51 protein-coding genes and 1 riboswitch (1 of these 52 only partly in view) are annotated in these 55,894 nt (G+C 73.1%); of the genes, 14 read left to right on the top strand and 37 right to left on the bottom strand.

The window, feature by feature from the left end; all coding sequences use genetic code 11:
* The 4 genes from ACIGXM_RS13580 to ACIGXM_RS13595 all read right to left on the bottom strand — a co-directional run.
* Nucleotides 1-399: hypothetical protein (locus tag ACIGXM_RS13580; protein WP_396560222.1), on the bottom strand; the 399-nt coding region annotated here is incomplete at its 3' end.
* A gap of 41 nt (nucleotides 400-440) precedes the next feature.
* Nucleotides 441-947, bottom strand: coding sequence for a SigE family RNA polymerase sigma factor (locus tag ACIGXM_RS13585; protein WP_396560224.1), 507 nt, complete (start codon nucleotides 945-947; stop codon nucleotides 441-443).
* A 221-nt stretch (nucleotides 948-1,168) separates the two neighbouring features.
* Nucleotides 1,169-1,951, bottom strand: a complete 783-nt coding sequence (locus ACIGXM_RS13590; RefSeq protein ID WP_396560226.1) for a phosphotransferase — start codon at nucleotides 1,949-1,951, stop codon at nucleotides 1,169-1,171.
* A gap of 121 nt (nucleotides 1,952-2,072) precedes the next feature.
* Nucleotides 2,073-2,594 (bottom strand): PadR family transcriptional regulator, encoded by a 522-nt coding sequence (locus ACIGXM_RS13595; protein ID WP_396560228.1) that lies wholly within the window; start codon nucleotides 2,592-2,594, stop codon nucleotides 2,073-2,075.
* Nucleotides 2,595-2,707: 113 nt separating this feature from the next.
* Between ACIGXM_RS13595 and ACIGXM_RS13600 the strand changes: the two genes are divergently transcribed.
* Nucleotides 2,708-3,271 carry a hypothetical protein gene (locus ACIGXM_RS13600; RefSeq protein ID WP_396560230.1) on the top strand — a complete coding sequence of 188 codons (564 nt, stop codon included), beginning with the start codon at nucleotides 2,708-2,710 and terminating at the stop codon, nucleotides 3,269-3,271.
* Nucleotides 3,272-3,360: 89 nt separating this feature from the next.
* Here the strand turns inward: ACIGXM_RS13600 and ACIGXM_RS13605 are convergent, their stop codons facing one another.
* The 8 genes from ACIGXM_RS13605 to ACIGXM_RS13640 all read right to left on the bottom strand — a co-directional run bounded on the left by ACIGXM_RS13605 (nucleotide 3,361) and on the right by ACIGXM_RS13640 (nucleotide 10,967).
* The gene (locus tag ACIGXM_RS13605; RefSeq protein ID WP_396560232.1) at nucleotides 3,361-5,358 is read right to left on the bottom strand and encodes a phosphocholine-specific phospholipase C; all 1,998 of its coding nucleotides are present in this window, start codon (nucleotides 5,356-5,358) and stop codon (nucleotides 3,361-3,363) included.
* Between the two features lie 11 nt (nucleotides 5,359-5,369).
* Nucleotides 5,370-6,812: an endonuclease/exonuclease/phosphatase family protein gene (locus tag ACIGXM_RS13610; RefSeq protein ID WP_396560234.1), complete on the bottom strand. Its 1,443-nt coding sequence runs from the start codon at nucleotides 6,810-6,812 to the stop codon at nucleotides 5,370-5,372.
* A 467-nt stretch (nucleotides 6,813-7,279) separates the two neighbouring features.
* A complete protein-coding gene (locus tag ACIGXM_RS13615; protein WP_396560236.1) occupies nucleotides 7,280-8,458 on the bottom strand; it encodes a methyltransferase domain-containing protein in 1,179 nt (392 codons plus the stop codon).
* Nucleotides 8,455-8,604 (bottom strand): hypothetical protein, encoded by a 150-nt coding sequence (locus ACIGXM_RS13620; RefSeq protein WP_207808876.1) that lies wholly within the window; start codon nucleotides 8,602-8,604, stop codon nucleotides 8,455-8,457. Before ACIGXM_RS13620 ends, ACIGXM_RS13615 begins: the two co-directional genes overlap by 4 nt.
* A 295-nt stretch (nucleotides 8,605-8,899) precedes the next feature.
* Nucleotides 8,900-9,256: a hypothetical protein gene (locus ACIGXM_RS13625; protein ID WP_396560238.1), complete on the bottom strand. Its 357-nt coding sequence runs from the start codon at nucleotides 9,254-9,256 to the stop codon at nucleotides 8,900-8,902.
* A gap of 94 nt (nucleotides 9,257-9,350) precedes the next feature.
* Nucleotides 9,351-10,199 (bottom strand): helix-turn-helix domain-containing protein, encoded by an 849-nt coding sequence (locus tag ACIGXM_RS13630; RefSeq protein WP_396560240.1) that lies wholly within the window; start codon nucleotides 10,197-10,199, stop codon nucleotides 9,351-9,353.
* A 29-nt stretch (nucleotides 10,200-10,228) separates the two neighbouring features.
* A complete protein-coding gene (locus tag ACIGXM_RS13635; protein WP_396560242.1) occupies nucleotides 10,229-10,753 on the bottom strand; it encodes a DUF6879 family protein in 525 nt (174 codons plus the stop codon).
* Nucleotides 10,725-10,967, bottom strand: a complete 243-nt coding sequence (locus ACIGXM_RS13640) for a hypothetical protein (RefSeq protein ID WP_396560244.1) — start codon at nucleotides 10,965-10,967, stop codon at nucleotides 10,725-10,727. Before ACIGXM_RS13640 ends, ACIGXM_RS13635 begins: the two co-directional genes overlap by 29 nt.
* Nucleotides 10,968-11,349: 382 nt before the next feature.
* On the opposite strand from ACIGXM_RS13640, the gene ACIGXM_RS13645 reads away from it, so the two are divergent.
* On the top strand, nucleotides 11,350-12,600 hold the full coding sequence (locus ACIGXM_RS13645; protein ID WP_396560246.1) for a hypothetical protein: 1,251 nt from the start codon (nucleotides 11,350-11,352) through the stop codon (nucleotides 12,598-12,600).
* A gap of 198 nt (nucleotides 12,601-12,798) precedes the next feature.
* Here ACIGXM_RS13645 and ACIGXM_RS13650 read toward each other — a convergent pair whose 3' ends face one another.
* From ACIGXM_RS13650 to ACIGXM_RS13675, 6 genes are read right to left on the bottom strand one after another with little or no spacing between them, the layout of a single operon-like run.
* On the bottom strand, nucleotides 12,799-13,119 hold the full coding sequence (locus ACIGXM_RS13650) for a DMT family transporter (protein WP_396560248.1): 321 nt from the start codon (nucleotides 13,117-13,119) through the stop codon (nucleotides 12,799-12,801).
* A 5-nt stretch (nucleotides 13,120-13,124) separates the two neighbouring features.
* Entirely contained in the window at nucleotides 13,125-13,814 is a 690-nt protein-coding gene (locus ACIGXM_RS13655) for an HAD family hydrolase (protein ID WP_396560250.1), read from the bottom strand.
* Nucleotides 13,815-13,822: 8 nt separating this feature from the next.
* Complete coding sequence (locus ACIGXM_RS13660; protein ID WP_396560252.1) at nucleotides 13,823-14,917, bottom strand: ABC transporter ATP-binding protein; 1,095 nt, start codon at nucleotides 14,915-14,917, stop codon at nucleotides 13,823-13,825.
* Nucleotides 14,918-14,955: 38 nt separating this feature from the next.
* Nucleotides 14,956-15,810, bottom strand: a complete 855-nt coding sequence (locus tag ACIGXM_RS13665) for an ABC transporter permease (RefSeq protein ID WP_396560254.1) — start codon at nucleotides 15,808-15,810, stop codon at nucleotides 14,956-14,958.
* Nucleotides 15,798-16,805: an ABC transporter permease gene (locus ACIGXM_RS13670; RefSeq protein ID WP_396560256.1), complete on the bottom strand. Its 1,008-nt coding sequence runs from the start codon at nucleotides 16,803-16,805 to the stop codon at nucleotides 15,798-15,800. The genes ACIGXM_RS13665 and ACIGXM_RS13670 overlap by 13 nt, the downstream gene beginning before the upstream one ends.
* Nucleotides 16,806-16,813: 8 nt before the next feature.
* A complete protein-coding gene (locus tag ACIGXM_RS13675; RefSeq protein WP_396560705.1) occupies nucleotides 16,814-17,947 on the bottom strand; it encodes an ABC transporter substrate-binding protein in 1,134 nt (377 codons plus the stop codon).
* 423 nt (nucleotides 17,948-18,370) lie between these two features.
* Here ACIGXM_RS13675 and ACIGXM_RS13680 point away from each other — a divergent pair, with 423 nt between their 5' ends.
* On the top strand, nucleotides 18,371-19,105 hold the full coding sequence (locus ACIGXM_RS13680; RefSeq protein ID WP_396560707.1) for a GntR family transcriptional regulator: 735 nt from the start codon (nucleotides 18,371-18,373) through the stop codon (nucleotides 19,103-19,105).
* Between the two features lie 12 nt (nucleotides 19,106-19,117).
* Here the strand turns inward: ACIGXM_RS13680 and ACIGXM_RS13685 are convergent, their stop codons facing one another.
* Entirely contained in the window at nucleotides 19,118-20,731 is a 1,614-nt protein-coding gene (locus tag ACIGXM_RS13685; protein WP_396560258.1) for a phosphonate degradation HD-domain oxygenase, read from the bottom strand.
* Nucleotides 20,732-20,902: 171 nt separating this feature from the next.
* Here ACIGXM_RS13685 and ACIGXM_RS13690 point away from each other — a divergent pair, with 171 nt between their 5' ends.
* From ACIGXM_RS13690 to ACIGXM_RS13715, 6 genes are all read left to right on the top strand, one after another.
* Nucleotides 20,903-21,994, top strand: coding sequence for an amidohydrolase family protein (locus ACIGXM_RS13690; RefSeq protein ID WP_396560260.1), 1,092 nt, complete (start codon nucleotides 20,903-20,905; stop codon nucleotides 21,992-21,994).
* 60 nt (nucleotides 21,995-22,054) lie between these two features.
* Nucleotides 22,055-22,732 (top strand): uracil-DNA glycosylase, encoded by a 678-nt coding sequence (locus ACIGXM_RS13695; RefSeq protein WP_396560262.1) that lies wholly within the window; start codon nucleotides 22,055-22,057, stop codon nucleotides 22,730-22,732.
* Nucleotides 22,733-22,848: 116 nt separating this feature from the next.
* Nucleotides 22,849-23,229, top strand: coding sequence for a hypothetical protein (locus ACIGXM_RS13700; protein WP_396560264.1), 381 nt, complete (start codon nucleotides 22,849-22,851; stop codon nucleotides 23,227-23,229).
* A 230-nt stretch (nucleotides 23,230-23,459) separates the two neighbouring features.
* The gene (locus ACIGXM_RS13705) at nucleotides 23,460-24,551 is read left to right on the top strand and encodes a hypothetical protein (protein ID WP_396560266.1); all 1,092 of its coding nucleotides are present in this window, start codon (nucleotides 23,460-23,462) and stop codon (nucleotides 24,549-24,551) included.
* Between the two features lie 182 nt (nucleotides 24,552-24,733).
* Nucleotides 24,734-25,756 (top strand): glutamine synthetase, encoded by a 1,023-nt coding sequence (gene glnII / locus ACIGXM_RS13710; protein ID WP_396560268.1) that lies wholly within the window; start codon nucleotides 24,734-24,736, stop codon nucleotides 25,754-25,756.
* Between the two features lie 156 nt (nucleotides 25,757-25,912).
* Nucleotides 25,913-26,479: a Uma2 family endonuclease gene (locus ACIGXM_RS13715; RefSeq protein ID WP_396560270.1), complete on the top strand. Its 567-nt coding sequence runs from the start codon at nucleotides 25,913-25,915 to the stop codon at nucleotides 26,477-26,479.
* Between the two features lie 59 nt (nucleotides 26,480-26,538).
* Here ACIGXM_RS13715 and ACIGXM_RS13720 read toward each other — a convergent pair whose 3' ends face one another.
* Entirely contained in the window at nucleotides 26,539-27,060 is a 522-nt protein-coding gene (locus ACIGXM_RS13720) for a hypothetical protein (protein ID WP_396560272.1), read from the bottom strand.
* Nucleotides 27,061-27,517: 457 nt separating this feature from the next.
* Here ACIGXM_RS13720 and tuf point away from each other — a divergent pair, with 457 nt between their 5' ends.
* The gene (gene tuf / locus ACIGXM_RS13725) at nucleotides 27,518-28,699 is read left to right on the top strand and encodes an elongation factor Tu (RefSeq protein WP_396560274.1); all 1,182 of its coding nucleotides are present in this window, start codon (nucleotides 27,518-27,520) and stop codon (nucleotides 28,697-28,699) included.
* A gap of 222 nt (nucleotides 28,700-28,921) precedes the next feature.
* On the opposite strand, the gene cobC is transcribed toward tuf, so the two are convergent.
* From cobC to ACIGXM_RS13765, 8 genes are all read right to left on the bottom strand, one after another.
* Complete coding sequence (gene cobC, locus ACIGXM_RS13730; protein WP_396560276.1) at nucleotides 28,922-30,352, bottom strand: Rv2231c family pyridoxal phosphate-dependent protein CobC; 1,431 nt, start codon at nucleotides 30,350-30,352, stop codon at nucleotides 28,922-28,924.
* A gap of 110 nt (nucleotides 30,353-30,462) precedes the next feature.
* Complete coding sequence (locus ACIGXM_RS13735; RefSeq protein ID WP_396560278.1) at nucleotides 30,463-32,172, bottom strand: glycoside hydrolase family 27 protein; 1,710 nt, start codon at nucleotides 32,170-32,172, stop codon at nucleotides 30,463-30,465.
* 226 nt (nucleotides 32,173-32,398) lie between these two features.
* Nucleotides 32,399-32,551, bottom strand: coding sequence for a hypothetical protein (locus tag ACIGXM_RS13740; RefSeq protein WP_396560280.1), 153 nt, complete (start codon nucleotides 32,549-32,551; stop codon nucleotides 32,399-32,401).
* A 134-nt stretch (nucleotides 32,552-32,685) separates the two neighbouring features.
* Nucleotides 32,686-34,071: a cobyrinate a,c-diamide synthase gene (locus tag ACIGXM_RS13745; RefSeq protein ID WP_396560282.1), complete on the bottom strand. Its 1,386-nt coding sequence runs from the start codon at nucleotides 34,069-34,071 to the stop codon at nucleotides 32,686-32,688.
* A gap of 12 nt (nucleotides 34,072-34,083) precedes the next feature.
* The gene (gene cobO, locus ACIGXM_RS13750) at nucleotides 34,084-34,680 is read right to left on the bottom strand and encodes a cob(I)yrinic acid a,c-diamide adenosyltransferase (protein ID WP_396560284.1); all 597 of its coding nucleotides are present in this window, start codon (nucleotides 34,678-34,680) and stop codon (nucleotides 34,084-34,086) included.
* A 4-nt stretch (nucleotides 34,681-34,684) separates the two neighbouring features.
* A complete protein-coding gene (locus ACIGXM_RS13755) occupies nucleotides 34,685-36,733 on the bottom strand; it encodes a putative cobaltochelatase (protein WP_396560709.1) in 2,049 nt (682 codons plus the stop codon).
* 35 nt (nucleotides 36,734-36,768) lie between these two features.
* Entirely contained in the window at nucleotides 36,769-38,295 is a 1,527-nt protein-coding gene (locus tag ACIGXM_RS13760) for a cobyric acid synthase (RefSeq protein WP_396560286.1), read from the bottom strand.
* Nucleotides 38,292-39,350: a cobalamin biosynthesis protein gene (locus ACIGXM_RS13765; protein WP_396560288.1), complete on the bottom strand. Its 1,059-nt coding sequence runs from the start codon at nucleotides 39,348-39,350 to the stop codon at nucleotides 38,292-38,294. Before ACIGXM_RS13765 ends, ACIGXM_RS13760 begins: the two co-directional genes overlap by 4 nt.
* A 54-nt stretch (nucleotides 39,351-39,404) precedes the next feature.
* Nucleotides 39,405-39,539: riboswitch (cobalamin riboswitch) on the bottom strand.
* Nucleotides 39,540-39,766: 227 nt separating this feature from the next.
* Here ACIGXM_RS13765 and ACIGXM_RS13770 point away from each other — a divergent pair.
* From ACIGXM_RS13770 to ACIGXM_RS13780, 3 genes are all read left to right on the top strand, one after another.
* The gene (locus ACIGXM_RS13770) at nucleotides 39,767-40,459 is read left to right on the top strand and encodes a transcriptional regulator (RefSeq protein WP_396560290.1); all 693 of its coding nucleotides are present in this window, start codon (nucleotides 39,767-39,769) and stop codon (nucleotides 40,457-40,459) included.
* A gap of 93 nt (nucleotides 40,460-40,552) precedes the next feature.
* On the top strand, nucleotides 40,553-41,677 hold the full coding sequence (locus ACIGXM_RS13775) for an alpha/beta hydrolase (protein ID WP_396560292.1): 1,125 nt from the start codon (nucleotides 40,553-40,555) through the stop codon (nucleotides 41,675-41,677).
* A 269-nt stretch (nucleotides 41,678-41,946) separates the two neighbouring features.
* Nucleotides 41,947-43,386 carry a hypothetical protein gene (locus tag ACIGXM_RS13780; protein WP_396560294.1) on the top strand — a complete coding sequence of 480 codons (1,440 nt, stop codon included), beginning with the start codon at nucleotides 41,947-41,949 and terminating at the stop codon, nucleotides 43,384-43,386.
* A 105-nt stretch (nucleotides 43,387-43,491) separates the two neighbouring features.
* Here the strand turns inward: ACIGXM_RS13780 and ACIGXM_RS13785 are convergent, their stop codons facing one another.
* The 9 genes from ACIGXM_RS13785 to ACIGXM_RS13825 form a co-directional block, all read right to left on the bottom strand.
* Entirely contained in the window at nucleotides 43,492-44,388 is an 897-nt protein-coding gene (locus tag ACIGXM_RS13785; RefSeq protein WP_396560296.1) for a CDP-alcohol phosphatidyltransferase family protein, read from the bottom strand.
* On the bottom strand, nucleotides 44,375-45,067 hold the full coding sequence (locus ACIGXM_RS13790; protein ID WP_396560298.1) for a phosphatidylserine decarboxylase: 693 nt from the start codon (nucleotides 45,065-45,067) through the stop codon (nucleotides 44,375-44,377). Before ACIGXM_RS13790 ends, ACIGXM_RS13785 begins: the two co-directional genes overlap by 14 nt.
* Nucleotides 45,068-45,508: 441 nt before the next feature.
* Nucleotides 45,509-46,711, bottom strand: coding sequence for an acyl-CoA dehydrogenase family protein (locus ACIGXM_RS13795; RefSeq protein ID WP_396560300.1), 1,203 nt, complete (start codon nucleotides 46,709-46,711; stop codon nucleotides 45,509-45,511).
* A 118-nt stretch (nucleotides 46,712-46,829) separates the two neighbouring features.
* Nucleotides 46,830-47,333 carry a MaoC family dehydratase gene (locus tag ACIGXM_RS13800; RefSeq protein WP_396560302.1) on the bottom strand — a complete coding sequence of 168 codons (504 nt, stop codon included), beginning with the start codon at nucleotides 47,331-47,333 and terminating at the stop codon, nucleotides 46,830-46,832.
* Between the two features lie 13 nt (nucleotides 47,334-47,346).
* Nucleotides 47,347-48,309: an HpcH/HpaI aldolase/citrate lyase family protein gene (locus ACIGXM_RS13805; protein ID WP_396560304.1), complete on the bottom strand. Its 963-nt coding sequence runs from the start codon at nucleotides 48,307-48,309 to the stop codon at nucleotides 47,347-47,349.
* A 9-nt stretch (nucleotides 48,310-48,318) separates the two neighbouring features.
* A complete protein-coding gene (locus ACIGXM_RS13810; protein ID WP_396560306.1) occupies nucleotides 48,319-50,349 on the bottom strand; it encodes a protein meaA in 2,031 nt (676 codons plus the stop codon).
* A complete protein-coding gene (gene ccrA, locus ACIGXM_RS13815) occupies nucleotides 50,349-51,686 on the bottom strand; it encodes a crotonyl-CoA carboxylase/reductase (protein ID WP_396560308.1) in 1,338 nt (445 codons plus the stop codon). The genes ACIGXM_RS13810 and ccrA overlap by 1 nt, the downstream gene beginning before the upstream one ends.
* A gap of 330 nt (nucleotides 51,687-52,016) precedes the next feature.
* Nucleotides 52,017-52,952, bottom strand: coding sequence for a TetR family transcriptional regulator (locus tag ACIGXM_RS13820; protein WP_396560310.1), 936 nt, complete (start codon nucleotides 52,950-52,952; stop codon nucleotides 52,017-52,019).
* 179 nt (nucleotides 52,953-53,131) lie between these two features.
* The gene (locus tag ACIGXM_RS13825) at nucleotides 53,132-54,907 is read right to left on the bottom strand and encodes a 3-hydroxyacyl-CoA dehydrogenase family protein (protein WP_396560311.1); all 1,776 of its coding nucleotides are present in this window, start codon (nucleotides 54,905-54,907) and stop codon (nucleotides 53,132-53,134) included.
* 466 nt (nucleotides 54,908-55,373) lie between these two features.
* Between ACIGXM_RS13825 and ACIGXM_RS13830 the strand changes: the two genes are divergently transcribed.
* Nucleotides 55,374-55,894, top strand: partial view of a glutamine synthetase gene (locus tag ACIGXM_RS13830; RefSeq protein ID WP_396560313.1) — the 5' end (the start) only. It continues 889 nt past the right edge of the window; the window shows 521 of its 1,410 coding nt (coding positions 1-521); the start codon lies at nucleotides 55,374-55,376; its stop codon lies beyond the right edge, outside the window.

Here is a 55,894-nt window from a genome sequence, read left to right on the forward strand (position 1 = left end):
GGTCGAGGGCGGTGAGGGCATCGGGGTCACCACGGGGTTGCCGGCTTGCCCGGTCGAGGGCGGTGAGGGCATCGGGGTCACCACGGGGTTGCCGGCTTGCCCGGTCGAGGGCGGTGAGGGCATCGGGGTCACCACGGGGTTGCCGGCCTGGCCGGTCGAGGGCGGTGAGGGCATCGGGGTCGGCACCGGGTTACCGGTGGCCGTGGAGGCCGGGGTCGTTACAGCGTGGTGGTCCTGGGCGAAGGCGGCGGGCAGGCCGACGCCGACACCGGCGAGGAGCAGGGCCGATCCGCCGGCCATAAGAACCGCCCGGGTACGGCGTCGGGTCCGCACGCCGGCCTGCAGGCGTTCCCGGTCCCGGGGAGCGAAGGGGGTGTCTTCCTCTGTGTCGCGCATCATCCGTGTGAGCTCCTGTTCGAAGTGATCCATCTGTCCCTCTCTCACCTCACCGGTTCGCCGGCCCTGGCCAGGACCTGTCGTAGTTTCGCCACTCCACGGGACGTCAGGGAGCGGGCGGTCCCCAGGGGACAACCCATCATCTCCGCGACCTGCTGCTCCGGAAGATCCTGGTAGTAGCGCAGCACCACCGCGGCCCGCTGCCGTGTTGGCAGGAGGGCCAGCGCGCTCTCCAGCCGGGTGCGCTCCTCCACCATCACGCTCAGATCCATGCGGTCAGCCACCTCGGGCAGTTGTTCGGTGGGGCGCTCACCCCACCACCTCCTGCGCGCCGAGCGGGCCGCCGCACGAGCAAGGATCTGACGCACGTACGCCTCCGGCGCCTGACCCGCGACCTTCGGCCAGGCGAACCACAGCTTGACCAGCGCCTCCTGCAGCAGATCCTCGGCCCGGTGCCGGTCCCCACCGGTGAGCAGACGCGCCAGGTGAAACAGCGCCGACCAGCGAGCCGCCACGAACTCATCGAAACCATCCGCCCGTGACTGCTTCACCAGCACCGCCCTTCCACCCTCCACACGCCTGTACTCCTGGAAAGGCATTGGCAGCCGGCCCACTATGCACCACCCCCCTGTGACCTGGATCACGCATTGGGCGAGCGGGCCCGCCAGAGGCGTTGTCGGCACACGACCGCTCCACCGCCTCACAGGACACGACCGTCTTCGCCCTGCTGCGGCTGCGCGTGACGCGGGTTCCCGGTGACCGCGCGTGCGGGTCACACGTGGCCGAGGAGCTCCTCGCGCCGCGCCAGTGCCCAGGCGCGTTCCTCCTCGATCTCCGGGATGAAGTCCTGCCGCAGGAACGAGGCCCAGGGGTCCTCGCCGAGTACGCCCAGGCGCGCGATCCGCTCGGTCTCGTCGCGTTGCAGCCGCGCCAGCGCGTCGAGGACGTCGGCCGGGTCCGCGCCGTAGGCGGCGCACAACAGCCGGAGCCGTCGCGCGAGCGGTGCGCCGGCCTCGCCGTAGCCGACCCTGCGCTGGCGCTCGGGAAGACGCAGCGGCACGCTGTACCAGGCCAGTTGCGCGAGATCCTCCAGGGCCTCGCCGGGGATGGCCAGATCCCAGTCGATGAAACCCACCAGCCGGTCGTCCGCCCAGACCGAGTTCCAGCTGGTGAGGTCTCCGTGACGCATGATCAAACCGGGACGCCAGTGGGCACCGCCGTCGCACCACACGGCCCGCGGCGAGGGCCGGAAGTCGCGTACCGCCTCGTGGTAGTCGCGCAGCCACCGTCCGAGCGCGGTCACGCCCTCGTCCGCGAGGAGCGCTCGCGGCCACGGGTACAGCCCGACCTCGCCGTGCAACAGCGACACCACCTCCTCGCCCCCGTCGGGGCCGGTGCCCAGGACGCGCGGCGCGCCGGGGAATCCGACCCGCTCCAGGTGGCGGAGCAGTTCGTGCACCGCGGGGGTCCACACGCGCCAGGGCCGGCGGATGGTCTCGCCTTCACGGCGCACCACCGAGAGGCCGCCCCGCATCGACTCGCCGTCCTGGATCACGGCGGGGAGCCTACAGACGATCGCCCGGAGTGTCGCGGGTTTTGTTTCCGGTCCGGCACCGCGACCCCCGCCGGCCGGTCCCGCGATGGGCCGGCCGTGCTCGTCGACGATCCCGCTCGGCCTACAGGTGCTCGGTCAGCTTCTCGGCCGCCCAGTCCGCCCACTGCCCGGTCGTCTCGGAGTTGCGGATCCCGAACTCCAGGGCCAGCCACTCGCAGACCTGGGCCGGGTCGCCGGCCCACTCCGCCCCGTCGCGCAGGCTCTCCAGGAAGGTGTGCCGGTCCTGGTTGCGGCGGGCGAACTCCTTCAGGTAGGCGGCACCCTCCTCGCGCGGCAGTGTCCACAGGAAGAAGACGCGCAGGAGGGCGGCGCTGCGGTAGGCGCTGTCGCCGCCGGACTCGGTCAGCCACCGTTGCAGCTCGGCCCGCCCGGTGTCGGTGATGCCGTACTCGCGGCGGTTGCGGGCGCCGGTGCCGGTGACCTCGATCAGGCCGGCCTCGCTGAGTCTGGCGAGCTCGCCGTAGACCTGGCTCTGTTTCGCGGGCCAGACCATGGCGAGCGAGGACTCGAACCGCTTGAGCAGGTCGTATCCGCTGCTGGGGGTCTCGGCCAGTAGGCCTAGGACGGCGTGGCGCAGGCTCATGCGTTCACTCTACTACCAAGTCGACAGGTCAGTCTGGACAGATCTGCTCCTACCGGTCATTCTATGACCGTCCAAGTTTGGAATGTCGTACGTCTCCGAAGGAGATCACTCCGGTGAACTACGTCCGCGGCTTCGCGCCCTGGATCTGCTACGCGGCGCTGAGCGCCTTCAACTGGCGGCTGGGGATGTGCGCGGCGGCGGCCATCGCCGTCGTCCTGCTCGTCGACCAGGTGCGCCAACGCGGCGCCGACCTGCTGTCCAGCGCCACCTGCGTCTTCTTCGTGGTGATGGCCGTGATCGCGGTGGCCGATCCGACGTCGGGTCTGCACCGGTGGCTCTGCGCCCTGTCCAACGGGACGCTGGCGGTCGTGGCGCTCGGCTCGCTCGCCGTCGGCCGGCCCTTCACGCTCGCCATCGCGCGTACCCAGGTTCCCGAGGAGTTCTGGAACGCGCCGCGCTTCATCCACGTCAACAAGGTCCTGACCAGCGTGTGGGCCGCCGCCTTCGCCGCCTCGGCGGCCGGCTGCGCCCTGATCGTCGGCTGCGCCCACGCCAACGCCACGGCGCTCACCGTCGTGCAGGTGCTCGCCTTCGTGGTCCCGTTCGTCTTCACGGGCAAGTACACCGCGGCGCAGCAGGCCGCCGCGGACCGGGCGGCGGCGGGCCAGGTCTCGTAGCGCGTCCACGTGACACGTGGTGCCGGGGGGCACCACGAACCCGTGAGAGCCCGGTCGTCCGAGCTCTCACGGGTGCCCGACGTGCGAGGTCAGACCCGGTGCGCGGTGCCCGCGTACCGCTGGGCGAACCGCGTGCCGGTGCCGGCGGTGACCGTGACGTCGTAGCGTCCGTCGCCGTCGAGCGGCCAGTCGATGTTCGCGGTCCGGCCGGCGTCCACCCAGACGGTCTTCGGGTTGCCGCCGAAGTCGTTCGCGGTGGCGGTGAAACTCACCGCCCCCTCACCGTCGTTGGCGCACTCCAGGCGGATCAGCTTGGGGTCGCGCAGGTCGGCGGAGACGATCGGGACGGGCACGTCCTCCTGCTCCGCGCGGATCACCGTGCCGGCGAACCGGGTCACGAAGCCGTCCGCGCCGTGCACGGTGAAGTCGTACCGGCCGTCGGTGGTCGAGGCGTCCCAGACGTAGCTCGCGCTCTTCCCCGCCGCGACGGTGAACGGGGTGCCCGCGAACGGCTGCACGATGTTCGGGTAGACGGTGAAGCTGAAGCCCACCGTGCCGAAGTTGGTCATCGTGCAGGTGACCTTCCCGGTCTCCCGGTCCACGTCGACGTCGGCCCACGGGCGGTACGGCAGCGGGCGGTGCGGGCGGGTGCCGCGCTCCTGGCTCGGCATCGACTGGGCGCCGAGGGCCGGCAGCGCGACCGGCGGCAGCGAGGCGGCCGCGTCCGCCTTGGCCATCAGCGCGTTGGTGTCGGGCAGTTGGGGAATCGAGTAGTCCGGCTTGCGGAAGTCGAAGCAGCTGGTGAGGTCGCCGCAGACGGTGCGCCGCCAGTCGGAGATGTTGGGCTCGTGCACGCCGGTCACCACCTCCAGCAGGCGCAGCACCGAAGTGTGGTCGAACACCTGCGAGTTGACCCAGCCGCCGCGTGACCAGGGCGAGGCCACCCAGAGCGGTACCCGGTTGCCCAGGCCGATCGCCCGGCCCTGGGTGAACTCGTGTGCGGTGCCCGGCTCCGGGGTGGGCGGGACCACGTGGTCGAAGTAGCCGTCGTTCTCGTCGTACATCACCAGGAACACGGTGTGCTCCCAGACGTCCGGGTTCGACATCAGCGACTGCAGTGCGGAGTTGACCCACCAGGCGCCGTAGTCCGGGCTGGCGTTGGGGTGTTCGCAGAACAGGTAGGGCGCGACCAGCCAGGAGACCGTGGGCAGGCTGCCGTCCTTGCAGTGCTGGTCGAAGGCGGTGAGGTCGAACTTGGTCATCGCGTTGACGTAACGCGGGTCGTCGGTGGGGAACTCGTGGAACTGCTTGAAGTACGACAGGGCGTTGTCGTCGTAGTCGCCGGTGCGCTCGTCCTCGCTCGGGTTGTGGTAGACCCGCCAGCTGATCCCGGCCGCCTCCAGCCGCTCGGCGTAGGTGGTCCAGTCGGCCACCGGGTTCTGGGTGACCGGGGTGTTGTCGATCCACGGGCCGGTGGTGCCGTCCACGCCCGGGCCGGAGGTGCCGGTCCACAGGTAGAGCCGGTTGGGGTCGGTGGGGCCGGCCAGCGAGCAGAAGTACGCGTCGCACAGGGTGAACGCGTCGGCCAGCGCGTACTGGTAGGGGATGTCGTCGCGGGTGAAGTAGCCCATGGTGCGCTCGCCCTTGGCGGCCACCCACTTGTTCAGCGCGCCGTCGTTGATCGCCTGGTGGCTGGTCGCCCAGTCGTGGGCCAGGCCGGCGGCGTTCTGCGCGTTGTACTTGCTGGTGTCCATCCGGTACGGCAGCATCACGCCGCCGTCGCTGCGGCCGGCGTCCGGCTGGCGGAACACGCTGTCGCCGCCCGGGAACCGCAGCGCCTGCTTGTCGTCGAAGCCGCGGACGCCGTTGAGGGTGCCGAAGTAGTGGTCGAAGCTGCGGTTCTCCTGCATCAGGATCACCACGTGCTTGACGTCGGATATGTCGCCCTTGTGCTTGGTCCTGGACCGGCTGTCGGGCTGCGCGGTGGCGGGGGCGGCAGCCTGGGCCGCGGTGGGCAGGCCGACCACGGCGGCGGCGCCGGCCGCGGCCGCGGCGCCCATCAGGGTACGGCGGTTGAGCTCGGACATGGCGGGACCTCTCAGAGCGCGAAGGTGGCGACGGCGGCGGCGGTGTCCGAGGGCCAGCCGTTGCCGGCGGCGTTCGGATCGGGCGCGGGCCAGCCGGTGGCGATGGCGTGTGCCTCCTGCATCGAGAGGCGGCCGGCGTACTGGACGTAGTCGATCCGGTCCTGCGGCTCGGGCTTGGCGCCGCGCTGCTTGCGGGTCGGCGACCAGGTGTTGCCCGGGAGCTCGGCCGGATCCGGGTGGTCCTCGCGGAACGCGTCGGTCAGGCCGGCGGCCTCCACGGCCACCGTGACCGGCCAGGCGAGCACGGCGCCGTCGTGCGAGGCGGCGGTGGCGGGCGTCCAGTCCAGGTGCGAGGGGGAGGAGAGCTCGGCGGCCAGCACCACCGGGACGACGCCGACCAGGTCGGCCGCCATCGCCGAGAGCAGCCGCTGCGCCTGCTGGTAACGGACCGAGGCGGTCTCGGCGGCGGTCACCTGGGCGGCGCTCTGGCCGTCCTGGACGGCGTACGGGCCGTAGGCGTCCTCGTCCAGGTGGGCCGTCCAGACCCGGACCGGATGGCCGCCCGGCAGCTGCACGGTGGCCCCGGCGGCGGGCAGCGCGGCCGTCGCCGGCGTCACGTCCGTGAGCGGGTAGCGGCTCAGCAGGCCGACGCTGCCCGGGCTCTGGTAGGCGTACCAGCCGAGCGCGGTGGCCAGCGCCTGGGCGTTGGTGCCGGCCGTCTCCTGCAGGCCGACCACGTCCCAGCCCTGGGTGAGGATCACCCGCAGCTGCTTCTCGAAGCCGTCGGTGGTGTGGGTGCCGGCGTCCCAGAGGTTCCAACTGGCCACCTTGAGGCGCGGCTTGGTCTTCGCCGGGTCGACCACCGGGATCTGGACCGTGACGGTGTCGGTGGCGCCGGTGCTGTCCTTGACGGCGACCGCGATCAGCGCCGGGCGGTTCAGCGGGCGTCCCGGCGCGGTGCCCGTGACGGTGCCGTCCGCGCTGACCGACAGCCAGGAGTCGCCGATGCCCGGCACCCGGCGGAAGCTCGGGCGGCCCGCCGGGTTGCCGGCCGGGCGGCACCACAGGCCGGCGAGCTTCACGCTGACCGCCGCGCCGGGCGCGACCGGGGTGGCGGTCAGCGCGTCCACCGCGCTGTGCGGCGGGACGATCGTGGGCTTGGGGTTGAAGCTGAACGGCGCGGTCTGGGCGAGGACGCCGTAGCCGTCCTTGGCCAGCAGGTACGCGGTGTACGGGCCGCCGGTGAGCGCCGAGGTGTCCAGGGTGAGGCTGCCGGAGGTGCCCGGGGTGTACTGCCAGAGGAGGGAGGAACCGTTGCCCGGCTGACGGGTGCCGTCGTAGATGCCGATCCAGTTCTTGGGGTCCGGTGCGTCGGTGGTCCACTGGAAGGTGAGCTTGTCGCCTTCGGTGGGAGTGGTCGGGGTGCTCAGGGAGATCGAGCTGCCTGTGGCCACGGGTGTCCTGTCCGCCGGTGGGGCTGAGTGAGGGTCAGTTGGCTGGACAACTCTGCAATGGACTGGCCAACTTCCGCGACGGATCGCACATGAACTCGATATGACGGAAGGGCGGAAATCGGCCAGACCGGGCCGCCGGTGGGTGACGGCCACCAGGATGGTGAAGGACCTTCACCTCCCGGTAACCCTGGAGCCCACCATGACCTCCATCCCCCGCAGCATCACCTTTGACTGCCACCGCCTGCTCACCCTCGGTGCCACCCTCCACGCCGACCACCGCCGCCCCGACGGCACCGGCTGGGCCCTGCTCCTCGACCCCAACGCGTCTAACCAGCAGTTCTGGGAGATGCCGCAGGTCAAGGGCAACGAGAAGCCCCGCCCACGCGCCACGGGGGAACGACGCACGGACGGGGTTCATGCCCGCTGCTGCTCAGCTGGCTTCCGGGGGCACCAGCGGGAATTTGGGGTCACATACGGGTCGGCACCGGGTTGTCCGACGTGTCCAGCCAGACCGTCTGTCCAGTCGGGGTGACCGTGAGCCCGAACCGGTCGAACCCGGGGCGGCCTTGCTCGGCCCACCAGCGCCACGTGGCCTCCAGCTCGCCCCAGAGGTTCCGGGGGCCGGACTGGTACACCTCGTACTCCGTGCGGTCCCGCTCGTAGTCGACGGACGCCCACGACAGCGTGTCCCGGCTGTAGAGCCACAGCGTGTACGCGCCGTTCTCGTAGCGCTCCGCCCGCCAGAACGCGCCGGGCACGCCGCACCCGATGACGAACTGCTCGAACCATCCCCCGGTGTCCGGAGGGGCAAGGGTCGTGGTGCTCTTCACCCCGTCAGCGGGCCACGGCTCCCCGTGCAGGTAGTCCGCGAAAGGCGGCCGGTCGGTGCGCTGCTGGCGCAGCCGCATGAACGCGGAACTCCGCGTGAACCGACCGCTCGCACTGGTGCCGTCATCGTTGACGGTCAGCCGGACGATCTGCTCTCCGCCGTACTCGGTGCCGAACGGGGCGACGATGATCCCGCCGGGAGCCGCCTGCTCCAGCCACGCCGGAGGGATCTCCAGCAGAGAGCACGTAGCGATGATCCGATCGTAGGGAGCACCCTTCGCCCACCCCAACCGTCCGTCGCCCTCAACCACGGTCGGCTCAAGTCCGGCTCGCTCCAGGTTCTCCCGGGCGCCGCGAGCAACGTCCGGGTCGTACTCGACGGTCACCACGTTGGGGTTGCCCAGGCGTTGCGCCAGAAGGCCCGCGTTCCACCCCGTGCCGGTTCCGACCTCCAGCACTCTGTCGCCCGGGTGTACGTCGAGGTCATGGAGCATTGAGAACACCATCGTGGGCATGGAGTTGGACGAACTCGGGGTCGTGCCGAGTCCGTCTCCCTCGTGGTCTCCGTCGTCCCATTGCGTGGTCAGCGGGATGTCCCTGTAGACGGCCCCCCGCCACGCTTCGGGGTCCTGTGATCGGTAGACCACGGGGTTCTGTTTGGTGCCGTCCGCGATGCCCGGCCAGATGCGATCCGGGACGAACAGCTCACGGGGCACGGCCTTGAAGGACGGGAGCCAGTCCGAGGAAAGTGCGCCGCTGGCCACCAGCGCGGAGGCGAGCCCCTGGGGGCCCGCCTCCTTGAGCGTCTCGCCGGTCACTTACCGCCGCCGCCCGCCGGGGACGAGCCGTCGGAGGTGTTGCCACCCTCGTCGGAGCCGCCTCCGCCGTGTCCGGCACCCTTGTTGCTGTCGTCCTGCTGGCCGCCGCCCTTGCCGTCGCCGGACCCGCCGCCGCGCTTACCCATCTCAGTACCTCCGTCCTGGTTGGGACCAACGGGCGGCTGCCCGTTGGGTGATGCTGCCCGCCCCGAGCCTTCCCCAGGCGGGGCGGGAGTCTGTGAGGTGAGCCGAGCTACCTAACGCCGGGGGCACGTGTTGACCGTCCGCACGTCGCGCAAGAGCCTGGCGCGCCTCGCACGCTGCTCCGGGTCCAGCGGGCCCGGGTGTGCTCTTCGGGCCTCAGCGGGGCGTGTACGGCTTCCAGGTCGGTAGGGGCATCGTCGTCCGACGCGCCGTCCGGAGAGACAGACGTCGACGCGTTCACGCGCTCAACTCCCTTCGTGCGACGTACAGTCCGTCACCCGGCAGAGCGGGCGTCACGCCGTGATCGGCAAGCATCCTCGCCATCAGCCGGCGGGAGTCGCCGTCGATCAGCTGCCCAGTGAGCCGGGCGTAGTCCGTCAGGCAGCCAGCCAGGGCGAGAGCTACGCGGGCGTGGCACCCGCCGAGGGAGACGTGAGGACCTTGGAGCACGCCTCGCCCCCTGGCCAGGGCCATCACGGTCGGCTCAGACGGCAGTCCTGCCACCTTCCACGCGGTGACAACCGCGTCCGCCGCTGCTTCTGCCTCAGCGCGGAACCTTCTCAGCCGTTCCGTCTCGTGCTCCAGTTCCGGCACTGCCGCTCCCTCAGTCGCCTGCTCTGCCAATGAAGAAGACGCTAAGGAAGGGAGCGAATTGAGCTCTACAAGGTTCTACGAGATTGCACGGGGATCACCCGAGAGCATCAATCGCGGACGTGATCAGCGCGCGAGCAGGAGCCCCGTAGACGGCAAGCGCGGCCAGGTCGGCGAATGCCTTGACGTACTGGGCGACTTCGGTAGGCGTCGTGACGGTCACCGCAGCCGTCAGCAGCTCGACGTGTACCCGCTTGTCATCGAAGACGTTGAACGCCTCCAACGTCCACATCCGGCGCCCCTCACTGAACGGGATGACGCCGAGGGAGACCGATGGGAGGGACATCACTGCCAGCAGGTACCCGAGTTGCCCGGCCATCGCCTCTGAGTCGCCCACCCGGTACCTGAGGATGGATTCCTCGATCAGTACGGCGAAACGGTGGTTCCCGTCGCGTAGGACGTGTGAACGAGCCATGCGAGCCTCTACTGCCTCGGCTACGTCGTCGGGAGTGCCGTGGAAGGAAGCAATGCGTGACAGGAGGGCCGCTGCGTAGGCGTCAGTCTGCAAGAGGCCTGGCACCACGTTCGAGCAGTACACGCGGAACAGCCGCGTTCTTTCGTACAGCGGTACGCGCGACTCTTGCAGCTGGGTCAACCCGGTGCGCTGGAGTCGCCGCCACTCGACGTACATGGAGTCAGCGGTTCGTGAAGCCGCTATCAGGTCGGCGGCTTGGTCCTCCGCGCCGCAGAGCCGACACCAGACCCGAATGTCCTCATCGGACGGCGGGGTCTTCCCGTTGATGATCCTCGAAGTCTTGGAGGGGTGCCAGCCGGCCTGGACCGCCAACTCACGCCCGGTGAGCCCCGCGTCCTTGCAAATCTCGCGCAGCCGGGAGGCCAGTGCTTGCCGCGCTGCCTGCGCGCTGGACGACGGGGAGACGGGCATGAGTTGGTTACGTCCGGTTGTACCTGGGGTCAGATGCGGAAGTCGTCGTGCGGGATCGCTCGCTCCCACACGGTCTCGAACGCAGCGGCACAGCGCTTCACGGCATCCGGGGTGTCCTCCATCGCGTGTGAGACGAACGCCCCGTCTCCGGAGAACAGACCGAACCTGATCAGCTGGTCATCAAAGATCCACAGGTCGTTCCCCGGCATGAGCAGATCTGACGCCAGACGCCGGGGCAGCCAGCGGACCATCTCACCAGCAGCGATGTTCTGGAAGGTGCAGGAGTGCTCGTACCGGATGTAGTCGCTGACCGGCTCGGAGACCACTCGGGCCCGACGAACCTCTACACCTCGTGCCACAGCGGATGAGATCAACGAGTGGAAGTCGTTCCACCAGGAGGTACGGTCGAGAGGATCATGCCGGTAACCGGCCTTCCACGCCGCGAAGTCCGCGTCTTCCTCCGCGACGCCGTACACGTCCCGCATCTCAAGGTGCACGGCGGAGCGCTGGCAGTCGGCCAGCAACTCAGCGAAGGGCGGAACCTTCTGCAACATCAATTGCCTCCCTGAGCGCGGCGGCCATGCGCAACGGCAGCCGCAGCACCGTCTCACTGTCGGGGATCGGACCGGTCTTCAGGCAGTCCGCCGTGGTGGCGTCGTCTGCCCTCCAGCCCTGAATCACGAACTCCTGTTTCTCCTGATCGACCCACACCGTAGGGCAGTTGTCGCCGTTGGTGTCGGGGTCCTTGGCGATGAAGGTTAGTGCCATGGTGCCCTCCCCTGCCGAAGTGGTTGCACAGATGTGCACGACCATCACTCATAGTGGTGGCATCGTCAAGGGTCTAGAACGTGATCATTCGCCAGTTCCTCGCCCTCAACGCCTGCCAAGACGCGAGCACCCCCACGCCGACCACCGGGTAGGCGGGCGACGTCAGTTCGTGGCAGGAAGCCGGCGAGGAGCCCGAGGGCAACGAGTTCTGCGTCGAACGCAGCGCGGCGGAACGGGAGTAGTGCCCGGACCGACCGGCGGATGGTGGGCGGCGGCCACGGACCGGTCGGTCCTCCGCTGGAAACCGGTTTGCCGGCGCCCCGGACGGCCCACCATGATCACCTGACACGCGGTGCTCGCGACCGTCTCAGGAGGGGGAACCATGAACACCGAGCTGGCCAGGGCCTGGGAGCTCTTCGCCGCCGGCGATCCGCAGGGCGCGATGCGGACCCTGCGGATCGCGGCGGACGCCCTGCCGTCCGCCGAGGTCGCGCCGCTGGTGGAGAAGCTCGCCCGGGGAGCCGGCTTCGACGACCTGACCGAGGCCTCGGCCGCGCTCGCCGCCCACCCCGAGGACGCCACGCGGCTCTACGAGTTCGGGTACTCCTGCGTCGAGCGCGGCGTCCCCCACCTTGCCGTCCCGGCCCTCCGGGCATCCCTCGCGCTGCGCCCCGGGCGGCAGACGCTGCTGGAACTGGCGGTCGCGCTGGAGGACGGGGAGCGGCACGCCGACGCCGTCGACCTCCTCCAGGAGCACGAGAGCCGGACGGCCGACTGGCCGGACCGTTACCTCCTGGTCCACAACGCGCTGATGAACGGCCGGCTGGACCTCGCCCGGCAGGTCTTCGGCACCCTCACCGCGCCCGACGAGAACTGGGCGCCGGCCGCGGACCGGATCCGCCGCATCCTCGCGCGGGCGACGGACGCCGCCCCGGTCGACCGGACCGACCTGCGCGGCTGGCACTTCACGCTCACCGGTGGCCTGCTCACCACCCTGTCGCCGTTCGGCTTCCAGCAGGGCATGACCGGTCGCTGGGCCTTCCTCCAGGACAGCTTCGACTCGTGCCGGTACGGCCTGGAGCGGCTGCGCGCGGTGCTGACCGCCGCCGGCCGCCGGCCCACCTCGGTCGGGCTGCTCCCGGACCGCGGCAGCCGGGCCCTGGGTCTGGCCGCGGCCCGGCTGCTCGGCCTGCCCGCCGTGCCGTACCGTCCCGGCACCCCGGACGCGCTGGTCGTCGCCTACGACCTCAACGCCTGCGACCAGGAGCTGGTCGGCCGGCTGCGCGACCGCGCCCCGGGCGAGGTCCTGTACGAGCACGCGACGTGCTGGACCGCGCCCCCGGTCGTCCCGGCCGACGTCTCCACCCTGCTGGTGCAGACCGTGATCGCGCCGTGGGAGCCCGGACTGCCCTCCGCCGGCGACCCGATGCCGGCGGACGACCGCTCTCCCGAGGACCTCGCCGAGGCGATCCGCACCGCCTCCGTCGAGCCGGACCCCGGCGACGGCGGAACCCCCGCCGACCCCGACGAGCTGCTCACCTCGTTCGCCGCCCGGGTCCGTGGCAGCTGGCTCACCGGCCCCCGCGACCGCGTCCGCTCCGCCGGCCCGGTCCCCAGCTCCCGCTTCGCCTGAGCGACCGGTCCCGGGCCCGCGGGCGATCCGGGCGCCACCGCTACGCCCGGCACCCCGGTGGCGCCGAGGTGGAGTACGTCGTGTGGCGGCCCGAACCGGTGGCCCGCGTCATCGGCTGGTGGGCCGCCGTGAGCCGGTACAACGCCGTGAGCCGGCCCCCGCGGGCGTGCGGGAGCCGGCTCACCGGGCAACGGGGTCTCAGTGCGAGGAGCGCAGGTTCAGCAGGATCACGCCCGCGATGATCAGCGCTATCCCGACCAGCTGCGGTTTGCCCAGGTGCTCGCCGAACGCGGCGACGCCTATCGCGGCGACCGCCGCCGTGCCCGCGCCGGACCAGACCGCGTAGGCGACCGAGACCGGGATGTGCTTCAGGGCCTGGCCGAGCAGCAGGAAGGACAGCACGTAACCGATCCCCACTCCCACGCTCGGCCACAGCCGGCTGAAGCCGTCGGTCAGTTTGAGGCAGCTGGTGGCGCAGACCTCACTCGCGATGGCGAGGGCGAGCAGGAGATAGGGCATGGTGGCTATTCTGCTGGGTCGGCGAGGGTCGGGTCGGCGAGGGTGAGGCTGCCCAGCAGCGCCAGGTCCGCGTGGACCAGGCTGTCCAGCAGCGTCACCCGCGGCGCCGCGGCGATCGGCACGGTGGACGGTACCGCGAGCACGGCGCACCCGGCCGCGTGGGCGGAGGCGACGCCGGTCGGGGTGTCCTCGACCGCGACGCACACCGCCGGGTCCAGGCCGAGCCGGGCGGCGGCGGCCAGGTACGGGTCGGGCTCGGGCTTGGTGCGTGCGGTGTCCTCGGCGGCCAGCGTCACCGTGAACCACTCGCGGCCCAGGGTGCCCAGCACCAGGTCGACCACCTCGCGCGGCGAGGCGGAGACCAGCGCGGTGGGCACCGCGGCGTCCCGCAGCGCGTTCAGCAGGTCGAGCGCGCCGGGTCGCGGCACCACCTGGGTGGCGACCCGGGAGAGGAACAACTCACCCAGCCGGTCGGCGAGTTCGCCGGCGCCCGGGGAGCCCGGCACGACCCGGTCCAGGTGCGCCGCGGTGTGCTCGACGGCCTGCCCGAGCACCTCGGGGAGGTCCGACTCGCCCAGCTGGTAGCCGAGTTCGGCCGCCACCTCGGCGGTGGCCTGCCACCACAGGTGCTCGGTGTCGACCAGGGTGCCGTCCATGTCGAACAGGACGGCGGAGGGGAGGGTGGGAAGGGTCATCAGCCGTATCACTGCCCGGCCGTGACGCGGCGGTCCACCAGGACCGGACGGTCGGGCAGGGTGACCTCGGCCGTGCCGCCGACCGGCAGCAGGGCGGCCTCGTCGGTCGGCAGGTCGGCCTTGACCTGGGTGCCGTCGGGGAGGGTGACGGTGAGCCGGGTGACCGCGCCGAGGAAGCTGGCGCCGGTGACCACGGCGGAGCCGCCGGGGGTCAGGCCGACGTTCTCCGGGCGGACCAGCACGTCCAGCGCGCCGTCGGCCGGCAGCTCGCCGTCCACCGCGTGCCGGCGGCCGAGCACCTCGACGCCCTCGGCGGCGCGGACGGCCGGGATCCGGCTCATCGTGCCGACGAACTCCGCGACGAACGCGGTGGCCGGGCGGGCGTAGAGCTCGGACGGCGTGGCGCACTGCTCCAGGCGCCCGGCCCGCAGCACCGCGACCCGGTCGGCCATCGACAGCGCCTCCTCCTGGTCGTGCGTCACGAACAGGGTGGTGATGCCGAGCTCCTGCTGCAGTCGCCGGATCTCCTCGCGCAGGGTGAGCCGGACCTTGGCGTCCAGCGCGGAGAGCGGCTCGTCGAGCAGCAGCACCCGCGGCTGCAGGGCCAGCGCGCGGGCCAGCGCGACGCGCTGCTGCTGGCCGCCGGACATCTGGTGCGGGAAGTGCTCGGCGCGCTGTCCGAGGCCGACCAGTTCCAGCAGCTCCAGCGCGCGGGTGCGCCGTTCGGCCTTGCCCTGGCCGCGCATCCGCAGCCCGAACGCGACATTGTCGACGGCGCTGAGGTGCGGGAAGAGGCTGTAGGACTGGAACACCATGCCGGCGTCGCGCTTGTGCGCCGGGGTCTTGGTGACGTCCTCCCCGTCGACCAGGACCTCACCCGAGTCGTGCGTCTCGAAGCCGGCCAGGATCCGCAGCGCGGTGGTCTTGCCGCAGCCGGACGGGCCGAGCAGGGCGAGCAGCTCGCCCGGTCGCACGGTCAGGTCGAGGCCGTCGAGCGCCGTGGTGCTGCCGAACGTCCGCCGCAGCGAACGGAATTCGACGGTCGCGCTGCCCGGGTGGAGCGGCGAGCCGCCGGCCGGGGCGGTGAGCTGGGAGGTGGTCATGGCGGTGAACTCCTGGATGGGGGTGAAACGTTGGGGGATCAGCCGGTCTTGCGGCTGTGCCGCTCGCGGCCGGCGGCCGACATGAGCAGCAGGACGATCCAGACGATCAGCAGGCTCAGGATAGAGACCGCGACCGACATCTGGCCGTCGTTCTTGCCGTTGGAGCTGATCCACACCGAGAACGGCGTGAAGCCGAGGATCGAGGCGGTGGTGAACTCGCCGAGCACCAGGGCGACGGTGAGCACCGAGGCGTTCAGCAGCGCGGTGCGCAGGTTGGGCACGACCACCGAGAAGACCGCGCGCGGGAAGCTCGCGCCGCAGCTGCGGGCGGCCTCGACGAGCGTCTTGACGTCCACCCCGCGCAGCCCGGCGTCGATCGACCGGTAGGCGAACGGCAGCGCCATCAGCACGTAGGCGATCACCAGCACGATCGGGAAGCTGGGGTTCTGGATCGCGTTCAGGGTCTGGAAGAACGGCGTGTTCATCAGGTAGTCCGGACCCCAGCGGAGCACCCCGATGATGCCGGTGGTCAGCGCGACCACCGGGACCACCAGCGGCATCGAGCAGACGAACTCGATCACCGGGCCCAGCCGGGGCGCGCCGAGCTTGACCGCGATCATCGCCGGCACCAGCAGGAGCAGCAGCACCGCCACGGTGGCGACGGCCAGCTCCAGGCTGAGCTGCAGCGCGGGCAGGAAGCCCGGGGCACCCAGCAGCTGGGTGTAGGCGCGCAGGCTGATCGTGTGCGTCATCGGGTTGTCGACGCTGAACAGCACCGAGGCGGCCAGCGGCACCAGGAAGTAGACGGCGCCGACCAGCAGCACCGCGCCGCGCCCCAGGCGCGGCCGGCCGAACCGGGACCGGGTGGTCGGGCGGGAGGTCAGCTGAGCCACTTGGCACTCCGGCGCTGGAGGGGGAGGTAGATCGCCATGACCAGGCAGGCGACCACGATCATGTCGAGACCGAGCGCGAGGGCCAGGTTGCCCTGGCCGACCAGCACGTTGCCGGAGAGCGCGTTGGCGATCTGCATGCTGATCAGCGGCACCGAGGCGCCCACCATCGCGGCGGCGGTGGCGTAGGCGGCGAAGGCCGAGCCGAACAGCAGTACGAAGCCGCCCAGCAGCGAGGGCAGCAGGATCGGCAGCGCGACGTGGCGCCAGTACTGCAGCGTGGTGGCGCCGTTGTTGGCGGCGGCCTCGCGCCACTGCACCCGCAGGCCCTCCAGGGCCGGGGTGATGGTCAGGATCATCAGCGGGACCAGGAAGTACAGGTAGACCACCGAGAGCCCGGTGAAGGTGTACAGGCTCCAGCCGTGCTGGGTGAGGTTGAACTTCTGGGTCACCTCACCGGCGTTGCCGAGGGTGGCGACGAACATGAAGGCCAGCGGCACGCCGCCGAAGTTGGCCAGCACGCCGGAGCCGGAGAGCACCGCCTCGCGGAACAGCCGGAACCGGGAGGTGACCACCGCCTGGGCGAGCGGCAGGCCGATCACGGTGCCGATCAGGGCGGTCAGCGCGGAGAGCTTGACGCTGCCCAGCAGGGCCGTCAGGTAGGCACCCTGGAGCGAGTCGGTGAGGTTGGCGGTGGTGAAGGCGCCACCGCCGCCGGGCGCGTCGCTGGAGGTGGTGAACGCGCCGATGGCGATCGCGATGGCCGGCAGACCGAAGCCGATCGCGAAGAAGACCAGCAGCGGGACGGTGGCCAGCCAGGCACCGCCGCGCCGGCCGCGGCCGGGCCGCTTGGCGGCGCTCCGGCTGGTCTGGCCGGTCTGGCCGGTCTGGCCGGCCGGAGTGGGGGAGGGAAGCGCGGTGCTGACGCCCCCCGCGCCGCCACTGAGGGTCTCAGTGGCGGCGGGGGACGGCACCGGGGTGGGAGCCGCGTCGTTCATGGTGTTCGTCAGCCGCCGATCGCCTTGGCCCAGTTCTCGGTCACGACCTTCTTCGCCGCGTCCGTCTGGGCCTCGGTCGGGAAGGTGGTGAACGGCTTGGAGACGACCGGCAGCTTGGCGACCAGGGTCGGGTCCAGGGTGCCGGCGGTCTTCATGCTGTCGTACAGGGCCGGGGTGGCGTAGCCCTTGAGGAAGCCGTTCTGGCCCTCGGCGCTGTAGAGGTACTCCTCCCACAGGCGGGCGGCGGCCGGGTGCGGCGCGTACTTGTTGATCGCCTGGTTGTAGTACTGGGCGTAGCTGCCGTCCGAGGGGATCGACACCTGCCACTGGATGCCCTGCGAGGCGAACTGGTCGGTGTAGCCGGCGTTCAGGTAGGACCAGTCGACCGAGATCGGGGTCTCGCCCTTCTGGATGGTCGCCGGGGTGGTCTCGACCGGGTTGAAGTTGCCGATCTGCTTCAGCTTGCCGAAGAAGTCGATGCCGGGCTGGATGTTGTCCAGCGAACCGCCGTTGGCGAGCGCGGCCGCGTAGACGGCGCCGAAGGCGGCACCGGCCTTGGTCGGGTCACCGTTCAGCGCGACCATGCCCTTGTACATGGGGTTCAGCAGGTCGGCGAAGGTCTTCGGGCAGACCGCGACCTTCTTGGCGTCGCAGCCGATCGACATGTAGCCGCCGTAGTCGTTGTAGTACGTGGCGTTGGTGGCGTCCTTCATGGAGGCCGGGATCTGGTCGAAGTCGGCGACCTTGTAGGGGGCCAGCAGGCCCTGAGCGGAGGCGCTGATCGCGAAGGCGCTGCCGAGGTCCACCACGTCGGGGGCGCGGTCCTGGCCCTTGCGCGAGGTGATCGCGTTGATCTCGTCCTGGCTGGAGCCGTCCGGGTTCTCGTCCTCGATCTTGATGCCGTACTTCGCCGTGAAGCCGTCCATCAGGGCGCCGTAGTTGGCCCAGTCCCGGGGGAGGGTGATGACGTGCAGGTTCCCCTCCTTCTTCGCGGCGGCGACCAGCGCGTCCATGCCGCCGAAGGCGGCCGCGGAGGTGGCGGTGGCGGCGCTGCTGCCGCCCGAGCCGCTGGAGCTGGAGGAGGAGCTTGCGGAACCGCAGGCGGTGAGGGAGAGCGCGGCGGCGGTCAGCACGGCCGCCATGGCGGCAGTGCGGGCACGGTGCACGGTCACGGGAGGATCTCCTGGATCGAGGTGCGGCAGGGTCGCACGGGCAAGGTGCGGGGGAACCGTCTGAGGTGGGGTGTGGTCGGATCGGCTTGGCCAAGTTGGTCAGCCAACTTCGTCCGACGGGTGCAAGTACGCCGGACCTTGGTGACGCGGAGGTTAACGGGCGGCCCAGAACAGGGGTCGGCTGCGGGAACGGTCGAGTCCGGATGGTGGAAACCGGCCCATGTGGTGCGCGAACCGTTCGCGGGGAGCCGCTATGGTCGGAGCGTCCTCGGCTCCAATCCGCGCGCAGGACACCCGACGTGGGAGGGACCGGTGGGAACCACCTTGACGGAGAACGACGCCCCCGGGGCGGGCGGCGCCACGCCCGCCGGTGCCACGGCGGACGGCGGTGCGCTGTACCGGCGGGTCGCCGCCGACCTGCGCGAGGCGATCACGACTGGCGCGTACGGCGAGGCCGGCCGGCTGCCCGCCGAGGGCGCGCTGGCCGAGCGCTACGGCGTGTCACGCGGCACCGTGCGGCAGGCGCTGGCCGTGCTGCGCGCGGACGGCCTGGTCACCTCGCGCCGCGGCACCCGCCGGGTGGTGCTGGGCAACGCCCGGGTGCAGAGCTTCTCCGAGCTGCTGAGCTTCACCCACTGGGCGCGCTCGATGGGCGAGGAGCCGGGCGGCCGACTGGAGTCGCTGGTCCGCCGCCCGGCCGACGCCGCCGAGTGCGAGCAGCTGCGGCTGGAGCCGGGCGCCGAGGTGTACGTGACGCTCCGGCTGCGCACCCTGTCGGGCACCCCGGTGATGGTCGAGCGGACCGTCTACCCGTTCCACGTCGGCGCGCTGGTGGCCCAGTTGCCGCCGGACGTGGTCTCGCACACCGAGCAGCTGCGGGAGCACGGCATCCTGTTCACCGACGCCGACCACACCATCGACGTGGTGAGCGCCAACGCCGAGGACGCCAAGCTGCTGGGCTGCCGGCGCGGTGCGCCGCTGCTGCGTGAGCGGCGGCGCACCACCGACCCGACCGGCCGCCCGGTGGAGTGGTCGCAGGACCGTTACCTCCCCGGCACGGTGGCCTTCAGCGTGCACAACTCGCTCGCCACCTCGGCGCTTTCGCGGCACGCGCGGGAAGAGGACTGACGGCCGTCGGGTTCACCGGGCCAGCAGTCGGGCCAGCAGCGGCCGGAAGTGGGCGAAGTCCGGGGTGCGGGCGTCGGCCGCCTTGGCCTGCTCGTCCCACCGCCGGACCGCCACCGCCTCGGTGGAACCCGGCAGTTGGGCGAAGTCGGCGGCCTGCTCGGCGGTCATCGGGCCGCCCTGCACCTGGAGGGTGTACTCGGAGGCCTCCGACAGGCTCTCCCGGTAGCCGGGTTCCACCGCGCAGAGGTAGCGCTTGGCGGCGACGTGTTGCCGGATCGGCTCGGTGACCTCCGGCCCGAACCACTGGGCCAGCCAGTCCGCACCGGTGTGGCTGTGCCGGTTGTCCGTTCCGGTCATCAACTCCCGTCCGGTGACCGCACCGTGGAAGTGGCCGACGTCGTGCAGCAGCGCGGCCGCGACCAACTCGTCCGGGGCGCCGGCCCGTTCGGCCAGCACGCCGGCCTGCAGCATGTGCTCGGCCATGCTGACCGCCTCGCCCAGGTACTCGCCGGCGCCCTCGCCCTCGAAGAGGTCCTGCAGGGTGTCCAGCACGGCGACCCGGCGCTCCAGCACGGCGAGCGTGGAGGCCAGCGAGTCCAGGTCGGCGTAGCAGCCCTGGAGATGGCGGCGGCCTCCCCCAGCCCCCCCGGGGGGCTGGGAGGTGCCCCCAGGCTCGAAGGCGGTCCGGGCGTGCAGCAGGCGGGTGTTGTCGAAGACCAGGCAGTCGCCCGGGTCGAGCCGGAACTCCAGCTGGAGCTCCGGGCGCAGGGTGAGGGCGGCGAACCGCCGGTAGGCGGCGTAGAAGGCGTCGAGTTCGGCGGCGGGCAGCCGCAGGGTCCCGATCGAGCGGTTGTTGAACCGCACCTCGCGGATCCGGCCGAGCGGGTCGACGTCGATCAGCGGCCGGTCGGCGCGCAGCTCGGCGCCGCGGTCGCGGAACCCGAACGGCACCGGGGTCCGGGTGAGGGTGGCGAAGGCGTCCGGTGCCTCGGTGCGCAGCAGGTCCGCCGCGCGGAAGCCGTCCACCAGGCCGGAGTCGCCGCCGACCGCCGCGTTCTCCAGGCAGTGCAGCAGCTGCAGGGTGGGCACCGGGTCGCGGTACGGGTTGTCGGTGTGCGGGGCGATCGCGACGCTGGTGAAGGCCAGGTTGTTGGGGTCGGGTTCGACCCGGACGTCGAAGAGCTCGCCGTAGTTGGTCCGCCGGACGTAGCCGAAGGTCTCCGCGACCCGCAGCACCTGGCGCTCCTCGGTGGGCACCGTGCGCAGCACCGCGAAGCCGAACCGGCGCACCGCGCGCAGCACGGCGGCCCGCTCGGCCGGGTCGGCGAGGTAGTCGGCCCAGTCGGCCTCCGGGATCCCGGAGGCGAAGTCGGCCGCGGCCCAGAGCCGCTTGTCCGCCTCGGTGCGGTGGTCGCCCTCGGCCGGGGCGGTCAGCCAGGCCAGCGGGTAGCGGGAGCGGTGGCCGTCGTTCCAGAGCACCTCCAGGTGCTCCTCCCGCTCGGTGCTCGCGCTGATCGCGAGTCCCTCGGGCAGGTCGGTGATCTGGAACAGCTTCTGGCCGTTGCGCGGGTCGCGGCAGTCCGGGCAGGGGCAGTTGTCGCGCAGCCAGTACGGGGACAGCTCCATGTGATCGCCCTTCTGAGTAGATCTGGAGGGAGAGTTGTATAGCCAACTTTGCTCACCAGGGACCCTGCCGAAGCCCGGTGACCAGCGCCCGACCCGCAGCTGGCGGGCGAGCGAACAGCGGACCACGGACCGGCGCCGGACGGGGTGCCGCGCGTCGGTACAGTTTCTGGCATGAGCGATGGCGCGGTGCTGCACATCACGGGTCGGGTGCTGGTCGGACCCGAGGACGTCCGGGACGAACTCTGGGTGGTCGACGGCCGGGTGACCTTCGAGCGGCCCGCCGGCGCGCGGGACGTGCGGACCGTCGCCGGCTGGGTGCTGCCCGGCCTGGTCGACGCGCACTGCCACGTCGGCCTGGACGCGCACGGCGCGGTGGACCCGGTCACCAGCGAGAAGCAGGCGGTCACCGACCGCGACGCCGGCACCCTGCTGATCCGGGACGCCGGCTCGCCCGCCGACACCCGCTGGATCGACGAGCGCGAGGACCTGCCGCGGATCATCCGGGCCGGCCGGCACATCGCCCGCACCCGCCGCTACATCCGCAACTACGCGCACGAGATCGAGCCGGGCGCGCTGACCCGGTACGTGGTCCAGGAGGCCCGGCGCGGTGACGGCTGGGTCAAGCTGGTCGGTGACTGGATCGACCGCGACCTCGGTGACCTGGCCTCCTGCTGGCCCGCCGACGCGCTGCGCGAGGCGATCGCCGCCGCGCACGCCGAGGGGGCCCGGGTCACCGCGCACTGCTTCGCCACCACCTCGCTGCCCGACCTGCTGGCCGCCGGGATCGACTGCGTCGAGCACGCCACCGGCCTCACCGAGGAGCTGATCCCGACCTTCGCCGAGCGCGGGGTGGCGATCGTGCCGACCCTGGTCAACATCGCCACCTTCCCGAAGTTGGCCGACGGCGGCGAGGCCAAGTTCCCGACCTGGTCGGCCCACATGCGCCGGCTGCACGAGCGCCGCTACGACACCGTGGGCGCCGCGCACGACGCCGGCGTGCCGATCTTCGTCGGCACCGACGCCGGCGGCTCGCTCCCGCACGGGCTGGTCGCCGAGGAGGTGGCCGAGCTGGTCAAGGCCGGCCTGTCGCCCAACGAGGCGCTGTCGGCGGCGAGTTGGGGGGCGCGGAGGTGGCTCGGTCGGGACGGGCTGACCGAGGGCGCCGCGGCCGACCTGGTGGTGTACGCCGAGGACCCGCGGGCCGACGTCCGGGTGCTGGCCGATCCGAAGCTGGTGGTGCTCCGGGGGCAGCCGATCGGGTGAGCCGTGGCCGGTGATCGGGTGGGGCCGATCGGGTGAGCCCGGGCCGCTAGGCTGGGCGGCATGGCACCGCGTCCCCTGCATGAGATCGTCGAACCCGGCTGGGCCAAGGCCCTGGAACCGGTCGCCGGGCGGATCGCCGCCATGGGCGACTTCCTGCGGGCCGAACTGGCCGCCGGCCGGACCTACCTGCCGTCCGGTCCCAACGTGCTGCGGGCCTTCCAGCAACCGTTCGACGAGGTCAGGGTGCTGATCGTCGGTCAGGACCCGTACCCGACACCCGGGCACGCGGTCGGCCTGAGCTTCTCGGTCGCACCCGAGGTGCGGCCGATCCCCGGCAGTCTGATCAACATCTACCGCGAGTACGGCCAGGACCTCGGCTACCCGCCGCCCGGCAACGGCGATCTGACGCCGTGGACCGGGCAGGGCGTGCTGCTGCTCAACCGCGCGCTGACCACCGCCCCCGGCAAGCCCGCCGCGCACCGCGGCAAGGGCTGGGAGGAGGTCACCGAGCAGGCGATCCGGGCGCTGGTGGCGCGTGGTGGGCCGCTGGTGGCGATCCTCTGGGGGCGTGACGCGCGCAACCTGCGCCCGCTGCTCGGCCAGGTGCCGGCGATCGAGTCGGCGCACCCGAGCCCGATGTCCGCGGACCGCGGGTTCTTCGGCTCCCGGCCGTTCAGCCGGGCGAACGACCTGCTGGCGCGTCAGGGCGGCCAGCCGGTGGACTGGCGACTGCCCTGACCGAGGAGACGCCCACGATGGCGGACGAACAGGCACCGATACCCGGCGCCCGCACGGCACCCGCAGCACCCGCAGCACCCGTACCTTCGGCGTCTTCGGCGCCTTCCGCGGCTCCGGTGGCCCCCGTCGGTGCCGCCGCGCCGGCCGTCCACCCGACCCCCGCCCCCGTCCTGGCCGCGGTCGGCTTCGCACTGCTGATGGTCTTCCTCGGCGTGCTGGCCTGGGACGGTGACGGCGGCCTGCCCAACCTCACCCAGGTCGTCTCCGCACTGGTGGCCGCCATGCTCGGCGCGGTGGTCAACCCCGGTCCGCGGCTCTCCCCGTGGGCCTGGACCGCCTGCGGGGTGGCCGCGCTGCTCGCCGCCGCCTCGGCCGGGGTGGCGATCCTCTGCTACCCGCGACACGTCGACGCCGTGCCCGCGTTGACCTCCTCGGTCGCCGCCTTCGCCGGTCTCTTCGTGAACACCAGCGCGGTCACCCACCCGAGCAGCGACTGAGAGTGATTCCGGCCTCTTGTCACTCCAATGAGTGAACAGGAGGCCGGAGTTGCCCATGGGACTGGAGAAGTACGAAGAGAATAAAGGCAGTTGAGAGCGCAGGCCACTTCCCCGGCCCTGCGCCGCGCGCGACAGAGGGTCACGCCCCCGCCCGGTGCGGGGTGCTTCGCGGTGCGCTCTGCCATCAGTTTCTCTGTGGGGGTTTTCCCGTCATGTCATCCGTTCCATCCATGCTCACGTTCCGGCCCTCCGCGCGCACCGCGGTGGCCGTCGCCGCGGCGGCCACCGCGGTGGCGCTCGGGCTGCCGCTGCCGACCGTGGCGCACGCCGACAGCGGCCCCGGCACGACCGGCTCCGCCAGTGCCGTCACGGCCGAACTCACCCTGGACGTGAGCCTGTTGAACAACGCGGTGGACGTCCCGGTGGACGTCGCACTGAACAAGGTGCAGTCGCCGGCGGAGCAGGACGGCTCGATGCTCACCGCGAACGTGGCCGGAGTGGCCCAGCCCGGCCCGGTCAACCTGCTGCACGCGGACGTCGGCAAGTCCCTCACCCACGTCGACTCCCAGGGCGCCGAGGCCTCCGTCCAGCTGGTCAACGCCGAGCTGCACGCGCCCGGCCTGCCGCTCACCACGCTGCTCGGCCTGGACGCGCTCAGCGCCGAGGCCGACTGCCCGGTGAACGGCGCGCCCACCGCGACGGTCACCTCGCCGATCAAGGCGACCGTGCTGGGCCGCCCGATCACGCTCAGCGTGTACGGGCCGACGCACGTCGCCGTCCCGGGCGTCGGCACGGTCGACGTCGAGTTCTCCAAGCGCACCACCACCTCGACCACCGCCGCGGCCTCGGCCCTGCAGGTCAGCGTCGCGATCAACCCGCTCAACCTGAACGTCGCCAAGGTGGCCGGCACCATCACGGTCGCCGGGGTGAGCTGCGCCAAGCCGGGCGCGACGGACTCGTCCCTGCCCACCTCGGGCGGCGGTTCGGGCAGTGGTGGTTCGGGCGGCGGTTCGGGCAGCGGTTCGGGTGGCGGCGGCACGGGTGCGGGCTCGGGTGCGGGTTCGACCGGCACCGGCACGACCGGTGGCGCCGGGGCGAGCGGCCAGCCCGTCGCGGACACCTCGGCTCCCGCCGCCGGAGCCTCCTCCACCGGCCCCGCCGACCCCTCCGCCTCGGCCCACCCGGCCAACACCTCGTCGCTCGCCTTCACCGGCGCCAGCGGCATTGTTCCGCTGGCCGCCGGTGGAGCGGCCCTGCTCGCGGCGGGCGGTGGCGCCCTCTGGTTCACCCGCCGACGCCGCGCGGCGGCCCACCGGCACTGACCACGCGGGGCCCGTCGGCACCGTCCGCCGGGCCCCGGCGCTACCCCGGCACTCTCGGAGCGTGAAGGTGCCACTTCGGACAGTCGGTTCACACGCTGGTTACATAAGAGGAACAACGGGGAAACGGCGGCTTGCGACGCTACGCGGGCACCCACCACCCAAAGTGTTGCGAGGTAACCGCAGTGGCTATCAAGGCCGAGTACATCTGGATCGACGGCACCCAGCCGACCGCCAAGCTCCGCTCCAAGACTCGGATCCTGGCCACCGCTGACACGCTGCCGACCTGGGGCTTCGACGGTTCCTCCACCGGCCAGGCCGAGGGCCACGCCTCGGACCGGGTGCTCGTGCCGGTCGCCTCGTTCCCGGACCCGATCCGCGGCGGCGACAACGTCCTGGTGCTCTGCGAGGTCAACGAGACCGACGGCACCCCGCACGTCTCCAACACCCGCGCCCTGCTGCGCCCGATCGCCGAGAAGTACGCCGCCCAGGAGTCGATCTTCGGCATCGAGCAGGAGTACACCTTCTTCAAGGGCTCCCGCCCGCTCGGCTTCCCCGAGGGCGGCTTCCCGGCCCCGCAGGGCGGCTACTACTGCGGCGTCGGCGCCGAGGAGGTCTTCGGCCGCGAGATCGTCGAGCTGCACCTCGACCGCTGCCTCGCCGCCGGCCTGGCGATCTGCGGCATCAACGCCGAGGTCATGCCCGGCCAGTGGGAGTTCCAGATCGGCCCGGTGGACGCGCTGACCGTCGCCGACCACCTCTGGGTCGCCCGCTACCTGCTCTACCGCACCGCCGAGGAGTTCGGCATCGACGCGACCCTGGACGCCAAGCCGGTCCGCGGCGACTGGAACGGCGCCGGCGCGCACACCAACTTCTCCACCAAGGCGATGCGCGAGGGCTACGACGCGATCATCACCGCCTGCGAGGCGCTCGGTGAGAGCCAGGAGAAGGTCCTGGAGCACGTCAAGCAGTACGGCTTCGGCATCGAGTCCCGCCTCACCGGCCTGCACGAGACCGCCCCGTGGAACGTCTACTCCTACGGCGTCTCCGACCGCGGTGCCTCGGTCCGCATCCCGTGGCAGGTCGAGGTGGAGAAGAAGGGCTACATCGAGGACCGTCGCCCGAACGCCAACGTCGACCCCTACGTGGTGACCCGCCTGCTGGTCAACACCTGCTGCTCCGCCCTGGAGAAGGCCGGCCAGGTCTGACCTCCCGACCGACCCCAGCGCTGCCCGCCACCCCCGCCAGGGGGCGGCGGGCAGCGCCGCGTCGCGCGCCCCTCCGCCGCTCGCCCGGGCCCGGTCCGGGGTAGCGTTCGCCCACGAGCGTCCGGCCTGCCATCGATCCCTCCACGGAGGCCACGAGTGACGTCACCGAACCCCAGCCGCTATCGGCACGTCGAGGATCCCGAGCTGGCTCTCAAGTACGCCATCGAACGCATCGCGGGTGATCGCGTCGAGATCATCGAAGGGGTGATCACGCGCGTCTCGCGCACCTGGGCCGATGAGAACGCCATCGATCTGATCCGCGAGCGGATCGGCCCCCGGATGCGTGAGCTCGGCTGCCGCTCCGGGTCGGGCAACCTCGATCTGCCCGGCAGCGAGAACTACTACCTCCCCGACCTCGCGGTCGTCCCCGCGGAGCTCGCGGCGAAGACCGAGGGTCCACTGCTGCCGGACCAGACCCTGCTGGTCGTGGAGGTCACCTCACCGTCGAACGGTGACACCGACCGCACGGTCAAGCGGCGCCGGTACGGGCAGTACGGCGCGCCGCTCTACCTCCTGGTGGACCGCCAGGAGCGCACCACCACCCTGTTCTCCGGACCGGGCCCGCTCGGTTACACCGACGACCACGGCGGCCCGCAGCCGTTCGGTGCGACCCTGCGGCTGCCCGAGCCGTGGCACCTCGGCCTGGACACCGCCGGCTTCTGAGCCCGCCGCCGGCCCCCGCCCGGCGGCGCCCCGCAGGGGCCCGTGTGTCGGACATGCGGTCAGCCGCCGAGATGGGCCGGTGTGGGGAGACCGCCGCCGAGTGCGGCCGGGTCGGGCAGCGCGGAGGCGTCGCCGGTCCTGGTGAAGGTGTCCTGCTTGCCGCTGTCCCAGGAGACGACCAGGCTCCCGCCACTCGGGGGAGCGATCTTTCCGGCGGCCCGGTCGGTGTTGCCGTCGGCGCAGTTGAGGGCGAGGGTGGCCGGCGCCTCGTCCTGGCTGATGGTGCCGGTGCAGGCGCGCTTGCCGTTGTCGCTGTAGACGGCGGCCTTGCCCCGGTGGACGAACAGGCCGACGGGGCCGTCGGTGGTCCGGGCGGTGTAGACGCCGTCGAGGGAGTCGCCGTTCGCGGCGCCGGCGGCCGGGGCTCCGGCCGGGGACGGCTGCGAGGAGGTGGCGGTGGGCCCGTCGGTACCCGCCTGGCCGTTGGGCCTGGCGTCGCCACTGCCGCCGTGACCGGAGCAGCCGGATATCAGTACCGCGGAAACCAGTGCCGCGCCGGTGAACTTTGCTGCTCTGTGCACGATTTTCTCCATGGATTCCAGTGGATACTTTGCCCAGAAGCTAGCAGACGGGGAATCAGGTGCCACCGGATTTTCCCCGCTGGAGGGTGACCCGGTGGTGCGCCTACCGACCTTGCGGTGCTGGTGCCGGTGGTATGCGGAGCGTTCGCCGAGGGCGGCCGGCCGGGCTGGCCGCTGGGCGCGCGGTCCCACAGCCGGGCCGCCCGGAAAACCGGTGGCGCCCCGCCTCCCGGATGGGCAGGATGGGCCACATGTTCCAGTACGCCATCGCCGAACTCCCCGCAGTCGCGGGCGCGATGGCTGCTGCCCTGGCAGTCGCAGCCGCTTTCGACGCGGCCGCATTCGACGGCGCGCGAAGCTGACCTTCCCCGGGACGTCCCGGGACCTCGGACGGGGAAGGTCGGCCCGTCACAGAGGTCCCGTCACCAGGCTGACGACTCCAGGAGAAGATCCCGTCATGGCCAAGCAGGCCTTCGTGCGGACCAAGCCGCACCTCAACATCGGCACCATGGGTCACGTCGACCACGGCAAGACCACCCTCACCGCCGCCATCACCAAGGTGCTCGCCGAGCGCGGCGGCGGCGCGTTCGTCCCGTTCGACCGGATCGACCGCGCTCCCGAGGAGGCCGCCCGCGGCATCACCATCAACATCGCCCACGTCGAGTACGAGACGGCGACCCGCCACTACGCCCACGTGGACATGCCCGGCCACGCCGACTTCGTGAAGAACATGATCACCGGTGCCGCCCAGCTGGACGGCGCGATCCTGGTCGTCTCCGCGCAGGACGGGGTGATGCCGCAGACCGCCGAGCACGTGCTGCTGGCGCGTCAGGTCGGCGTCGAGCACGTCGTGGTCGCGCTCAACAAGGCCGACACCGGCGACCCCGAGCTGCTGGAGCTGGTCGAGCTGGAGATCCGCGAGCTGCTGACCACCCACGGCTACGACGGCGCGGACCTGCCCGTGGTCCGGGTGTCCGGGCTGCGGGCGCTGGAGGGCGACCCGCGGTGGTCGGCGGCCCTGCTGGAGCTGCTGGACGCGGTGGACGCGTACGTCCCGACGCCGGTGCGCTACACCGACGCGCCGTTCCTGCTGCCGATCGAGAACGTGCTCACCATCACCGGGCGCGGCACGGTGGTGACCGGCGCGGTCGAGCGCGGGCGGGTGCGGGTGGGCGACCGGGTGGCGGTCCTCGGCTACGGCGCGGACCTGGTCTCCGTCGTCACGGGGGTCGAGACCTTCGGCCGGACGATGGAGTCCGCGGAGGCCGGCGACAACGTCGCGCTGCTGCTGCGCGGTGTGCAGCGCGGGCAGGTCCGCCGCGGACAGGTCGTCGCGGCGGTCGGTGGCACCTCGGTGCACACCCGCTTCACCGCGCGGGTGCACCTGCTGTCGACGGCGGAGGGCGGCCGCCGCACGCCGATCACCAGCGGCTACCGCCCGCAGTTCTACCTGCGGACGGGCGACGTGGTCGGCGACGTCGAGCTGCCCGGGGGCGCCGGGCTGGCGCTGCCGGGCGAGACGGTCGAGCTGACCGTCACCCTCGGCCAGCCCGTCCCGCTGGAGCCCGGCCTCGGCTTCGCCGTCCGCGAGGGTGGCCGAACGGTGGCCGCGGGAACGGTCCGGACCGTCCTCGCCTGAGCACGGCGGTGGGGGGCGCCCCCCCCCGGGGGGGGGGGCCCCCCCCCCGCGGGGGGGGGGGGGGGGGGGGGGGGGGGCGCGGGGCCCCGCCCGGGTGCCCCCGGGCGGGGGGTGCGCGGGCGCGGGGGGGGCCCGGCGGGGGGGGGGGGGGCGGGCCGGCCCCCCCCCCCCCGGCGCCGGGGGGGGGCCCCCCCCCCCCCGGGGGGGGGGCCCCACCCCGGCTCAGGTCCGGTTCCGGACGGCGGGCAGGACCGTCGCCAGCGCCGCGAGGAAGCGGTCGGTCGTCTCCGGGTCACGGACGGCGATCCGCAGCCAGTCTGGGCCCAGGCCGGGGAAGGTGTCGCCCCGGCGGACGGCGAAGCCGCCGTCGCGCAGGCGGGCGCGGACTTCGGTGGCACCCGGGAGTTCGATCAGCACGAACGACGCGGCGGGCTCGCCGTGCACCCGGACCGCCGGCAGGGCGGCCAACCCGCCCAGCAGGTGGGCGCGGTGGGCGGCGGTGGTGCGTGCGGCCCGCTCGGCCTCGGCCAGCGCGGCGGGGGTGCTGCAGAGTTCGGCGGCGGTCAGGGCGGGGGTGGAGACCGGCCAGAGCGGCTGGGCACGGGCGAGGCCGGCGATCAGGTCGGCCGGCCCGAGGACGTAGCCGATGCGCAGTCCGGCCAGCCCCCAGGTCTTCGTCAGGCTGCGCAACACCACGACGTGGCCCGGGAGTTCACGCATCCCGGCGAGCGACTCCGGTTCGCCCGGCACGGTGTCCATGAAGGCCTCGTCGACCACCAGGGTGCGGCCGGGCCGGGCCAGCGCGGCCAGCGAGCCGACCGGGTGCAGGACGGAGGTCGGGTTGGTGGGGTTGCCGATCACCACCAGGTCGGCCTCCTCGGGGACCGCGCCCGGGCGCAGCCGGAAGCCGTCGGCGGGGGAGAGCAGCACCCGCCGTACTTCGACCCCGGCGTCCCGCAGTGCCGCCTCGGGCTCGGTGAACTGCGGGTGCACGACCACCGCGTGGCGCGGGCGCAGGGTGCGGGCGAGCAGCACGAAGGCCTCGGCCGCACCGGAGGTGAGCAGCACCTCGGTCACCGGACGGCCGTGCCGGGCGGCCACCGCGGCCCGGGCGGCGCCCTGCTCGGGGTAGGCGGCGAGGTCGGCGAGCGAGGCGGCGAGCCGTTCGCGCAACCAGCCGGGCGGGGTGCCGGTGCGGACGTTCACCGCGAGGTCGACCAGGCCGGGGGTGCGGACCTCGGCGTCTCCGTGGTGCCGCAGATCGGGCTCCACGGCGGCGCCCAGTGCGACCGTGGCCCGGGCCGACTTCCGCTTGGGCAGCACCAGCCGCCGCCCGCCGAGCAGCGCCGCCGCCTCCGCGACGCTCGCCGTCCCGGTGGCCGCCAGCACCGCCGTCGACGGGTGCGGCACCGCGACCTCGGCCAGCGCCGCCGCCGGGTGCCCGACCAGCGGTACCGCCAGGCTGCGCGCCGCGGCCACCAGGCCGGGCTCGTCGAGCCGGGCCTCGACGGTGGCCAGCTGGGCGATGGCGGAGAGCGGCAGGCGAGCCTCCTCCAGCGCGGCGCTGATCAGCGCGAGGAGTTCGTCGGCGCCGACACCGCCGCTCGCTCCCACCCCCACCACGACCCGCACGTCGCTCCCGGCGCTGACCATGTGGTTTCTCCCTCCGCGCCCGGGAATCCCACCATGCCCGTCCGGGGGAGTCAATCGGCTCCGAGGCCGGGCCGCGGGCCCGTCCTCGGAGCCGGCCGACGCTCGTGCGACTACTCCTGCGACCAGCGCTGGTTGGCACCGCCGTTGCAGCCGTAGACCTCCACCTGCGTGCCGTTCACGTTCCCCGACGGCAGGTTGCCGCCGGTGACGTCCAGACAGACCCCGTACTGGCTCGGCGTGGTGACCGTCCCGTCGGGGTTGAGCGTCCACTTCTGGCCGGCGCTGCCGTCGCACGGTTCCAGCTCCGCCTTCGTCCCCCAGGCGAAGCTGCCGCCCGCCGCGCCGAGGCACTCGGTGCCCTGGTAGGCGCGCAGGTCGCCGGCCGAGGTGGCGGACCAGGCCTGGTTGGCACCGCCGTCGCAGTCCCAGATCTCCAGCTTGGTGCCGGGCGCGGTCTGGTTGTCGTAGGCGTCCAGGCAGCGCCCGGAGGACTGCGAGACCAGCGCGTGCGACGGGGCGACGGTCAGCGGCGCCGCCGAGACCCGGTACATCACCGAGCCGCCGGCCGGCACCTGGGCGCTGATCGTGCCGTCGGAGCTGGTGGAGACGGTGTGCGCCCAGAGGTCGCTGAGCTGGTAGCCGGCCGCGTCGGCGGGCAGGCCGACGGCGGAGGCGGTGGTGGAGACGGTGGCCGGCGCGCTGTTCTCGTTGAAGAGCACCACCGCGACGTCGCCGTTGGCCAGTGGCCGGCGCAGCACGTCCAGCCCGCCGTTGTCGGACACCTCGGTGCCCTGGACGCCCAGCGCGTCCTGGTCGACCGCGATCACGTCCTTGTCCAGGTAGAGGCCGAGGAACTGCGAGGAGATCGGGTCGCCGGGGTCGGCGGCGGTGGCGGCGGAGCGCAGGTCGGCACCGGAGATCAGCGGCGCGGCCAGCACCGAGGCCAGCGACAGCTCGGACTTCGACTGGTCGTACGTCAGCGACTCGCCGGGGTTCGGGTTCGACTCGTTGCCGGTGGCGAGCATGTCGATGTCGTTCCAGCCACCGGGGCCGGCGTACTGGGCCTTGTCCAGGTCGTCGTGGACCAGCCGGAGCAGGCCGGCGAAGGAGTTGTCCCGGTCGCCGTCGATCCGCCACATGTTGGCGACGCTCCTGCCCCACACCCACGGGGTCTCGCCCTGCGCCTGCGGTTGCAGCGAGAGGCTGAGCACGACCGGGCGCCCGGTGGCGGCGAGCGCGTCGCGCATCCAGCCGTCCCGGGTCTCCAGCGGCAGCTTCTCGTCACCGACCCGCTGGGACGGGTCGCTGGCCAGGCAGTTGTCGTACTTGAGGAAGTCCACGCCCCAGGAGGCGAAGGTCCGGGCGTCCTGCTGCTCGTGGTCCAGGCTGCCCGGGAACCCCTGGCAGGTGTGCAGGGTGGGGCTCTCGTAGAGGCCGAACTCGAGGCCCTTGCTGTGCACGTACGCGGCGGTGGCGGCCATGCCGTCGGGGAACTTCTGCGGGTCGGGGACGAGGTTGCCGTTGGCGTCGCGACTGCGGGACATCCAGCAGTCGTCGACCGTGACGTACCGGTAGCCGGCGTCGCGCAGGCCGGAGGAGGCCATGAAGTCGGCGGTCTCCTTGACCAGGGCCTCGGTGCCGTTGCAGCCGAAGCTGTTCCAGTCGTCCCAGCCCATCGGTGGGGTGAGGGCGAGGCCGTTGTCCAGGGCGTGCGCGGCGGGGGCGTCCAGGACGGTGACGGCGCCGAGCCCGGGGAGGGCGAGCGCCAGGGCGAGCAGGGCGCGGGTGGCCCGGGAGCCCGAACGGCGTAGCGGGAGCATGTTTACTCCTGAGGGTGGGGGGCCGGGCGGGCCAGAAAAACCATCAGGTCCGCCCAGAATCAAACAAGATGCGCCACAAGTTAGCCGTGTCACATTGCACTGACAAGGGGTCGCGCACCAACGGCTTCCCGGAGGGCGGCGTCCCGCCGGGAAAAGCCTGCTGGCGCCCTGTCAGGCGTCCTGCTCGCCGGGTGGGCCGCGCTGGGTGGGCCGCTCGGCAGGCCGGTCAGCGGCAGCCCCAGCAGGCTGGCCAGTTCGCGGCCTGCTCGGCCGGGCCCAGGGTGGCGTCCGGCAACCGCTGCTCGTGCCGCAGCAGGTCGTCGACCGCCGCCAACATCGCCGACGCGCTCGACGAGCGTGCCGGTACGCCGGCGGACATCACGGGGACGGCGCACTGTCTCGCCTCCCCGGCCGCCGGCCACCTGACCGGGCCGATCCCGCACGTCAACGGCGGTACGCCAGCCGGCCGTCGAGGTGGAGCGGCGACGGGGTGGCCGGGTCCGGGTGGTCCGCTCAGGCCGTCTCCCGGCCCCCGCCCGGGCCCGCGGCGGCCCGGGCGACCAGGCGTTCGGCCAGTTGCGGGGCGCCCGCCCAGTGCAGGTGCAGGTAGGAGGCGTGCACGGCCGGGGTGGTGAAGCCCTCGGTGTGCGGGGCGCCGGCGGGGGTGCGCCAGCCCCAGGCGGGGAGCGGGCCGGCGGTCGGGGTGCAGGTGGTGCGGTGGAACTCGTGGCCGCGCACCCGGGTGCCGGCCGCCGCCAGCGGGCTGTCGTGCAGGGCGACCGCCTCGCGGTAGCCGAGGGTGAGCCGCTCGGTCATCCGGGCCTCGGCCGGCAGTACGCCGCACATCGGGCGGCCGTCCAACTCCCGTGCCAGGTAGAGCAGTCCGGCGCACTCGGCGGCGATCGGCGCACCCGAGGCAGCCAACGAGGCCACTGCCGAGCGCAGTTCGGCGTTGGCGCTGAGTTCGGCGGCGTAGACCTCGGGAAATCCCCCGCCGATGACCAGGGCCGCCGTCGAGCCGGGCAGTGCGGTGTCCCGCAGTGGGTCGAAGGGAACCACCTCCGCCCCGGCCGCCGCCAGCAGTTCGGCGTTCTCCGCGTACGAGAAGGAGAACGCCGCCCCCGCGGCCAGCGCGATCCGCGGTCGGGGGCCGGCCACCGGGGTGACCTCGGACGCCGGCTCCCAGGCCCCCTCGGCGAGGTCCGGCGCCGACCGGGCCAGCGCCAGCACGGCGTCCAGGTCGACCGAGGCGGCGATGAGTTCGCCCATGTCGCGAACGGCCCGCAGGGCCTCCGCCGAGCGCTCGACCACTGGCACCAGCCCCAGGTGCCGCGCGGGCGTGGCGACCGCCGCCGTGCGCCGCACCGCACCCAGCACCGGCACGCCCGAGCCCTCCTCCAGTGCCTCGCGCAGCAGTTGCTCGTGCCGGTCGGAGGCCACCCGGTTGAGGATCACCCCGGCGAGGCGCACCTCGGGATCCCAGGAGGCGAACCCGTGCACCAGGGCGGCCACCGAGCGGGACTGCGAGGAGCCGTCCACCACCAGCACCACCGGTGCCCGCAGCAGCTTCGCGACGTGCGCGGTGGACGCCAACTCCCCCTTCCCGGAGGCGCCGTCGAACATCCCCATGACGCCCTCGACCACCGCCACGTCCGCCCCCGCCGCGCCGTGCGCGAAGAGCGGGCCGATCCGTTCCGGCCCGCACAGGAAGGCGTCCAGGTTGCGCCCGGGGCGCCCGGTGGCCAGGCCGTGGTAGCCCGGGTCGATGTAGTCCGGGCCGACCTTGTGCGGCGAGACGGTCAGGCCGCGGGCGGACAGCGCCGCCATCAGCCCGGTGGCCACGGTGGTCTTGCCCGCGCCCGAGGAGGGCGCGGCGATGACGAGACGGGGGATGCGCATCGGACTACCGGGCTACCACTCGATCCCGCGCTGGCCCTTGCGGCCGGCGTCCATCGGGTGCTTCACCTTGGTCATCTCGGTGACCAGATCGGCGAGTTCGAGCAGCCGCTCGGGCGCGTTGCGGCCGGTGACCACCACGTGCTGGTTGCCCGGGCGCTCGCGCAGCACCTCCAGCACCTCGTCCAGGTCGATCCACCCCCAGTGCAGCGGATAGGTGAACTCGTCCAGCACGTACAGCCGGTAGGTCTCGGCGGCGAGATCGCGCCTGACCTGCGCCCAGCCCTCGCGCGCGGCCTCCTCACTGGACTCGATGTCGCGCTGCACCCAGGACCAGCCCTCGCCCATCTTGTGCCAGGTGACCGTGCCGCCCTGGCCCGAGGCGCCCAGCACCCGCAGCGCGTTCTCCTCACCCACCTTCCACTTGGCCGACTTGACGAACTGGAACACCCCGATCGGCCAGCCCTGGTTCCAGGCCCGCAGCGCCAGCCCGAAGGCGGCGGTGGACTTGCCCTTGCCGGGGCCGGTGTGCACGGCGGTGATCGGTTGGGTACGGCGCTGACGGGTCGTCAGACCGTCGTCGGGGATGACGTCCGGCTTGCCCTGCGGCATCGGGTCACGCTGCCTTTCGGTGGGTGGTGGCGGAGCGGTGCGCGTGCACCAGGGCGGTCACGCCGTCGGCGCGCAGCTCGTCCAGGGTGACCGCGGAGGCGTTCAGCCGGCCCGCCAGGGTGCGGGCCAGGCCGAGCCGGACCGGTCCCGACTCGCAGTCCAACACCACGGCCGCGGTGCCCTGGGCGGCCAGCAGCCCGGCGGCCCGTCCGGCTTCGGCCAGCGCGGCGGAACCCCCGGTGGCCCGGCCGTCGGTGACCACGACCAGCAGCGGACGGCGCAGCGGATCGCGCAACCGCTCCACCCGCAGCACCTCGTGGGCCCGCAGCAGTCCGGCCGCCAGCGGGGTCCGTCCGCCGGTGGGCAGCCGCTCCAGCCGGGCCGCGCCCACCTCCACCGAGGAGGTCGGCGGCAGCGCCAGCTCGGCCGACCGGCCGCGGAAGGTGATCATGCCGATCTTGTCGCGGCGCTGGTAGGCGTCCATCAGCAGCGACAGCACGGCGCCCTTGACGGCGGCCATCCGCTGCCGGGCGGCCATCGAGCCGGAGGCGTCCACCACGAAGAGCACCAGGTTGGCCTCCCGGCCCTGGCGGACCTGCTCGCGGAAGTCGTCGTGGCGCAGCAGCAGGGCCCGTCCGGCGCGGCCGCGGGCGACCTGGTGCGGGGCGGCGGCCCGCAGGGTGGCGGCGAGGTGCAGCCGGGTCAGCGGGCCGGCCGGGCGGCGGGCGCGGATGGTGTGGCCGCCGTCGGTCTCGGCGGGGGAGCGGCGGCCCTGGGCGCCGCGGCCGGTGCCCGGGACCTTGAACAGCTTGGTGCGGTAGGGCTCGCCGGCCGCCACGGGAGCGGACTCGCGGGCGGGGGCGGGGCGCGGTGCGGGGGGCGCGGGGACGTCCCGCGGGCTGTCGGGGGCCGGGGTGGCCGCGTCCGGGGTCGGGGGACCGGCGGGCTCGGGCGCGCCGCCCCCGCCGTCGGGACCGCCGTCCCCGGGGCCGTCCTGCTCCGGTCCGTCGCCGTCGGGCCCGCCGCCGTCGGGCCCGTCGCCGTCCGGGCCGTCCCCGTCGGGCTCGGGCTCGTCCGGCTGCTCGGCGTGCTCGGCCAGCGTCCGGTCCAGCTGCTCCTCGTCCAGTCCCGGCGCGTCGAACGGGTTGCGCCGTCGCCGGTGCGGCAGCGCCAGTCGGGCGGCCTGTCGGACGTCCTCCTCGGTCACCGCCGTCCGGCCGGCCCAGGCGGCCAGCGCCACCGCGGTCCGGGCCATCACGATGTCCGCACGCAGCCCGTCCACCTCGAAGGCCGCGCAGACCGCGGTGATCTGGCGCAGCGCCGCGTCGCCCAGCCCGACCGCGGGCAGCAGCGCCCGGGCGGCGCCGATCCGCTCGGCCAGCTCCCGCTCCTCGGCGGCGAACCGGGCGGCGAAGCCGGCCGGGTCGGCGTCGTAGGCGAGCCGGCGGCGGACCACCTCGGCCCGCTCCGCCGGGTCCCGGGTGGCCGCGATCTCCACGGTCAGCCCGAACCGGTCGAGCAGCTGCGGCCGCAGCTCGCCCTCCTCCGGGTTCATCGTGCCGACCAGCAGGAACCGCGCCGCGTGCCGCACCGAGACGCCCTCGCGCTCGACGTAGGAGCGGCCCATCGCGGCGGCGTCCAGCAGCAGGTCCACCACGTGGTCCTGGAGCAGGTTCACCTCGTCGATGTAGAGCACCCCGCGGTGCGCCTGGGCGAGCAGGCCCGGCTCGTAGGCCTTGACGCCCTCGGCGAGCGCGCGCTCGAGGTCGAGCGAGCCGACGATGCGGTCCTCGGTGACGCCGACCGGCAGCTCGACCAGCCGGGCCGGCCGGTCGACACCGGGAGCCTCGTGCGGCCCGTCCGGGCACTGTGGGTCCGGGGCGGTGGGGTCGCAGGCGAACCGGCAGTCCGTCACCACCGCGATCGACGGCAGCAGCCCGGCCAGCGCGCGGACCATGGTCGACTTCGCGGTGCCCTTCTCGCCACGCACCAGCACCCCGCCGACCGCCGGCGAGACGGCGTTGAGCAGCAGCCCGAGCCGGAGGTCGGCCATGCCGACGATGGCGGTGAACGGGTATCGGACGTCACTCACAGGAGGTCACCTTCCAGGACGCGGGTGGCCGGAGCCCCCGGCGGGACGAACGGCAGCCCGGCCCCGGCCCCGCCCTCGATCAGCCGCCACAGCGCGGCGGTGTCGGCATGCTCCTCGATCAGGTCGCCCAGCCGGTCCAGCCGGGCCTCCCGGGCGGCGGCGAACGAGGTGTCCGGTGCCGGCACGAAGGCCCGCCCGGCCAGCGCCGCGACCTCGCGCAGCAGAGCCCGGCGGAACCCGTCGTTCTCCAGCGCGCCGTGCCAGGTGGTGCCCCAGACCGCGCCGTCGCGGCAGCCGTCCAGGAAGGCCTCGCCGCCCTCGACGGTCACCACCCCGTGGTGGATCTCGTAGCCCTCGACCCGCTCGCCGAAGGCCTCGCCGACCGGTCGGCCGAGCACCTTCTCCGGCCCGAACTCGACCGTGGTCGGCAGCAGCCCGAGTCCCTCGACCCGGCCCGCCTTCGACTCGATCCCGTCCGATATCCGCCGAGCCAGCATCTGGTAGCCGCCGCAGACCCCGAGCACCGGCCGCCCGGCCGCCGCCCGCTCGCGCAGCGGTGCGGCCAGGCCGCGCTCGCGCAGCCAGGCCAGGTCGGCGACGGTGGCCCGGGTGCCGGGCAGCACCACCAGGTCCGCGTCGGCCAGCTCCTCGGGACGGGTGGCCCAGCGGACCAGCACGCCGGGCTCCTGGGCGAGCGCGTCCAGGTCGGTGAAGTTGGACAGCCGGGGGAAGCGCAGCACGGCGACCCGCAGCACGTCGGCGCCGTACGGGCCCGCGACGTCCGCGCGCTCGACGGCGGTGGACAGGTCGAGCGAGTCCTCGGCGTCCAGCCAGAGACCCGCCAGCATCGGCAGGGTGCCCAGCACCGGACGGCCGGTCAGCTCGTGCAGCATGTCCAGGCCGGGCCCGAGCAGCCGGGCGTCGCCGCGGAACTTGTTCACCAGCCAGCCGGCCACCAGCCGCTGGTCCTCGGCGCAGAGCAGCGCCAGCGTCCCGTACATCGCGGCGAAGACCCCGCCGCGGTCGATGTCGCCGACCACCACGACCGGCAGGTCGGCGGCCCGGGCCAGGCCCATGTTGGCGATGTCGCGGTCGCGCAGGTTGATCTCGGCGGGGGAGCCGGCGCCCTCGCAGATCACCACGTCGAAGCGGCGGCGCAGGTCGGCCAGGCAGTCCAGGGCCTTTTCCAGCAGGAAGGGTTTGCGTTCTCGGTAGTCGAGCGCGCCGACCTCCGCGATCGGGTGGCCGAGCAGGACCACCTGGCTGCGGCCGTCGGCGCCCGGCTTCAGCAGCACCGGGTTCATCGCCGCCTCGGGCTCCACCCGGGCCGCGGCGGCCTGCATCACCTGGGCCCGGCCGATCTCCGCGCCGTCGGCGGTGACCATCGAGTTGAGCGACATGTTCTGCGCCTTGAACGGCGCGACCCTCACCCCCTGCCGGGCCAGCCAGCGGCAGATCCCGGCGGTGACCACGCTCTTGCCCGCGTCCGACGTCGTCCCGGCGACCAGCAGTGCGTTGCTCATCGGCTGCCACCTCCCGTCCTGGCGGCGCGTGCCGCCCTCGCCCGTACCCGGTGCCCCGCGCAGCGGCCGGCCACCGTCACGGCCAGCGCCAACAGGCCCACCCGGCGCGACAGCCGGCAGGCGCGCTCGATGTCGTCCACGGCCACCGGGCGCAACTCCGCCCCCAGCACCGGCCGGTTCTCCACCCTCTCCCCGTACCGCAGCGAGCCGCCGAGCCGGACCCCGAGCGCGCCCGCGAAGGCCGACTCGGCCTGGCCGGCGTTCGGGCTCGGGTGCGCCGAGCCGTCCCGCCGCCAGACCCGCCAGGCGGTCCGCGGGTGCGGCGCGGCGGCCACCGTGAGCAGCGCGGTCAGCCGGGCGCCCGGCCAGCCGGCCAGGTCGTCCAGCCGTGCCGAGGCCCAGCCGAAGCGCCGGTGCCGGGGGGACCGGTGACCCACCATCGCGTCCAGGGTGTTGACCGCGCGGAACGCCAGCAGGCCCGGGCCGCCCGCCAGGGCACCCCAGACCAGCGCGTTGACCACGGCGTCCGCGGTGTTCTCGGCCACCGACTCGACCACCGCGCGGGCCAGCTGCGGCTCGTCCAGGGCGCTCGGGTCGCGCCCGCACAGGTGGGGCAGGCGCTCCCGGGCCGCCGTCAGGTCGCCCGCGCGCAGGGCGGCGCCGATCGTACGGGCCTCGCGGGTGAGCGAGGTGCCGCCGAGCACGGTCCAGGTGGCGGCCGCCGTGGCGGCGCTCGCCGCGATGCCCCGCCGTCCCACCAGCCGTTCCACCGTCACCGCGGCGGCCGTGACACCGCCCACGCAGAGCGCGGTGTACAGCGCCCCCGCGCCGCGGTGGTCGCGCCAGAGGGCGCGCTCCAGCCGGCCGGCGGCCCGGCCGAAGGCGGCCACCGGGTGACCCCGGCGCGGGTCGGCGAACCGCAGGTCGGCCGCGTAACCGGCGACCGCGCCGAGCGCGTAGCCGCCGGCCGCGGTGGCGTACGGGCGTCGGGCGCGGGGAGGTTGACGGAGCGGCACCCCCACGGCGCTCGGTGCCGGCCGGGGAGCAGGCTGCATGCTGTGCGTGTCCTCACTCAGGGTCCGCGCCCTGGCTCGACGTCGCGGGGGCGAGAGTCTCCTGGCTCCCGGGTACGGACGCGCGCCCGGGCCTTCCAACGCCCCTGTGGCGGGACACCGTGACCATCGTTCGAACGCACTCCCCGGTGACAGTGGCGGGACCGCGCCGGATTCGCACCGGCTTCCTCTGCTTGCCTCCGTTTGGCCCAAGGATCCCATCACGGGCCCGTTCCGGGCGTCAACCGGGCCCCCGGAGTGGTTGATCACACCGGACGGAACCGTCGCCACCTCCGAGCAACGGACACTGACGCGGCCTCGGCGCTGGTGATACGTCCAAGGCGCCGCCGGGGGCCGCTCCCCGGCTTCGTGCGTTCGGCGACTGGGGGCGGGCTCGGCCGCGCCCCTACCGTCGTCCCATGCGACGCAGCAGTTCCCCGGCCCCCGCCCCGGTCCCGTTCTCCCGGCAGGCCGCCCGGGCGCACCGCGCCGGGCTCGGGCTGACCCCCGAACAGGTGGCGGAGGCGATGGCCGCGCACGGCGTCCGGCTGCTGCCGGCTCACGTCCTCGGCTGGGAGAGCGGCGAGATCCGGCCCGGCGAGACCGAGCTCATCGCACTCGCCCGGGCGCTCTGGTGCCCGGTGGCACAGCTGATGGGGGTCCGTCCGACCTCGCTGCGCGACTTCCGGCTCGCCCGCGAACTGAGCCGGGACCAGGCCGCCGCCCGGATCGGCGTCGGCGCGCGGACGTACGCCGACGCCGAACTCACCGGACGCTGGACCGGCGACGCCGACGAGACCCGCGCCCTCGCCGAGACCCTCGGTCTGACGCTGCGTGACCTGGTCCGGATCACCGGTGCCGAGGAGGAGCTGGAACAGTGCCTGCGCCAGTGCGTCGCCGGCCGCTGGCAGCCCCAGCTGAAGCCGGTCGCCCGCCTGGTCCCGGCCCCGCGCGAGGCCCTCGCCGGCGTCCTGGCCGCCCTCCAGGCCGAACACCGGGTCCCCTCCCACTGGGGCGGCACCGCCCCGGAGGAGCCCCGGCCCCCCGCCGCCCCCGTCGACCACCGCTTCTGGGCCCTCCTCGCCACCGCCGCCCCCGACCTCCCGGTGTAGCGGAGGCTGCCCGTACGGCGGCGTTGCGGTGGCCGGCGCACGGCTCACGGGATGAACTGGGGAGCGTCACCCACTCACCACCCGGGGAGCGCCATGCGTAGGGGAACCGTCGTCGCCGCTGGCACCGCTGTCGTCGTCGCGGCGGGGGTCGCCGTGCTGCTGCTCGGGCGGCGGGTGTCCGACCTCGCGCTGAAGCCGGGGGCCGGGGGCGAGCCCGCCGCGGCCGGGGAGCCGCCGCTGCGGGTGCGGTCGATCAGCGCCGACGAGGTCACCCTCACCCGGACCACCGAGAGCCTGCGCCGCGGCCGGTACGCGCTGGAGTGGGCCGGCGGCCACGCGGTGGTCGGCCCGGTGCTGCGCGGCGACCAGCGGACCGTGACCCGCCGGCTGGAGTTCACCGCCGGCCGCGGCCCGGCCGACAGCGCGGACGTCGAACTGACCCCGCGGGTGCTGCGCGGTGACCCGGTCTCGTCCTGCGGCCTGGACTCCATGGACGTGGTGGTCGACGGCGAGCTGGGCCCGCTGCCCGCCTGGTACCTGCCGGCCGTCCGCGGCACCTGGGTGATCGCCGTGCACGGACCGCAGGCCGACCGGCGGCAGGCGCTGCCCGTGCTGCCGGTCGTGCACCGGCTGAACCTGCCGGCCCTGGTGATCAGCTACCGCGGCGACCAGGGCGCGCCGCCCCCGCCCGACGGGCTGGGCCACTTCGGCGAGACCGAGTGGCACGACGTCGAGGCCGCCATCCGGTTCGCCAAGCAGGCCGGCGCCGGGCGGATCGTGCTGTACGGCTGGTCGCTGGGGGCTTCGATGGTCCTGCAGACCGCCGCCCGCTCGGACTTCCGCGACGACCTGGCCGGTCTGGTGCTGGACTCCCCGGTGCTCGACCTGGCGGCCTCGGTGCGGAACCGGGCGACCCGGGCCGGCAAGCCCGCCGCGGTGGCCGAGCTCGGCGTCTGGGCGGCCGCCGGCCGGACGGGGGTGGACACCGCCGACTTCGCCCAGCTCGCCGAGGGCGCCGAGCTGCGGCTGCCCACCCTGCTGATGCACAGCCCGCAGGACCCGATCGCCCCGTACCGCGCCGCCCAGCGGCTGGCCCGCAACCGCCCGCTGCTGGTCAACCTGCGGACCGTCCCCGACGCCGGGCACGCCGCGCTCTGGAACGCCGATCCGCGCGGCTACGAGGAGGCGCTGCGCCGCTTCCTGACGCCGATCCTGTGATCCGGGGCCGGCCCCGCACGCGGTGGGTCACCCCTTGACCACGTACCGTGCCCCCCGCTAGTGTCGTGGACAGGTCACCCCAGCCGCGCCGGCCCGGTTTGGGCTCTCTTGCCCCATCTCCACCCACCGGCCGCCGCCGCGCGTCGAAAGACGCGCCGAACTCGATGTGACAGAAGCCCCGTGCACGGGGAAGACTGCACGGCGTGACGTCTCGGAATCCGCGCGACCGTGATGCCCCGCTCCCGCCGACCACGGGTACCGGCGCGACGGTGACCCGTCTTCCCGGTGCGGCCCGCCGTGCCGACAGCGCGCAGCCGGGCGGCCCCGGGGCCCCCCGCCGCCGTACCCCGCGGCCGGCGCCCGGCCGGGGCCGGGTCCCGGTGCCCGCCGGCCTGCCGGTCCCCGCCGAGCTGGCCCCGCTGGCCCGCCGGATGCTCGGCGACGCGGTGCGGATCGCCCGCTGGGCCGGCGAACTCGACGCGGTCGACAAGCGCGGCGAACTGCTCCCCGAGGACGCCCGCGCCGCGGGCCGGGCGCTGGCCATGACGGTCGGCGCGGCGGCCAAGGCCTGGGGCCAGGCGCTCCTGGTCGGCCTGGTCGAGCCACGCGACGGCGGCGCCGCGCCGGGCTGGCGGCTGCACGCCTGGGAGCACGACGACGAGGCCGTGCTGCGCGGCTGGTCCGCGCTCTTCGACGCCTGGACGCTGCTCGCCCCGGTCCCGCCGGCCGCGCTGCGCGGCGTCTTCGCGGTGCTCGCCGGTCAGGCGGTCGACCAGGCGCCGCAGCTGCTCTCCTTCCTCCATCTGGTGGACGGCCCGGTCGCCGAGAGCGAGCTGATGGAGCTGCTCCGGCGCGGCCTGGACGAGCGCCGGCACGGGGCCGGCACGGGCTTCGCGACCCTGTCGCCCGTCCCGCACGCGGCCTCCGCCGTCTCGGCCGTCCGCGGTACCTGCCGCGAGCCGCAGATCGACACCCCGCCCGCGCCCTCGGACATCGCCGCGGTGCTCGACTGGATGCTGGACGGGCTGACCGCGGTCGGCGCGGTGGTCCGCGCGGCCGACGCGGCCGAGCTGTCCCCGCTCGGCCACTGGGCGGTGCGCGGCAAGCTGGAGGACATCTGCACGGTCGCGCAGACCGCCGCCGGCCACATCGAGCAGAGCGCGCTGGAGCTGCTGGACGCCTGCGCCAACTACTCCCCGGGCCCCGCCCGCGCCGAGTACCGGGCCTGGGTCGCCGCCCGCCCGGTGGACCGCGCGGTGGCCGAGCTGCTGGAGGCCGCCCGCGGCGAGGACGCGCTGCTGCGCGGGCTCGCCTTCGAGGCGCTGCGGGTGGCCGGCGGGACGGCCGAGCAGGCGGTCCGGGCGGCCGTGGACGAGCCCGTGCTGCGGCCGTACGCGCTGCTCTGGCTGGCCGAGCAGCTGGACGAGGGCGGGGTCGTCCCGTCCGACGTGCTGAGCGCCGAGGACGCCGCCTGGCTCTGGGTGGACACCGCCGCGGCGGTGCTCGACCACGGGGAGACCGAGCTGCTGGTCGGCCACGTCGAGGGGGCGAGCGCGGGGGACCCGGTGCGGCTCTTCGCCCGCGCCCGGCAGTCGGGGCACGCCCGGGCGGCCTCGGTGCTCACCGCGGTGGCCGGGGTGCACCCGGACCCGGCGGTGGCCCGCGCGGCCCGTCGCTCGGCCTTCAGCGTCCACCACGGCGGCGCGTAGCCCCACCCGGGAGCCCGGCCGGCGCCGGAACCGCGCCGGCCCCGGAGACACTTCGGCCCCACCGGATCCGCGATCCGGTGGGGCCGAAGTACATCTGCGGGCGGCTCAGCAGCCGCGCGACTCCGCCCGGCGGGCCCGCACGTCGCCGACCTTCTGGCCGACCTTGCGGCGGATCACCAGCAGCGGGGCCATCGCCGCCAGCGCGATCTGCGCGACGGCGCCGATGTGCATCAGCACGTCGCCGCCCGGCAGCCCGGCGGCCCAGGCGGCCAGGCAGCCGATCGAGACCACGATCCAGGCCAGCGTGGCGGTGGCCAGCAGGCCCTGCGGCTTGGGGTACTCGACCTGGCTGACCATCAGGTACGCCACGCCGAAGATCGCCACCAGACCGGCCAGGAACGGCGGGTCCAGCAGCACGATCGCGATCACCGTCATCGCGCCCATCGGGCAGGGCATGCCCTGGAACACCCCGGGCCGCATCTTGACGGCCGAGAAGCGGGCCAGCCGCAGTACCACCGCCAGCAGCACGGTCAGCGCGATGAACGCCGAGAGCCCCTGGTTGCTGCCGGGCGAGACGATGCCCCAGACCGCGACGAAGTAGGCCGGCGCGATGCCGAAGCTGATCAGGTCGGCCAGGTTGTCCAGCTCGGCGCCCAGCGCCGAGGAGCGCAGCTTGCGGGCCACCAGGCCGTCGAACAGGTCGCACATCGAGCCGAGCAGCAGCAGGGTCACCGCGGTGGCCGCGCCGTGCCGGACCATGCCCCCGCCGGAGCCGTCCCCGGTGCCGGTGATGTGCGGGATGAGCATGTTGGTGGTGATCGAGTAGATCGCCAGGAAGCCGCAGACGGCGTTGCCGAGGGTCAGGAAGTCGGCCGTGGACAGCGCCTGCGGCGAGCGCGGCGCCCGCAGCTCGCGGTCGCGCGCCCAGCGGCGCCGGCGCAGCTCGGTCTCCTCCGCCGACTCGCTCAGGCCGACCAGCGTCTCGGGATCAGTCACGGTCAAGGCGTGTCACCCCCGCGGTGGTCTTCTGGCCGACCTCGACGCCGACGTCGACGCCGGGCGGCAGGTAGGTGTCGACGCGCGAGCCGAACCGGATCAGGCCGATCCGCTCGCCCTGCTCGACCTTGGTGCCGGCGACCGTGTAGGGCACGATGCGGCGTGCCACGGCACCCGCGATCTGCACCATCTCGATGTCGCCCAGCTCGGTGTCGAAGTGCCAGACCACCCGCTCGTTGCGGTCGCTGTCCTTGTTGAACGCGGGCACGAAGCCACCGGGGACGTGCTCGACCGAGGTCACCGTGCCGGGCAGCGGGGCGCGGTTCACGTGCACGTTGAGCGGGCTCATGAAGATCGCGACCCGGGTCCGGCCGTCCGGCCAGGCGTCGATGCTCTGCACCACTCCGTCGGCCGGCGAGATCACTCTGCCGGCGCCGATCTCACGCTCGGGGTCACGGAAGAACCACAGCATGCCCGCGCTGAGCGCGCAGGCCGGGACCGCGGCCAGCGCCCACTTGCCGTTCCGCTTGGTGAGAGCGGTGGTCAGGGCGGCGGTGGCCAGGGTCGGGACGAACCAGGGAGTGGCTCCGCGCGCGATGGTCACGCGGGGTCGCCGACCGGCCGTCTCGGGAGCGAGGGCATCGCGCTCCGTGACGGAGGAGTGAGGGGACGGGCTGATGGGCATCGAAGACCTTTGTCGCGGGGGATCATGGCGCCGCTGCACGGGGGCCACCGCGGGGATCGGGTGATAAGGGGACAGCTGCTGTCCCGGTGGATGCTATCGGGAGCAGGTGGTGGGTGGGCAACCCGCCTGCTCGTTCAACTGTCCGCTGCCGTGCCGGAGTGCACGCGCTATGTATACGACCGTAGCCGCCGATTCTCCGGTTCCCAAGGCTCTGGTCAAGATCCGTGAGTCTTGTCTCAGCCCTGCCGGTGATCTTCACGAGCGTACGCGCGCGGCCGCAGGGCGCGTGCACTGTGGCACGAGCCCTGCGGCCTCCCCTTCCCACGCCCGCGGGGCCTTCCCTGCCCGCGCGGACGTCCCCCCGCCGGACGGGGCCCGGTCTCCCCACCGGGCCCTCCGGCCCACCGCCCGGCCCCCTTCCCGGACCAGGGCGGCGGTGGTCTACTCGGCGATCCGGTACTCCTCCAGCAGCCGGCGGCCGACGATCATCTTCTGGATCTCCGCGGTGCCCTCGCCGATCAGCAGCATCGGGGCCTCCCGGTAGAGCCGCTCGATCTCGTACTCCTTGGAGAAGCCGTAGCCGCCGTGGATCCGGAAGGCGTCCTCGACGACCTCCTTGCAGTACTCGGAGGCGAGGTACTTGGCCATCCCGGCCTCCAGGTCGTTCCGCTCGCCGCCGTCCTTCTTGCGGGCGGCCATCACCATCATCTGGTGCGCGGCCTCGACCTTGGTGGCCATCTCGGCCAGCTTGAACTGGATCGCCTGGTGCTCGGAGATCTTCTTGCCGAAGGTCGAGCGCTGCTGGGCGTAGGAGATGCCGAGCTCGAAGGCGCGCCGGGCGACACCGCAGCCGCGCGCGGCCACGTTGACCCGGCCGACCTCGACGCCGTCCATCATCTGGTAGAAGCCCTTGCCGGGGACGCCGCCGAGGATCCGGTCGGCCGGGACCCGGACGTCCTGGAGCACCAGCTCGGTGGTGTCGACGCCCTTGTAGCCCATCTTCTCGATCTTGCCGGGCACGGTCAGGCCCGGGACGGTCGGGTTGGGGCCGAAGCCGGGGGTCTTCTCGACCAGGAAGGTGGTCATGTTGCGGTACGGGGTGGCCGCGCCCTCGTCGGTCCTGCAGAGCACCGCGACCAGGGTGGAGGTGCCACCGTTGGTCAGCCACATCTTCTGGCCGTTGAGGACGTACTCGTCGCCGTCCCGGACGCCCTTGGTGCTGATCGCCGACACGTCGGAGCCGAGGCCCGGCTCGGACATCGAGAAGGCGCCGCGGATCTCGCCGGCCGCCATCCGGGGCAGGAAGTACTCCTTCTGCTCCTGGGTGCCGTGCGCGTTGATCATGTGCGCGACGATGAAGTGGGTGTTGACGATGCCGGAGACCGACATCCAGCCGCGGGCGATCTCCTCGACCACCAGGGCGTAGGTGAGCAGCGACTCGCCGAGGCCGCCGAACTCCTCGGGGATGGTCAGGCCGAACAGGCCGAGCTGCTTCATCCCCTCCACGATCTGGGTCGGATACTCGTCCCGGTGCTCCAGCTCGGTGGCGACCGGGATGATCTCCTTGTCGACAAAGTCCCGCACGGTGGCGAGGATGTCCCGCTGGATCTCGGTGAGGCCGTCGGTCTGTGCGAGGCGTCCCATCGTGCGGCTGCCTTTCTGTACGGGGGTGGAGGGGTTCGGGGGCTCCGCGAAGCGTGACTTCCGCGGAGCCCCCGGGACCGGGGGGAGCCGATGACGGCGGCTCCCGCCCGGGGTCTCTTCAGGAGAGCGGGGTCGGACGGCCGGGCTGCTCCCCGCCGCGCTCCTCGGTGTAGGTGGCGGTCGGCACCATCACCTTGCGGCGGAAGACGCAGACGACCGTGCCGTCCTGCTTGTAGCCCCTGGTCTCGACGTGGACGATGCCCCGGTCGTCCTTGGACTTGGAGGGCCACTTGTCGAGCACGGTGGTCTCGCCGTAGAGGGTGTCGCCGTGGAAGGTCGGCGCGATGTGCCGCAGCGACTCGATCTCCAGGTTGGCGATCGCCTTGCCGGAGACGTCCGGGACGGACATGCCCAGCAGCAGCGAGTAGACGTAGTTGCCCACCACCACGTTCCTGCCGAAGTCGGTGGTCCGCTCGGCGTAGTTGCTGTCCATGTGCAGCGGGTGGTGGTTCATGGTTAGTAGACAGAAGAGATGATCGTCATATTCGGTGACGGTCTTTCCGGGCCAGTGCTTGTAGACCGCGCCGACCTCGAACTCTTCGTACGTGCGCCCGAACTGCATTTCCGGTCTCTCCTCAGGCCTGCGGGGGTTCGAACTTCGAGGTGCGCTCCAGCCCGGCGGCCCGGCCCTTGCCCGCGATGACCAGCGCCATCTTGCGGGAGGCCTCGTCGATCATCTCGTCGCCGAGCATCGCCGAACCCTTGGCACCGCCCGCCTCCGAGGTGCACCACTCGTAGGCGTCCAGGATCAGCTCGGAGTGGTCGTAGTCCTCCTGCGAGGGCGAGAAGATCTCGTTCGCGGCGGCGACCTGGTCCGGGTGCAGCACCCACTTGCCGTCGAAGCCCAGCGCGGCGGCCCGGCCGGCCACCTCGCGGTAGCCCTCCTGGTTGCGGATCTGCAGGTACGGGCCGTCGATCGCCTGCAGGTCGTGGGTGCGGGCGGCCATCAGGATCCGCATCAGGATGTAGTGGTAGGCGTCCGCCGGGTAGCCGGGCGGCTGCTGACCGACCACCAGGGTCTTCATGTTGATCGAGGCCATGAAGTCGGCCGGGCCGAAGATGATGGTCTCCAGCCGCGGCGAGGCGGCGGCGATCTCGTCGACGTTCACCAGGCCCTTGGCGTTCTCGATCTGCGCCTCGATGCCGATCCGGCCGACCTCGAAGCCCATGGTCTTCTCGATCTGGGTCAGCAGCAGGTCCAGCGCCCTGACCTGGGTGGCGTCCTGCACCTTGGGCAGCATGATGCAGTCCAGGTTCGGGCCGGCGCCCTCGACGACGGTGATCACGTCGCGGTAGGTCCAGTGGGTGGTCCAGTCGTTGACCCGGACGACCTTGGTCTTCTTGCCCCAGTCCCCGTTGTTCAGCGCGTCGACGATGTTGTGCCGGGCACTCTCCTTGACCAGCGGGGCGCAGGCGTCCTCCAGGTCGAGGAAGACCTGGTCCGCGGGCAGGCCCTGGGCCTTCTCCAGGAAGCGGGGGTTGCTCCCGGGCACGGCCAGACAGGAGCGGCGCGGGCGGAGGCGGTTCACGGTAGTCATGGGGGTGTGTCAGTTCCTTCCAGGGGCGGTGGCGGTGGACGCCCACGGCTGAAGCCGGTTGGCCAGCCGGATCTCGTCCACGATCCGGCCGATGATGGTGGTGATGCCGAAGTCCTTCGGGGTGAACACGGCGGCGACCCCCGCGGCCCGCAGGACCTCGGCGTCCGCAGCCGGGATGATGCCACCCACGATCACTGGCACATCCTCCACCCCGGCCCGGCGCAGCCGTTGCAGCACGTCCGGGACCAGCTCGGGGTGCGCGCCGGAGAGGATCGACAGGCCGACGCAGTGCACGTCCTCCGCCACCGCGGCCGAGACGATCTGCTCGGGCGTCAGCCGGATGCCCTGGTAGACGACCTCGAAGCCGGCGTCCCGGGCCCGCACCGCGATCTGCTCGGCACCGTTGGAGTGGCCGTCCAGGCCCGGCTTGCCGACCAGCAGCCGCAGCTTGCCGGCGCCCAGCTCGGCGGCGGTCGCGGCCACCGCCTCGCGCACCTGGGCCAGTTCCCCGCCCGGCTCGGCGGCCACCGCGACCGGCGCGCCGCCGACCCCGGTGGGCGCCCGGTACTCGCCGAACACCTCGCGCAGCGCGAAGGACCACTCGCCGGTGGTCACGCCGGCCCGGGCGCACTCCAGGGTGGCCGGCACCAGGTTGGCGTCCGTCCGGGCGACCTCCTTCAGCCGCTCCAGCGCGGTCTGCGCGCCGACCTCGTCCCGTCCGTCCTTCCAGCGCCGCAGACCGTCCAGCACCGCCTGCTCGGCGGCCGGGTCGACCACCATGATCGCGGCGTCCAGGTCGGCGGTGAGCGGGCTCTCCTCGGTGGTGTCGAAGCAGTTCACCCCGACGATCCGGTCCTCGCCGGACTCGATCCGGGCCCGCCGCTCGGCGTGCGAGGCGACCAGCGCGGACTTCAGGTAGCCCGACTCGACCGCCGCGATCACCCCGCCCATCTCCAGCACCTTGGCGATCTCCGCCTCCGCGCCGGCCAGCAGCTCGGCGGTCTTGGCCTCGACCACCACGGAGCCGGTGAACAGGTCGCCGTACTCCAGCAGGTCCGACTCGTAGGCCAGCACCTGCTGGATCCGCAGCGACCACTGCTGGTCCCAGGGCCGGGGCAGGCCCAGCGCCTCGTTCCAGGCGGGCAGCTGGACGGCCCGGGCGCGGGCGTCCTTGGAGAGCGTGACGGCCAGCATCTCCAGCACGATCCGCTGGACGTTGTTCTCCGGCTGCGCCTCGGTCAGGCCGAGCGAGTTGACCTGGACGCCGTAGCGGAACCGGCGCTGCTTGACGTCCTCGATGCCGTAGCGCTCCCGGGTGACCTTCTCCCAGAGCCGGGTGAAGGCGCGCATCTTGCACATCTCCTCGACGAACCGGACGCCCGCGTTCACGAAGAACGAGATCCGCCCGACCACCTCGCCCATCCGCTCCGGCGGCACCTGGCCGGAGTCGCGCACCGCGTCCAGCACGGCGATCGCGGTGCTCATCGCGAAGGCGATCTCCTGCACCGGGGTGGCCCCGGCCTCCTGCAGGTGGTAGCTGCAGATGTTGATCGGGTTCCACTTCGGGAGGTGGCCGACCGTGTAGGCGATCATGTCGGTGATCAGGCGGACCGAGGGGCCGGGCGGGAAGACGTGGGTCCCGCGCGACAGGTACTCCTTGACGATGTCGTTCTGGGTGGTGCCGGTGAGCTTGGCGACGTCCGCGCCCTGTTCCTCGGCGACCACCTGGTACAGCGCCAGCAGCCACATCGCGGTGGCGTTGATGGTCATCGAGGTGTTGGTCCGTTCGAGCGGGATGCCGTCGAACAGGGTGCGCATGTCGCCGAGGTGGCCGACCGGCACGCCGACCCGGCCGACCTCGCCGCGGGCCAGCACGTGGTCCGCGTCGTAGCCGGTCTGGGTGGGCAGGTCGAAGGCGACCGAGAGGCCGGTCTGGCCCTTGGCGAGGTTGCGCCGGTAGAGCGCGTTGGAGTCGCTCGCCGTGGAGTGACCGGCGTACGTCCGCATCAGCCAGGGGCGGTCCTTCTGACGTCCGGTCATCAGATGTTCCTGAAGCGGTTGATGGCGTCGAGGTGGGTGGCCCGCAGCTCCGCGTCGCGCACGCCCAGGCCCTCCTGGGGAGCCAGGCAGAGCACGCCCACCTTGCCCTGGTGGGTGTTGTGGTGCACGTCCAGCGAGGCCTGGCCGGTCTGCTCCAGCGGGTAGACCTTGGAGAGCGTCGGGTGGATCTTGCCCTTGGCGATCAGCCGGTTGGCCTCCCAGGCCTCGCGGTAGTTGGCGAAGTGCGAGCCGACGATCCGCTTGAGCGACATCCACAGGTACCGGTTGTCGTACTGGTGCATGTAGCCGGAGGTGGAGGCGCAGGTGACGATGGTGCCGCCCTTGCGGGTCACGTAGACCGAGGCGCCGAAGGTCTCCCGGCCCGGGTGCTCGAAGACGATGTCCACGTCCTCGCCGCCGGTCAGCTCGCGGATCCGACCGCCGAAGCGCTTCCACTCGCGGGGGTCCTGGGTGTTCTCGTCCTTCCAGAACCGGTAGCCCTCGGCGCTGCGGTCGATGATCGCCTCGGCGCCCATCGTCCGGCAGATCTCCGCCTTCTGCTCGCTGGAGACCACGCAGATCGGGGTGGCGCCGCCGGCCAGCGCGTACTGGGTGGCGTACGAGCCGAGGCCGCCGCTGGCGCCCCAGATCAGCACGTTGTCGCCCTGCTTCATGCCGGCGCCGTTGCGGCTGACCAGCTGGCGGTAGGCGGTGGAGTTGACCAGACCGGGGGAGGCGGCCTCCTCCCAGGTCAGGTGGGCCGGCTTGGGCATCAGCTGGTTGGTCTTCACCAGCGCCAGCTGGGCCAGACCGCCGAAGTTGGTCTCGAAGCCCCAGATCCGCTGCTCCGGGTCCATCATCGTGTCGTCGTGGCCGTCCGGGGACTCCAGCTCGACCGAGAGGCAGTGCGCGACCACCTCGTCGCCCGGCTTCCAGGCGTTGACGCCGGCGCCGGTGCGCAGCACCACGCCCGCCAGGTCCGAGCCGAGCACGTGGTACGGCAGGTCGTGCCGCTTGGTGAGCGGGGAGAGCCGGCCGTAGCGCTCCAGGAAGCCGAAGGTGGAGACCGGCTCGAAGATCGAGCTCCACACGGTGTTGTAGTTCACCGCGCTGGCCATCACGGCCACCAGGGCCTCGCCCGGGCCGAGTTCGGGCAGCGCGACGTCGTCCAGGTGGAGCGACTTGCGCGGGTCCTTGTCGCGGCTCTGCAGGCCGGCGAACATCTGCTCCTCGTCCTTGTGGAGCGTCACCGCCCGGTAGGACTCCGGCAGCTTGAGCGCGGCGAAGTCCGCCGAGGTGCTGTCGCCACTGAGGATCGCGTCGAGGATTTCGTTCATGGCTGCCTCCGAAGGCGTACCTGTGTGAGGGCACAGGGCGTCTGGGGGAGCCGGGAGCGGACACCGGCTTCGCTGAGGGGATTGTCGGGTGGTCTTCGTCCCCGGGGTTGGGGGGACACCGGACTACGGCGCGCCGAGGTGGGGAGCCGCGGCGCCGCGACTGGCGAGTAACAAAGTACTGGCACCCTGTGCCACTCGTAAAGACACTGCGTGCCAGGAATTTCGCCCGGCTTCGGTGGGGGTGGGCGGGGTTCGCCGGGCTGCTCCGGGGTAGCCGAAGGGCCCGTCCCGGAAGTCGGAACGGGCCTTCTGACCTGCCGTTATCTTGGTCTATTCGGCGGCCAGCGCGGCCTTGATGCTGTCCAGCACCAGGTCCAGCGGGGCGTCGGTACGGGCCACTGTGATGAGCACCTCACCGCCCGGTGTGGCACTCAGTGCGCTCGCGGCAGACGGCTCCTGTGCCGTCACGACCTCCCCAATGGCACCGGGTGTCACGACAGTGCCACGCCGTCGCACGCCGCGCGGCGGGGTGGCCCAGAAGGTACCCCGGATCACCTCGAAGGAGTGGTCCAGCTGTGCCTCCACGTCGCCGTGCCCGCCGGCCCGCAGCCAGCGCCGCAGCACGTGGTTGTGGGCGGCCACCACCGCGGCCGCCGACACCTCGGCGAGCATCGAGTCGTCGTCCCCGCCGTGCTGCCAGCCGGGCGGGATCGCCGCGACCCGGTCGCGCTCCGCGCCCCGCTCGTCCCGCGCCCCTTCCGCCGCCGTCCCGACGGCCGCCTCGAAGCGGCCCAGCAGATAGCGGGTGAACAGCCGCTCGTAGCGGGCCACCACGGCGATCTCCCGCTCGCGCAGCGCCGGCACCTGACGGATCAGCTGGTACCGGGCCACCGAGACCCCGGGCGTGGAGGCGTACATCCGCAGCACCTCCTTGATGCCCCGGCAGACCACGTCCAGCGGGTGCTCCTCCGGCTCGGCGCTGGCCAGCAGGTCGGCCACCCGGACCAGGGTGTCGTCGTGGTCCGGGAAGATCGCCTCCTCCTTGGAGCGGAAGTACCGGAAGAACGTCCGCCGGGCCACGCCGGCGGCCGCCGCGATCTGATCGACCGTCGTCTCCTCGTAGCCCTGGCCGGCGAACAGCTCCATCGCCGCGGTGGCCAGATCCTGGCGCATCTGCTGGCGCTGGGCGGCGGCCCGGCGGCTGCCCGGCCCCTCGGCGGCCGGACGTGCGGCGTCGTGCTCGGCGGAAGACTGTTCCCGATCCATGCCCGGAACGCTACACGGCCGGGCGGCCGGGCTCGGCGCGGTCACCGGCATCGGCCGGCGGACGGCCGCGACCGGGCCGCCGACCGCCGGCCGGGGCCAGCGGGACGAGACCGTCCCGGGGCCCCAGGCCGGCCGCGGTGGCAGGCCCGGCGGCGGCACCGCTCTGCGCTCGCCGCCGCTCATCGGCGGGCGTGGTCGCGGAAGCCGCGGCCGGTCTTGCGGCCCAGGCAGCCGGCCGCGACCAGGTGCTCCAGCAGCGGCGCCGCGGCCAGCCCCGGCTCGCGGAACTCCTGGTGCAGCACCCGCTCGATGGTCAGTGACACGTCCAGGCCGACCACGTCCAGCAGCTCGAACGGGCCCATCGGGTAGCCGCAGCCGAGCTTCATCGCGGTGTCGATGTCGTCCACCGTCGCGTAGTGCTCCTCCAGCATCCGCACCGCGTCGTTCAGGTACGGGAAGAGCAGCGCGTTCACGATGAAGCCGGCCCGGTCCCCGCACTCCACCGGGTGCTTGCGGACCGCCGCGCACAGCTCCAGCACGGTCGCTGTGACGTCCGGCGCGGTCAGCACCGTGGAGACCACCTCGACCAGCTTCATCGCGGGCGCCGGGTTGAAGAAGTGCATCCCGATCACGTCCTGCGGGCGCGAGGTGGCGCTGGCGCAGCTGATCACCGGCAGGCTGGAGGTGGTGGTGGCGAGCACCGCGCCCGGCTTGCAGACCTTGTCCAGGACGGCGAACAGCTCGCGCTTCACCGCCAGGTCCTCGGTGACCGCCTCCAGCACCAGGTCCGCCTCGGCCAGCGCGGTGACCTGCGCGGACGGTGTCACCAGGGCCAGCGCGGCGGTGCGCTGGCCGTCGGTCAGCCGGCCCTTCTCCACCGAGCGGTCCAGCGAGCGGGCGAGCTGGGCGTGCGCCCGGTCGGCCTTCTCCTGGGTCCGGGCCAGCAGCGTGACCTGGAGGCCGGCCTTGGCCAGCACCTCGGCGATCCCGATCGCCATCGTGCCGGAGCCGCAGACCCCGACGCTGTGCACCGGCCGGCCGGCCGGCCGCGGCGCGGCCACCGCCTCGGCGGTCGGCACCACCTTGGAGGAGCCCGGCGCCTCGTAGCCGTAGAAGCCGCGGCCGGTCTTGCGGCCCAGCAGGCCGGCCGCGACCAGCTGGCCGAGGATCGGCGCGGGGGCGTGCAACCGGTCCCGGGACTGCTGGTACATCGCCTCCAGGACGGTGCGCGCGGTGTCGATGCCGATCAGGTCGAGCAGGGCGAGCGGGCCCATCGGTAGGCCGCAGCCGAGCCGCATCGCGGCGTCGATGTCCTCACGGGTCGCGTAGCGCGACTCGTACATCGCGGCGGCCTGGTTGAGGTAGGCGAAGAGCAGGCCGTTCACCACGAAGCCGGCCCGGTCGCCGGCCGCCACCGGCTCCTTGCCCAGCTCGCGGGCGAAGTCGGCGGCCTGCGCGGCGACCTGGGGATCCGTCAGCACCGTGCGGACCACCTCGACCAGCTTCATCGCGTGCACCGGGTTGAAGAAGTGCAGTCCCAGCACCCGCTCGGGGCGGCCGGTCGCGGCGGCGATCCGGGTCACCGAGAGGGAGGTGGTGCCGGTGGCCAGCACGGTCTGCGGCGGGCAGATCCGGTCCAGCTCGGCGAAGAGCTCGCGCTTGAGCTCCAGTTGCTCGGGGATCTCCTCGATCACCAGGTCGGCCTCGGCGGCGGCGTCCAGCTGGTCGCCGACGGTGATCAGGGCGAGCAGCGCGGCGCGCTCCTCGGAGGTGAGCCGCGCGCGGGCCACCGCGTGCGCGGTGGCCTCCTCGATCCGGGCCAGCGCCCGGCCGGCGTTGGCGCCGTCGGCCTCGATGCCGATCACCCGGCGGCCACTGCGGGCCACGGCGACGGCGATGCCGGCGCCCATGGTGCCCAGGCCGACCACGGCGACGGTGGGGAAGGGACGCTCCATGTGTCCTGACTCCTAGTCACAGGTCCCGCGGGCGCGCTCCGGGCGCGCCAGGGCGCCAGGAGGAGGGTTCGCGCCCGCGGGCGGAAAGGGATGACGGGGGCGGTGGGCGTCCGCGAGGCCGGTCCGCTCCGGCCGTGCCGCGGAGATGCCAAGCGCGAGGGGTGAGGAGGCGGTCCTGGGGGCTGGTCGCCCCGGACCGGGAAAAGTCGCGTGCCGTCCGTCCGTGCGAGGGCACGCGGCCGGCGCCCCGCTGGTGCGGCTCCCGAGGCCCAGCGTGGTGCGTGCCGGTCACTGTAGCGAAGTTACCGCGAGGTAGGAAGGGGGTGTGCGGGGTCGCGAGGCGCCTCCGGAGCGCTTCTCGGGGTGGTACTGGCGCGGTCCGGGCGGGCAGGCGTCAGCATGGCGCCAATGAGACCACTCGTTGGGGGAGTTCCGTCGGCGAACGAGGACGGGCAGCATGGATCGTATGAGTACCACCGTCACTGAGCAGCAGGTTCCGGATCGCCCGCCGACCGCCGACGCCCGGGCCGAGCGGGCCGCGCGGGCGAGGGTCGCCGCTGCGCGGCTCAGTGCCGAGGGGGTCGACGGCGTCGTCCTCGGCTGGGTCGACAACGCCGGCCTCAGCCGGGTCAAGACCGTCCCGGTCCGCCGGCTGGAGCAGGCCGCCGCCTGGGGCGTCGGGGCCGCCCCCTGCTTCGACGTCTTCCTGGTCGACGACTCGATCACGGACAGCCGCTGGATCGGCGGCCCGGCCGGCGATCTGCGGCTGATCCCTGATCTGGACCGGCTGGTCCGGCTGGCGGGCCAGCCCGGGTGGGCCTGGGCCCCGGCCGACCGGTTCGCGCAGGACGGCACGCCGCATCCGGGTTGCCAGCGCCGCTTCGCCCGGCGGATGGTCGCGGCGGCCCGGCAGCGCGGCCTGGAGCTGAAGGCCGGGATCGAGGTGGAGTTCGTGCTCGCGCTGGCCGGCCCGCCGGCCGAGCCGCC

Source organism: Kitasatospora sp. NPDC052896, from assembly GCF_044547075.1.
GTDB lineage: Bacteria > Actinomycetota > Actinomycetes > Streptomycetales > Streptomycetaceae > Kitasatospora.

Bases quoted from the DNA above. Each gene is read 5' to 3' on its own strand.
- ACIGXM_RS13595 (WP_396560228.1), bottom strand. From the start codon at position 2,594: ATGAGCCTGCGCCACGCCGTCCTAGGCCTACTGGCCGAGACCCCCAGC.
- ACIGXM_RS13605 (WP_396560232.1), bottom strand. From the start codon at position 5,358: ATGTCCGAGCTCAACCGCCGTACCCTGATGGGCGCCGCGGCCGCGGCC.
- ACIGXM_RS13620 (WP_207808876.1), bottom strand. From the start codon at position 8,604: ATGGGTAAGCGCGGCGGCGGGTCCGGCGACGGCAAGGGCGGCGGCCAG.
- ACIGXM_RS13630 (WP_396560240.1), bottom strand. From the start codon at position 10,199: ATGCCCGTCTCCCCGTCGTCCAGCGCGCAGGCAGCGCGGCAAGCACTG.
- ACIGXM_RS13635 (WP_396560242.1), bottom strand. From the start codon at position 10,753: ATGTTGCAGAAGGTTCCGCCCTTCGCTGAGTTGCTGGCCGACTGCCAG.
- ACIGXM_RS13640 (WP_396560244.1), bottom strand. From the start codon at position 10,967: ATGGCACTAACCTTCATCGCCAAGGACCCCGACACCAACGGCGACAAC.
- ACIGXM_RS13645 (WP_396560246.1), top strand. From the start codon at position 11,350: ATGAACACCGAGCTGGCCAGGGCCTGGGAGCTCTTCGCCGCCGGCGAT.
- ACIGXM_RS13650 (WP_396560248.1), bottom strand. From the start codon at position 13,119: ATGCCCTATCTCCTGCTCGCCCTCGCCATCGCGAGTGAGGTCTGCGCC.
- ACIGXM_RS13655 (WP_396560250.1), bottom strand. From the start codon at position 13,814: ATGACCCTTCCCACCCTCCCCTCCGCCGTCCTGTTCGACATGGACGGC.
- ACIGXM_RS13660 (WP_396560252.1), bottom strand. From the start codon at position 14,917: ATGACCACCTCCCAGCTCACCGCCCCGGCCGGCGGCTCGCCGCTCCAC.
- ACIGXM_RS13670 (WP_396560256.1), bottom strand. From the start codon at position 16,805: ATGAACGACGCGGCTCCCACCCCGGTGCCGTCCCCCGCCGCCACTGAG.
- ACIGXM_RS13675 (WP_396560705.1), bottom strand. From the start codon at position 17,947: ATGGCGGCCGTGCTGACCGCCGCCGCGCTCTCCCTCACCGCCTGCGGT.
- ACIGXM_RS13685 (WP_396560258.1), bottom strand. From the start codon at position 20,731: ATGGAGCTGTCCCCGTACTGGCTGCGCGACAACTGCCCCTGCCCGGAC.
- ACIGXM_RS13690 (WP_396560260.1), top strand. From the start codon at position 20,903: ATGAGCGATGGCGCGGTGCTGCACATCACGGGTCGGGTGCTGGTCGGA.
- ACIGXM_RS13695 (WP_396560262.1), top strand. From the start codon at position 22,055: ATGGCACCGCGTCCCCTGCATGAGATCGTCGAACCCGGCTGGGCCAAG.
- ACIGXM_RS13705 (WP_396560266.1), top strand. From the start codon at position 23,460: ATGCTCACGTTCCGGCCCTCCGCGCGCACCGCGGTGGCCGTCGCCGCG.
- tuf (WP_396560274.1), top strand. From the start codon at position 27,518: ATGGCCAAGCAGGCCTTCGTGCGGACCAAGCCGCACCTCAACATCGGC.
- cobC (WP_396560276.1), bottom strand. From the start codon at position 30,352: ATGGTCAGCGCCGGGAGCGACGTGCGGGTCGTGGTGGGGGTGGGAGCG.
- ACIGXM_RS13735 (WP_396560278.1), bottom strand. From the start codon at position 32,172: ATGCTCCCGCTACGCCGTTCGGGCTCCCGGGCCACCCGCGCCCTGCTC.
- ACIGXM_RS13740 (WP_396560280.1), bottom strand. From the start codon at position 32,551: ATGTCCGCCGGCGTACCGGCACGCTCGTCGAGCGCGTCGGCGATGTTG.
- ACIGXM_RS13745 (WP_396560282.1), bottom strand. From the start codon at position 34,071: ATGCGCATCCCCCGTCTCGTCATCGCCGCGCCCTCCTCGGGCGCGGGC.
- cobO (WP_396560284.1), bottom strand. From the start codon at position 34,680: ATGCCGCAGGGCAAGCCGGACGTCATCCCCGACGACGGTCTGACGACC.
- ACIGXM_RS13755 (WP_396560709.1), bottom strand. From the start codon at position 36,733: ATGGCCGACCTCCGGCTCGGGCTGCTGCTCAACGCCGTCTCGCCGGCG.
- ACIGXM_RS13760 (WP_396560286.1), bottom strand. From the start codon at position 38,295: ATGAGCAACGCACTGCTGGTCGCCGGGACGACGTCGGACGCGGGCAAG.
- ACIGXM_RS13765 (WP_396560288.1), bottom strand. From the start codon at position 39,350: ATGCAGCCTGCTCCCCGGCCGGCACCGAGCGCCGTGGGGGTGCCGCTC.
- ACIGXM_RS13770 (WP_396560290.1), top strand. From the start codon at position 39,767: ATGCGACGCAGCAGTTCCCCGGCCCCCGCCCCGGTCCCGTTCTCCCGG.
- ACIGXM_RS13775 (WP_396560292.1), top strand. From the start codon at position 40,553: ATGCGTAGGGGAACCGTCGTCGCCGCTGGCACCGCTGTCGTCGTCGCG.
- ACIGXM_RS13790 (WP_396560298.1), bottom strand. From the start codon at position 45,067: ATGCCCATCAGCCCGTCCCCTCACTCCTCCGTCACGGAGCGCGATGCC.
- ACIGXM_RS13795 (WP_396560300.1), bottom strand. From the start codon at position 46,711: ATGGGACGCCTCGCACAGACCGACGGCCTCACCGAGATCCAGCGGGAC.
- ACIGXM_RS13800 (WP_396560302.1), bottom strand. From the start codon at position 47,333: ATGCAGTTCGGGCGCACGTACGAAGAGTTCGAGGTCGGCGCGGTCTAC.
- ACIGXM_RS13805 (WP_396560304.1), bottom strand. From the start codon at position 48,309: ATGACTACCGTGAACCGCCTCCGCCCGCGCCGCTCCTGTCTGGCCGTG.
- ACIGXM_RS13810 (WP_396560306.1), bottom strand. From the start codon at position 50,349: ATGACCGGACGTCAGAAGGACCGCCCCTGGCTGATGCGGACGTACGCC.
- ccrA (WP_396560308.1), bottom strand. From the start codon at position 51,686: ATGAACGAAATCCTCGACGCGATCCTCAGTGGCGACAGCACCTCGGCG.
- ACIGXM_RS13820 (WP_396560310.1), bottom strand. From the start codon at position 52,952: ATGGATCGGGAACAGTCTTCCGCCGAGCACGACGCCGCACGTCCGGCC.
- ACIGXM_RS13825 (WP_396560311.1), bottom strand. From the start codon at position 54,907: ATGGAGCGTCCCTTCCCCACCGTCGCCGTGGTCGGCCTGGGCACCATG.